Source organism: Fodinibius sp. GM21, from assembly GCF_058386955.1.
Genome location: NZ_JBYEIQ010000003.1, coordinates 173,015 through 230,685 on the forward strand (window position 1 = coordinate 173,015; position 57,671 = coordinate 230,685).

Annotated in this window: 58 protein-coding genes and 1 tRNA gene (2 of these 59 running past the window's edge); 46 read left to right on the plus strand and 13 right to left on the minus strand. The window is 43.3% G+C overall.

What is annotated here, in order from left to right; genetic code table 11:
• Positions 1-1,753, plus strand: partial view of an FAD-binding and (Fe-S)-binding domain-containing protein gene (locus ACT3IB_RS07900; RefSeq protein ID WP_491538463.1) — the 3' portion only. Its footprint begins 1,133 nt before the window's first position; 1,753 of the gene's 2,886 nt are visible here — the last part of the coding sequence; its start codon lies off the left edge, out of view; the stop codon is at positions 1,751-1,753.
• A 95-nt stretch (positions 1,754-1,848) separates the two neighbouring features.
• On the plus strand, positions 1,849-2,280 hold the full coding sequence (locus tag ACT3IB_RS07905; RefSeq protein ID WP_491538464.1) for a cupredoxin domain-containing protein: 432 nt from the start codon (positions 1,849-1,851) through the stop codon (positions 2,278-2,280).
• 117 nt (positions 2,281-2,397) lie between these two features.
• Here the strand turns inward: ACT3IB_RS07905 and ACT3IB_RS07910 are convergent, their stop codons facing one another.
• Together ACT3IB_RS07910 and recN are read right to left on the minus strand one after the other, a co-directional pair.
• Positions 2,398-2,781 (minus strand): rhodanese-like domain-containing protein, encoded by a 384-nt coding sequence (locus ACT3IB_RS07910; protein ID WP_491538465.1) that lies wholly within the window; start codon positions 2,779-2,781, stop codon positions 2,398-2,400.
• 107 nt (positions 2,782-2,888) lie between these two features.
• Positions 2,889-4,601 (minus strand): DNA repair protein RecN, encoded by a 1,713-nt coding sequence (gene recN / locus ACT3IB_RS07915; protein WP_491538466.1) that lies wholly within the window; start codon positions 4,599-4,601, stop codon positions 2,889-2,891.
• A 329-nt stretch (positions 4,602-4,930) separates the two neighbouring features.
• Here recN and ACT3IB_RS07920 point away from each other — a divergent pair, with 329 nt between their 5' ends.
• Positions 4,931-5,947 carry an RluA family pseudouridine synthase gene (locus ACT3IB_RS07920; protein WP_491538467.1) on the plus strand — a complete coding sequence of 339 codons (1,017 nt, stop codon included), beginning with the start codon at positions 4,931-4,933 and terminating at the stop codon, positions 5,945-5,947.
• A 130-nt stretch (positions 5,948-6,077) separates the two neighbouring features.
• Here the strand turns inward: ACT3IB_RS07920 and ACT3IB_RS07925 are convergent, their stop codons facing one another.
• Entirely contained in the window at positions 6,078-8,696 is a 2,619-nt protein-coding gene (locus tag ACT3IB_RS07925) for a zinc-dependent metalloprotease (protein ID WP_491538468.1), read from the minus strand.
• A 177-nt stretch (positions 8,697-8,873) separates the two neighbouring features.
• On the opposite strand from ACT3IB_RS07925, the gene ACT3IB_RS07930 reads away from it, so the two are divergent.
• From ACT3IB_RS07930 to ACT3IB_RS07940, 3 genes are all read left to right on the plus strand, one after another.
• Positions 8,874-8,947, plus strand: a tRNA-Arg gene (locus ACT3IB_RS07930).
• A 188-nt stretch (positions 8,948-9,135) separates the two neighbouring features.
• Positions 9,136-10,302 (plus strand): tyrosine-type recombinase/integrase, encoded by a 1,167-nt coding sequence (locus tag ACT3IB_RS07935; protein WP_491538469.1) that lies wholly within the window; start codon positions 9,136-9,138, stop codon positions 10,300-10,302.
• Between the two features lie 96 nt (positions 10,303-10,398).
• Positions 10,399-10,680 carry a hypothetical protein gene (locus tag ACT3IB_RS07940; RefSeq protein ID WP_095606347.1) on the plus strand — a complete coding sequence of 94 codons (282 nt, stop codon included), beginning with the start codon at positions 10,399-10,401 and terminating at the stop codon, positions 10,678-10,680.
• 14 nt (positions 10,681-10,694) lie between these two features.
• Here ACT3IB_RS07940 and ACT3IB_RS07945 read toward each other — a convergent pair whose 3' ends face one another.
• On the minus strand, positions 10,695-11,105 hold the full coding sequence (locus tag ACT3IB_RS07945) for a helix-turn-helix domain-containing protein (RefSeq protein ID WP_095606348.1): 411 nt from the start codon (positions 11,103-11,105) through the stop codon (positions 10,695-10,697).
• Between the two features lie 243 nt (positions 11,106-11,348).
• Here ACT3IB_RS07945 and ACT3IB_RS07950 point away from each other — a divergent pair, with 243 nt between their 5' ends.
• The 13 genes from ACT3IB_RS07950 to ACT3IB_RS08010 all read left to right on the plus strand — a co-directional run bounded on the left by ACT3IB_RS07950 (position 11,349) and on the right by ACT3IB_RS08010 (position 23,881).
• On the plus strand, positions 11,349-11,615 hold the full coding sequence (locus ACT3IB_RS07950) for a hypothetical protein (RefSeq protein WP_491538470.1): 267 nt from the start codon (positions 11,349-11,351) through the stop codon (positions 11,613-11,615).
• 8 nt (positions 11,616-11,623) lie between these two features.
• Positions 11,624-11,884: a hypothetical protein gene (locus ACT3IB_RS07955; RefSeq protein WP_491538471.1), complete on the plus strand. Its 261-nt coding sequence runs from the start codon at positions 11,624-11,626 to the stop codon at positions 11,882-11,884.
• A complete protein-coding gene (locus tag ACT3IB_RS07960) occupies positions 11,832-13,946 on the plus strand; it encodes a hypothetical protein (protein ID WP_491538472.1) in 2,115 nt (704 codons plus the stop codon). Before ACT3IB_RS07955 ends, ACT3IB_RS07960 begins: the two co-directional genes overlap by 53 nt.
• 270 nt (positions 13,947-14,216) lie before the next feature.
• On the plus strand, positions 14,217-14,507 hold the full coding sequence (locus ACT3IB_RS07965) for a hypothetical protein (RefSeq protein WP_491538473.1): 291 nt from the start codon (positions 14,217-14,219) through the stop codon (positions 14,505-14,507).
• 184 nt (positions 14,508-14,691) lie between these two features.
• Complete coding sequence (locus tag ACT3IB_RS07970; protein ID WP_491538474.1) at positions 14,692-15,588, plus strand: DNA adenine methylase; 897 nt, start codon at positions 14,692-14,694, stop codon at positions 15,586-15,588.
• 94 nt (positions 15,589-15,682) lie between these two features.
• Positions 15,683-16,714, plus strand: a complete 1,032-nt coding sequence (locus tag ACT3IB_RS07975) for a DNA double-strand break repair nuclease NurA (RefSeq protein WP_491538475.1) — start codon at positions 15,683-15,685, stop codon at positions 16,712-16,714.
• A gap of 6 nt (positions 16,715-16,720) precedes the next feature.
• Positions 16,721-18,280 carry an ATP-binding protein gene (locus ACT3IB_RS07980; protein ID WP_491538476.1) on the plus strand — a complete coding sequence of 520 codons (1,560 nt, stop codon included), beginning with the start codon at positions 16,721-16,723 and terminating at the stop codon, positions 18,278-18,280.
• Between the two features lie 4 nt (positions 18,281-18,284).
• Positions 18,285-18,428 (plus strand): hypothetical protein, encoded by a 144-nt coding sequence (locus tag ACT3IB_RS07985; RefSeq protein WP_491538477.1) that lies wholly within the window; start codon positions 18,285-18,287, stop codon positions 18,426-18,428.
• A gap of 4 nt (positions 18,429-18,432) precedes the next feature.
• Positions 18,433-20,595, plus strand: coding sequence for a hypothetical protein (locus ACT3IB_RS07990; RefSeq protein WP_491538478.1), 2,163 nt, complete (start codon positions 18,433-18,435; stop codon positions 20,593-20,595).
• Positions 20,579-21,466, plus strand: a complete 888-nt coding sequence (locus ACT3IB_RS07995) for a hypothetical protein (RefSeq protein ID WP_491538479.1) — start codon at positions 20,579-20,581, stop codon at positions 21,464-21,466. Before ACT3IB_RS07990 ends, ACT3IB_RS07995 begins: the two co-directional genes overlap by 17 nt.
• Before the next feature lie 156 nt (positions 21,467-21,622).
• The gene (locus ACT3IB_RS08000) at positions 21,623-21,865 is read left to right on the plus strand and encodes a hypothetical protein (protein WP_491538480.1); all 243 of its coding nucleotides are present in this window, start codon (positions 21,623-21,625) and stop codon (positions 21,863-21,865) included.
• A gap of 309 nt (positions 21,866-22,174) precedes the next feature.
• Positions 22,175-22,900, plus strand: coding sequence for a DUF6088 family protein (locus ACT3IB_RS08005; RefSeq protein WP_491538481.1), 726 nt, complete (start codon positions 22,175-22,177; stop codon positions 22,898-22,900).
• Complete coding sequence (locus tag ACT3IB_RS08010) at positions 22,901-23,881, plus strand: nucleotidyl transferase AbiEii/AbiGii toxin family protein (RefSeq protein WP_491538482.1); 981 nt, start codon at positions 22,901-22,903, stop codon at positions 23,879-23,881.
• A gap of 46 nt (positions 23,882-23,927) precedes the next feature.
• Here ACT3IB_RS08010 and ACT3IB_RS08015 read toward each other — a convergent pair whose 3' ends face one another.
• Both ACT3IB_RS08015 and ACT3IB_RS08020 read right to left on the minus strand, forming a co-directional pair.
• On the minus strand, positions 23,928-24,821 hold the full coding sequence (locus tag ACT3IB_RS08015; RefSeq protein WP_491538483.1) for a hypothetical protein: 894 nt from the start codon (positions 24,819-24,821) through the stop codon (positions 23,928-23,930).
• 158 nt (positions 24,822-24,979) lie between these two features.
• The gene (locus ACT3IB_RS08020; protein WP_491538484.1) at positions 24,980-25,990 is read right to left on the minus strand and encodes an FRG domain-containing protein; all 1,011 of its coding nucleotides are present in this window, start codon (positions 25,988-25,990) and stop codon (positions 24,980-24,982) included.
• A gap of 225 nt (positions 25,991-26,215) precedes the next feature.
• Between ACT3IB_RS08020 and ACT3IB_RS08025 the strand changes: the two genes are divergently transcribed.
• Entirely contained in the window at positions 26,216-26,749 is a 534-nt protein-coding gene (locus tag ACT3IB_RS08025; protein ID WP_491538485.1) for a hypothetical protein, read from the plus strand.
• A gap of 147 nt (positions 26,750-26,896) precedes the next feature.
• On the opposite strand, the gene ACT3IB_RS08030 is transcribed toward ACT3IB_RS08025, so the two are convergent.
• The gene (locus ACT3IB_RS08030; protein ID WP_491538486.1) at positions 26,897-28,324 is read right to left on the minus strand and encodes a hypothetical protein; all 1,428 of its coding nucleotides are present in this window, start codon (positions 28,322-28,324) and stop codon (positions 26,897-26,899) included.
• A 335-nt stretch (positions 28,325-28,659) separates the two neighbouring features.
• On the opposite strand from ACT3IB_RS08030, the gene ACT3IB_RS08035 reads away from it, so the two are divergent.
• From ACT3IB_RS08035 to ACT3IB_RS08060, 6 genes are all read left to right on the plus strand, one after another.
• Positions 28,660-29,670 (plus strand): hypothetical protein, encoded by a 1,011-nt coding sequence (locus tag ACT3IB_RS08035; protein ID WP_491538487.1) that lies wholly within the window; start codon positions 28,660-28,662, stop codon positions 29,668-29,670.
• Positions 29,671-29,831: 161 nt separating this feature from the next.
• Positions 29,832-30,074, plus strand: coding sequence for a hypothetical protein (locus ACT3IB_RS08040; RefSeq protein ID WP_491538488.1), 243 nt, complete (start codon positions 29,832-29,834; stop codon positions 30,072-30,074).
• 89 nt (positions 30,075-30,163) lie between these two features.
• Positions 30,164-31,129 carry a transglutaminase-like domain-containing protein gene (locus ACT3IB_RS08045; RefSeq protein WP_491538489.1) on the plus strand — a complete coding sequence of 322 codons (966 nt, stop codon included), beginning with the start codon at positions 30,164-30,166 and terminating at the stop codon, positions 31,127-31,129.
• 9 nt (positions 31,130-31,138) lie between these two features.
• Complete coding sequence (locus ACT3IB_RS08050; RefSeq protein WP_491538490.1) at positions 31,139-31,552, plus strand: hypothetical protein; 414 nt, start codon at positions 31,139-31,141, stop codon at positions 31,550-31,552.
• Positions 31,553-31,567: 15 nt separating this feature from the next.
• The gene (locus ACT3IB_RS08055) at positions 31,568-31,927 is read left to right on the plus strand and encodes a hypothetical protein (RefSeq protein WP_491538491.1); all 360 of its coding nucleotides are present in this window, start codon (positions 31,568-31,570) and stop codon (positions 31,925-31,927) included.
• A 1-nt stretch (position 31,928) separates the two neighbouring features.
• A complete protein-coding gene (locus ACT3IB_RS08060; protein WP_491538492.1) occupies positions 31,929-32,240 on the plus strand; it encodes a hypothetical protein in 312 nt (103 codons plus the stop codon).
• A gap of 33 nt (positions 32,241-32,273) precedes the next feature.
• Here the strand turns inward: ACT3IB_RS08060 and ACT3IB_RS08065 are convergent, their stop codons facing one another.
• Positions 32,274-32,540 (minus strand): hypothetical protein, encoded by a 267-nt coding sequence (locus ACT3IB_RS08065; RefSeq protein WP_491538493.1) that lies wholly within the window; start codon positions 32,538-32,540, stop codon positions 32,274-32,276.
• 219 nt (positions 32,541-32,759) lie between these two features.
• Here ACT3IB_RS08065 and ACT3IB_RS08070 point away from each other — a divergent pair, with 219 nt between their 5' ends.
• The 7 genes from ACT3IB_RS08070 (at position 32,760) to ACT3IB_RS08100 (ending at position 43,426) form a co-directional block, all read left to right on the plus strand.
• Positions 32,760-32,924: a hypothetical protein gene (locus tag ACT3IB_RS08070; protein WP_491538494.1), complete on the plus strand. Its 165-nt coding sequence runs from the start codon at positions 32,760-32,762 to the stop codon at positions 32,922-32,924.
• Positions 32,917-33,327, plus strand: a complete 411-nt coding sequence (locus tag ACT3IB_RS08075; protein WP_491538495.1) for a hypothetical protein — start codon at positions 32,917-32,919, stop codon at positions 33,325-33,327. The genes ACT3IB_RS08070 and ACT3IB_RS08075 overlap by 8 nt, the downstream gene beginning before the upstream one ends.
• A complete protein-coding gene (locus tag ACT3IB_RS08080; protein ID WP_491538496.1) occupies positions 33,324-33,647 on the plus strand; it encodes a peptidoglycan-binding domain-containing protein in 324 nt (107 codons plus the stop codon). The genes ACT3IB_RS08075 and ACT3IB_RS08080 overlap by 4 nt, the downstream gene beginning before the upstream one ends.
• Entirely contained in the window at positions 33,589-34,902 is a 1,314-nt protein-coding gene (locus tag ACT3IB_RS08085) for a P-loop NTPase family protein (protein ID WP_491538497.1), read from the plus strand. The genes ACT3IB_RS08080 and ACT3IB_RS08085 overlap by 59 nt, the downstream gene beginning before the upstream one ends.
• 4 nt (positions 34,903-34,906) lie before the next feature.
• The gene (locus ACT3IB_RS08090) at positions 34,907-42,157 is read left to right on the plus strand and encodes a helicase-like domain-containing protein (RefSeq protein WP_491538498.1); all 7,251 of its coding nucleotides are present in this window, start codon (positions 34,907-34,909) and stop codon (positions 42,155-42,157) included.
• 96 nt (positions 42,158-42,253) lie between these two features.
• Complete coding sequence (locus ACT3IB_RS08095; RefSeq protein ID WP_491538499.1) at positions 42,254-42,697, plus strand: hypothetical protein; 444 nt, start codon at positions 42,254-42,256, stop codon at positions 42,695-42,697.
• Between the two features lie 108 nt (positions 42,698-42,805).
• Entirely contained in the window at positions 42,806-43,426 is a 621-nt protein-coding gene (locus ACT3IB_RS08100) for a hypothetical protein (protein WP_491538500.1), read from the plus strand.
• Positions 43,427-43,692: 266 nt separating this feature from the next.
• Here the strand turns inward: ACT3IB_RS08100 and ACT3IB_RS08105 are convergent, their stop codons facing one another.
• On the minus strand, positions 43,693-44,319 hold the full coding sequence (locus ACT3IB_RS08105; RefSeq protein WP_491538501.1) for a hypothetical protein: 627 nt from the start codon (positions 44,317-44,319) through the stop codon (positions 43,693-43,695).
• Positions 44,320-44,322: 3 nt separating this feature from the next.
• Between ACT3IB_RS08105 and ACT3IB_RS08110 the strand changes: the two genes are divergently transcribed.
• From ACT3IB_RS08110 to ACT3IB_RS08160, 11 genes are all read left to right on the plus strand, one after another.
• The gene (locus tag ACT3IB_RS08110) at positions 44,323-44,697 is read left to right on the plus strand and encodes a hypothetical protein (protein WP_491538502.1); all 375 of its coding nucleotides are present in this window, start codon (positions 44,323-44,325) and stop codon (positions 44,695-44,697) included.
• A gap of 1 nt (position 44,698) precedes the next feature.
• Positions 44,699-45,250, plus strand: coding sequence for a hypothetical protein (locus ACT3IB_RS08115; RefSeq protein WP_491538503.1), 552 nt, complete (start codon positions 44,699-44,701; stop codon positions 45,248-45,250).
• A gap of 4 nt (positions 45,251-45,254) precedes the next feature.
• Complete coding sequence (locus tag ACT3IB_RS08120; RefSeq protein WP_491538504.1) at positions 45,255-46,706, plus strand: glycosyltransferase family protein; 1,452 nt, start codon at positions 45,255-45,257, stop codon at positions 46,704-46,706.
• 56 nt (positions 46,707-46,762) lie between these two features.
• On the plus strand, positions 46,763-47,266 hold the full coding sequence (locus ACT3IB_RS08125) for a transglycosylase SLT domain-containing protein (protein ID WP_491538928.1): 504 nt from the start codon (positions 46,763-46,765) through the stop codon (positions 47,264-47,266).
• Positions 47,263-47,712 (plus strand): hypothetical protein, encoded by a 450-nt coding sequence (locus ACT3IB_RS08130; protein WP_491538505.1) that lies wholly within the window; start codon positions 47,263-47,265, stop codon positions 47,710-47,712. The genes ACT3IB_RS08125 and ACT3IB_RS08130 overlap by 4 nt, the downstream gene beginning before the upstream one ends.
• A 27-nt stretch (positions 47,713-47,739) precedes the next feature.
• Complete coding sequence (locus tag ACT3IB_RS08135; protein ID WP_491538506.1) at positions 47,740-47,988, plus strand: hypothetical protein; 249 nt, start codon at positions 47,740-47,742, stop codon at positions 47,986-47,988.
• Position 47,989: 1 nt separating this feature from the next.
• Positions 47,990-48,523: a hypothetical protein gene (locus ACT3IB_RS08140; protein WP_491538507.1), complete on the plus strand. Its 534-nt coding sequence runs from the start codon at positions 47,990-47,992 to the stop codon at positions 48,521-48,523.
• On the plus strand, positions 48,520-48,879 hold the full coding sequence (locus tag ACT3IB_RS08145) for a hypothetical protein (RefSeq protein ID WP_491538508.1): 360 nt from the start codon (positions 48,520-48,522) through the stop codon (positions 48,877-48,879). Before ACT3IB_RS08140 ends, ACT3IB_RS08145 begins: the two co-directional genes overlap by 4 nt.
• Positions 48,851-49,318 (plus strand): hypothetical protein, encoded by a 468-nt coding sequence (locus tag ACT3IB_RS08150; protein ID WP_491538509.1) that lies wholly within the window; start codon positions 48,851-48,853, stop codon positions 49,316-49,318. Before ACT3IB_RS08145 ends, ACT3IB_RS08150 begins: the two co-directional genes overlap by 29 nt.
• Positions 49,315-49,677, plus strand: coding sequence for a hypothetical protein (locus ACT3IB_RS08155; RefSeq protein WP_491538510.1), 363 nt, complete (start codon positions 49,315-49,317; stop codon positions 49,675-49,677). The genes ACT3IB_RS08150 and ACT3IB_RS08155 overlap by 4 nt, the downstream gene beginning before the upstream one ends.
• Before the next feature lie 729 nt (positions 49,678-50,406).
• Positions 50,407-50,934: a ferritin gene (locus tag ACT3IB_RS08160; protein WP_491538511.1), complete on the plus strand. Its 528-nt coding sequence runs from the start codon at positions 50,407-50,409 to the stop codon at positions 50,932-50,934.
• 511 nt (positions 50,935-51,445) lie between these two features.
• Here the strand turns inward: ACT3IB_RS08160 and ACT3IB_RS08165 are convergent.
• From ACT3IB_RS08165 to ACT3IB_RS08175, 3 genes are all read right to left on the minus strand, one after another.
• Entirely contained in the window at positions 51,446-51,826 is a 381-nt protein-coding gene (locus tag ACT3IB_RS08165) for a hypothetical protein (RefSeq protein ID WP_491538512.1), read from the minus strand.
• A 103-nt stretch (positions 51,827-51,929) separates the two neighbouring features.
• Positions 51,930-53,228: an exo-alpha-sialidase gene (locus ACT3IB_RS08170; protein ID WP_491538513.1), complete on the minus strand. Its 1,299-nt coding sequence runs from the start codon at positions 53,226-53,228 to the stop codon at positions 51,930-51,932.
• 2 nt (positions 53,229-53,230) lie between these two features.
• Positions 53,231-55,552, minus strand: coding sequence for a TonB-dependent receptor domain-containing protein (locus tag ACT3IB_RS08175; protein ID WP_491538514.1), 2,322 nt, complete (start codon positions 55,550-55,552; stop codon positions 53,231-53,233).
• 684 nt (positions 55,553-56,236) lie between these two features.
• Here ACT3IB_RS08175 and ACT3IB_RS08180 point away from each other — a divergent pair.
• Positions 56,237-56,671 carry a hypothetical protein gene (locus ACT3IB_RS08180; protein ID WP_491538515.1) on the plus strand — a complete coding sequence of 145 codons (435 nt, stop codon included), beginning with the start codon at positions 56,237-56,239 and terminating at the stop codon, positions 56,669-56,671.
• On the plus strand, positions 56,672-57,238 hold the full coding sequence (locus tag ACT3IB_RS08185; RefSeq protein ID WP_142715788.1) for a TetR/AcrR family transcriptional regulator: 567 nt from the start codon (positions 56,672-56,674) through the stop codon (positions 57,236-57,238).
• A 328-nt stretch (positions 57,239-57,566) separates the two neighbouring features.
• Here ACT3IB_RS08185 and ACT3IB_RS08190 read toward each other — a convergent pair whose 3' ends face one another.
• Positions 57,567-57,671, minus strand: partial view of a hypothetical protein gene (locus tag ACT3IB_RS08190; protein WP_491538516.1) — the 3' portion only. The gene runs 753 nt beyond the window's last position; 105 of the gene's 858 nt are visible here — the last part of the coding sequence; its start codon lies off the right edge, out of view; its stop codon occupies positions 57,567-57,569.

The window sequence follows — 57,671 nt, forward strand, 5'->3', positions numbered from 1 at the left end:
CAAAGCGGGATTGGGATTACTCATGGGGCTGGGGTCGGAAGGACGAACCCCTACTTTCGCTGAAGATACGGCTGTTCGCGTTCCTGATTTGCCTGACTATATTGATGATTTCCAAAAGATTTTGGATAAGCATGACACCAACTGTGTGTTTTATGCCCACGCTTCGGTGGGAGAACTACACTTGCGGCCGGTTATCAATCTGCAAAAATCGGAAGGGATTGAGAAAATGAAAACGATGGCCGGTGAAATTGCTGATCTGGTACGTAATTACCGCGGATCGCTTTCCGGCGAACATGGTGATGGCCGAGCACGAGCTCCATATATTGAAAAAGTACTCGGATCAGAGATGATACCGCTGCTTAAAAAGGTAAAGCAGATCTGGGATCCCAAAAATATATTCAATCCCGGTAAAATTACGGAACCAAAGCCGATGGAACAGGATCTTCGGTATTCTCCGTCGTATCAAAAACCCAAAGTAGTTACCCAGTTCAACTGGCGAAAAGAGGAGAGTTTTGCAGATGCAGTAGAACTTTGTAACGGGGCAGGTGTTTGCCGAAAGCTATCCGAAAGTGGCGGCACGATGTGCCCCAGCTATATGGCTACCAAAGAGGAAAAGCATTCCACTCGTGGACGAGCAAACCTGTTTCGACAACTATTTTCCGGAAAACAAAAAGAAGCGTTTCGATCCGAGGAACTTAAGGATGCACTTGACTTGTGCCTGAGCTGCAAGGCCTGTAAAAGCGAATGTCCCGCCAATGTGGATATGGCAAAAATGAAAGCCGAATTCATGCAGAGATGGCATAAAGCACACGGAATTTCGCTGAGCGAACGCTTTTTTGGTCAGGCTGCTAAATTATATCCCCTGGCAAGTATGTTTCCTAACATATCTAACTGGATGATAAAGCAACCTGTTACTAAGGAACTACTGTACCAGTTTTTAGATATTGACAAGCGCCGCACTTTGCCGACTTTCGCCAATGTAACATTTATGGACTGGTGGAATAGCCGCGAGAACCGTTCGGTGACAGATTCAACAAGTGGACAAGAGGCGGTACTTTTAATTGATATTTTCACCAATTACCATGAGCCGGAAATCGGCAAAGCAGCCGTTCAGTTTTTAGAATCTCAAGGCATCGGGGTTATTGTCCCTGACTTTCACGAAGTGGGACGCCCACAGATCTCGAAGGGGATGCTTACGCATGCTAAACAAATTCTTGATACTCATTTACCCAAATTGGCTACATTCGCTGATCAGGGGATGCCTATCATCGGGCTCGAACCTTCAGAAATTTTAACCCTCCGCGATGAATACCTCGACTTATGTAACGAAGATCAGGTTCACTCAGCGGAAAAAGTAGCCGATGCCACCTATACTTTTGAGGAGTTCGCCGCTTCCTTGCTCGCAGATTCTCCTTTATCCTCAAAAAAGGAGAAGGTATTTGTACACGGACACTGCCACGCCAAATCACTCATTGGAAATTCAGCTATTCACAAAACGCTGGAAAGTGCTGGCTATGAGGTTGAAGTTGGCGACACCGGCTGCTGCGGAATGGCCGGCAGCTTTGGGTATGAAGCTAATCACTACGAGGTATCAATGAATATTGGGAACCAACGGTTATTCCCCGCCCTGCAAAATATCGCGGAAGATACTATCATTTGTGCACCGGGCTTTTCGTGCCGTCATCAAATAAAAGATGGGTGTAATTTAAAAGCTCTGCATCCAGCCCAACTACTCGCTGACAATTTTAGCTGAGAAAAAACCTTTCCGGAGGCAACCCTCATACTAATATTGCTGTACAGATAAGAAACGGACTCCAGCAATCTAATCACAATTATGAGGGATTTATTATGCTAATAAGCAACCATCACAATAACCTTTTGACTATTGTTCTGTCTTTGTTTCTGATTGTAGCAGGATGCAGCGAATCGAGTACAGACTCCGGCAACGAGAATAATAACAACAACCAAAATCAATCGGCAACCTTTTCAAGCGGCCCTATTGCACCCGGGGACACCTTTAGCTATACCTTTGAGGAAGAGGAAACCGTTGATTATTACTGTACTATCCATTCACCGGATATGACCGGTCAAATTACCGTTACCAGTAATACGGAAGCGGTAGATCGAGATACTGTTAGCATGGAAAGCGACCAATTTGTCCCCGAAAACCTTGAGGTAGCACCCGGCACCCAAGTAGTATGGGTTAACAACCAAGCTCACGATCATGATATTAGAACCGGCTCTCCATCTTCTGATGGAAATAGCGATCCAAATTATTAAGCTGATCTGATCTCAAAAATATGAGTCCACCCTGAGCTCATCTGATCTGCATCTGCAGACATCTCTTATCCCGCTTCCCTTGCTATGAGGTTGGGTGCGCAAGCATCCAACCTCTTTTTATATCTCTTTCTTCTCGATAGGAAGGCCGCCCTCAATCCACGAGCGAATACCTCCCGCAAGTGATTTTACATTATGATAACCCATCTTTTGCAGATTGTCTGCCGCTAGGGCTGAACGATAACCTCCGCCGCAATACAATACTAATTCCTCATTTATATCAGGATACTCCTCTTCAATATCACGCCCCAAAATGCCGCGTCCGAGGTATTCGGCACCCGCAATTCGTGTATCTTCCCATTCATCCTGCTCACGGATATCCAACAAGACAAAATCTTCGTCATCCTTTTGTTTCTGCCATACTTCTTCCGGAGTAATTTCCTCAATACGAGTTTTTGCATCATCGACAAGTGTTACAAAACGATCGGAGTGATGTTTCCCCATAAGTAATATCTTTTTTAGCTATCAATTTGCACAGATATAAGCAGATGAATTTAATATGATATACATATATTGACAGGCGTGGGCCTGTATCTGTGGTCTATCAAAAACTAATTCTTAAAAGTATTTCTGTTGATTAGTTCCTGGGCACTTTCAAGCGCAGCTTCAGTAATATCCTCGCCACTCATCAGCGTGGCCACTTCGGTTACATGCTCATTTTCATCCAGAGGAATAATACGCGACACCGTTCGTCCGTCCTGTTCTACTTTCTGTACCTTATAATGCTTGTGCGCCTGACTGGCTATCTGTGGCTGATGGGTAATCGCTATTATCTGGCATCGCTCGGAGAGCCGTCGCATCGTGCGCCCCACCTTTTCAGAAATCTCCCCGCTTATTCCGGTATCAATTTCGTCAAAAATCATCACCGGCAGACTCTGTTCACGAGCTATTATAGATTTAAGTGCCAGCATCACTCGGCTGATCTCTCCACCCGAGGCAATCTTGGCTAATGGTTTCGGTTCTTCGCCCTTATTGGTAGAAATATACAGTCGAACCTCATCACAACCGTGCTCCGCACACTCCACCGGCTGACCTTCAACCGTGATCCATCCCTGGGATTCAGATGTCACCATCCAGTCCACGCGCACCTCAAAGTTAGCGTGCGGAATGCCCAGCTTGCTCAGCTCATCCTCAATCTGTTTTGATAGTTGCTCTCCCACTTTTTCACGAATCTTATGTAGTTTTTTGGCTTTCTCAGCCAGCACATTAGCCTGGCCGTTTATCTTTTTCTCCAGCTTCTCAAGCTCAAGATCAAAATTCTCGGCCAAACTCAATTCTTTTTTGATCTCATGCAGATATTCAATCAGCTCGGGAATACTGCGGTGGTACTTTTTCTGCAAACTATTTAACTGATTTTTCCGCTTGCGAAGCTTATCCAACCGATTAGGGTTGAATTCTATCTTATTACGGTAGCGTTCGGCAAATTGCACTGTTTCACGGATACTGATACGTGCCGAGGAAATCTCTTCCAGATAACTCTCGAACTCCGGCTCAATACGGACAATATCTTCGAGATGCAGTTTAATCTGATTCAGCAATTCCATCACATTTATTTCATTGTGATCACCCATCTCCACAATCGCTCCTGCTTTTTGATCCAACTCTTCCGCATTATCAAGCAGATGTATTTCTTCCTCAAGTTTATCTTCTTCCTCCGGATCAAGTTCGGCATCTTCAAGCTCTTCAACCTGAAACTGGTACAGCTCTACCTTTTCCTGCAACTCGCGCTCTCGTTTTTGCAGTTCACGCAATTCCTTACGCAGCTCCACCATCTCTTGATACGATTCCCTATACGCTTTCAAGGCCGGCTGCACTTCCGCAAAACCATCGATAACACCACGATGATTTTCTTCCTTAAGCAACATCTGGTGATCGTGTTGACCGTGCAAATCAACCAAGTAATTACCCACCTGTCGCAATACTGAAATATTGACCGGTGTATCATTGATAAAACCACGGCTTCCCGAAGAACGAATCTCCCGTCTTAGGATCAGCTCCGAACGTTTCTCAACAGCATTTTCTTCGAGCAGTTGATTTACCTCTTTATATTCTCCTATTTCTATGATTGCTTCGGCAATGGCTTTTCCTGCACCTTGACGGATGACTTCTGTATCGGCACGTTCACCCAAAATCATATTAAGGGCTCCAACAATAATTGATTTACCCGCCCCTGTTTGACCGGTTAGAATATTGAGCCCCTCCTCGAAAGAGACTTCCAGCTCATCAATCAGTGCAAAATCTTTGATGTATAAGGATTTTATCATAACCGCCAGTTTTTAGTTAGGCCCTAAAAGTACAAAAAATTGAACACGGATTTACGCTAATTATCCCTGTATAGCTTTCCCCTGATAAATAATCTGATTAAAAATTCTTTTGCAATCCCTGTTATCCCAATTCATCCTCATTCTACTCCATCCTCAAAATAAAAAAAGGCCCCCGATTTTTCGGGAGCCTAATTTGTTTGTAGCCTCAAGGTATCTATCTTAATGAACAGTCACTAGTAAGACCCTTAAGGAAGGCAATCCTTACAAAATAATTTCAATAAATTTGTACTTTCTTGGGTAATCTATAGAAAACTTATTTAAACGATTCAATGTCCAATAATAACAGCAACCAATTTCAAGAATATCATCTGCAAGTTCCGGAAGAAGAAACTTCAGGCACTCGTTTAGATAAATACCTGGCATCGATAATAGAAGATACCTCCCGGACCAAAATCCAAGAAGCCATAAAGGAAGGTCATATAACCGTTAATGAGAAAGAGGAAAAGGCTTCCTATCCTGTGGAACCTGGGGATCTATTGGATGTACACATTCCCATTCCAAAACCGCCCGAGATAGAGGCCGAAGAATTACCGCTGGATATTATCTATGAGGATGATGATTTGTTGCTCGTTAATAAAAGTGCCAATATGGTTGTTCATCCCGCTAAAGGAAACTGGTCGGGGACCCTGGTTAATGCACTTATGTGGCATACCGATGAACTATCTGAACCGGAGGAGGATTCTATTCGTCCCGGCATTGTACACCGGCTCGACAAAGACACGAGTGGGCTTCTTGTTGTTGCTAAAAACGATAAGACCCACCGGATTCTCAGCGAATATTTTCGAACTAAAGATATTGAACGCACCTATTGGGCAATCGTCTGGGGAACACTCGATAATAAAGAAGGCACTATTACCGGGGCAATCGGTCGCGATCCTCATAACAGAAAACGAATGGCAGTAGTCCCGGAAGACAAAGGAAAAAGTGCCACGACCCATTACAAAGTTCTTGAGTATTTTGATCACCTCACCCTGCTGGAACTCAAACTGGAGACCGGCCGCACGCATCAAATTCGTGTGCACTTGGCCGATAATAACCTGTGGGTTTTCGGAGATCAAAAATACGGGGGCGACTCGGTACGATACGGACCCAACACCGGGTCACGCAAACAAATGTTTCAAAACCTTTTTTCTTCGCTTCAACGGCAATGCCTGCACGCTAAAACGTTGGGCTTTGAACATCCCACTACCGGTGAAATGGTGGAGTTTGATTCAGAACTTCCTGGTGATTTCCAACAAGTGTTGGGCATGCTACGACAGAATTGTAAGCCTGAACACATTTACTAATGTAGCCTCAAATAACTTCCACTATAATTCTTTTATTTTCGCCTCTTGACTCGACTCCCAATTGAATCCCAATAAAAAAAGGAGCCCACTGCAAAGTGAACTCCTTTTGTAATAATTCGATCGAGATAAATTAATTCTCGATATCAAAGCTCGCTTGTAATGCCGCTTCAATTCTTGAAACAGACTCCTCTAGATGAGCCTGCGTATAATCATTAAAGTCATACGTCGGTGGAGCAAGACGAGCCTCTAACTGATTTTGCAGCATTTTAAGCTGCTGTCGTGCTATTGATCGAGCATCCGCAGGCATCTCCTCCGGAGCATCGGTTACCAGTTTCACCATTCGGTTCAAATGATTACGCTGTAAGTCCCGTCGATTGGTTTCAATATTTTTACCGGGCGATGTAAGCACTTCTGACCAAATCGATTCTGTCAATGCACTCATCAATTCGGGTATTGTTACTGTATTTTCGGCACCGAATTTAACTTCGGTATCCCGAATACGTGACAAGCGAACCGGATCCAGCAGCTGCTCCAGCAGTGAACTCTGAATACCGAGCACTACTCCGTGCAGCGGATAGTCGACACGTCCACCGTACGTCGTACTATTGCCCCAGTGGCTCCAGCGGTTGGCACCCATTTTCTGGAAGATATCTTTCGGCAAACTCATTGCATTCGCCGCAAAAGCATAATTCACGATCATATCGAGTGCTTCCTTTTGTTCTTTATATTCGACCGGCTCAAATGGCATACGTCCATCGGGATCACCCACATGATCGCGATATTGATGCTGTCCGCCGATATATTTTACGGCCGGCGTCAATACGCGAGCATACTGATAAAGATAACTTTGGAATAAGTCCGTAGCCTCATAATATGGCTCATTATCCTCCAGTTTGATCTCACTAATTTTGGGAATCAGTCCCTGTAACAACTGAGCCCGCTCCTTACCCCAGGCCAGCGGATCAGCCCCTAAGTCAAACACGTTTACATGGGGATCTACTGCTCCAACTCCAAAGGCATCTCCATCGGTTCCATAGGCGTGACCGGGCTGTGCGGCCTGACGAGCAATTTCATTAGCCTTCTCATCATCGGGCGTATATCCGTAAGAAATCACCCACCGGTCATACGAACCTACTCCCGGATTATAGTAATAGGCATCTTCGGATTTCTCCTCAGGATGAAGGTTGATTGAGGGATATTCCATGGCTGAACTGAAAACTCCCTTTTCTTCTCCCCACTCTTTGTCGTAAAGTTTATCGAGCGGCGTATCTATAGATGATCGGAAGTTGTGACGCAGTCCCAGCGTATGACCTACCTCGTGCATGGTTACCCATTTCAGGGCCTGATCCACAAACTCTTTGGGAACCGGATCGCCCGCTTTAATTTCGCCGTTAGCCAACAAGAAGCTGTGAATCAAATCAAACTGGGCATTTATTTCGCTATAAAACGACTTTGTTTTCACTCCCTGACTCATCAGAGACAACTCCTTATCACTTACATTAAATACCTCATCGATGGCGGCCCGTGGCTCAACCAAGTTACGATAAGCATTCTTATCCCCCAACAACATACTTGCTTCAAAAAGGATATCAGCGTCTAGAATTTCACCCGTCCGGGGATCTACTACTGAGGGACCTATGGCTCCATAATAAGGCTGATCGGAAGTACTCCAACGAAGTGTCGGATAGCGAATATCTTCAGCCATAACACTGTCAGGCAACATTTTAGCCTCAACTGCATTCTTAAATCCGGCATCTTCAAAGGCATCAGACCATGCTTCGATACCATTCATCATTGCCTCACGATATTTTTCGGGAACGGTGTGATCGATATAATATGTGATGGGTTTTTTGGGCGTACAAAGCTCTCCTTCACCTGCTCCCTCTTCGCATTCTAATCGCCAGCGGTTAACGTAGCGTTTAAAAAAATCATTGGATTCGTCCGAAAAATCCTTGTGTACCGTCATAAAATAACCCGCGCGATCATCAGCCATGCGCGGCTCCATTGGATCTTCGGGCAGCTTCACCATCGTATAAAACAATGATAGTGGAACGTAACGACCATCGGCTACCGTTCGGGGAGCATTATCTTCAGCATTATTGAACGTAAGTTTAGCCTGAATATTTACGTTCTCCGGAAAAGCTTGCACCTTTTCAAGGTGGGATCGGTTTTTATCAAACGATACCCGGCCGGGACGTCCATTTTCCCCTACGGCATACTTCAAGCGTTGAGATATGCCCGACAAATCTCCTACAAACCAATCGTATACATTGATGAGCATTTCGGAACTGTCTGCATTAAATGCTTCTACTTTGGCCGTTTCAAGCACCGATGTGCCATAGGCCAGATTAAGCGCCTTTTCAAGCGCTTCATTTCCTCCGGCCGTATACCTATGGGGATGCTGGACCAACATCACTTTGCCTTCGTATTTTTCCAGGGATACTACTAATCCCTCAAAAACGGAAAGCATGCTTCCACCGTAAAGTCCGGCTGCTCCAATACCGCGAGCAAGTTCAAAATTCATAAGGAAAAGTTCATCCAACTGATCCTCGGATACCGATAGATAAAGATTATTGTCTTTTTGATACAAATCGAAATAGCCTTCATATTTATCGGCGTCTTTGGTAAGCTCCTCATATTTATTTTCCTGCTGTGCATCCTTTTTCTGTTTATTTACTGCTTGTTCGGTTGTTGAACAGGCCGTAAATACCAAGCCGGTGCACAATAGTATCAGAAATGAGTGTTTCATATCATTTTACTTTTGTTGATTGGTTTCGGTATAGTTTTAGAAATTATTATAACCAGAAATGCCTTACGGATGGAAATCAAAAATGTTTTAAAATGTTAATACTTTAAGTAAAAATTAACGAGACAAAAGAGTTGAAATGAAATAAATATAGGCGTATCTTTGGCCTCTTATTGAACTGCGCCTGTAGCTCAACTGGATAGAGCACCTGATTACGGATCAGGAGGTTAGGGGTTCGAATCCTCTCAGGCGTACTCTTCTTTTTCAGCTCAAAAACCCCGCTTATTTAACGATAAGCGGGGTTTTTTGTTGGTATATACACTAATTACCATCCCACCTTTTCGGGAAAGCTTTTCCCTATTCGCCCCTATTTTCCTTGTTCGGTACTACATATGGTACTACATTACTGGTGTATACTTAAACCAACACGATCCAATTTGTCATGGCCAGTTTAACCAAACGAAACGGGTACTACTCGATAGTTTTTAAAACCACCGTAAATGGAAAGTCTTACAAAAAGACCTATGCCCTCGGGACCAAATACAAAAAGATAGCCGATCAAAAAAAGCTAGAATACCAAAAGCTGTATGATGCAGGCAAAATAAATCCGTTTGACGATAATTGGAATCTCCAGGAATATGAAAAAGAGCAAGAGCTGGAAGGAACCTCTCTTACCAGTCCAATTATTAGTACTCTTCAGAAACAGTTTTTACAGGATAAGACAAATGTAACAGCAAAGACAAAAAAAACTTATCGTCAAATTATTAGCCAATTTATGGAAGAGGTCGGATACAGTATGCCGGTGACAATGATCAACAGTAGTGATATCAAAAAGTTTTGCTTGAAGCCTCACCTGGCCAACGCTTCCAAAAAGAACTATCTCATACATCTTAAAGCTTTTTTCAATTGGATCGTAGATAATGAAATTCTGGATTCCAATCCTTGCGATAATATTGGCATCCCTAAAACGCGTGATAACCTCGTGGATAAAATTATTGATGAGGAACAGCTCAACGAAATATTCGAGAAGTTCAAAGCCTATCAGAAAAAGCATCAAGAGTCCGGTGCTATTAAAACCGATCAGCAAAAACAGCATTGGTTTATTCCACTTATCACCCTCGCCTTTTATACCGGACTACGAAGAAAAGAAATCATTCAGCTTCGATGGGAGCATGTAAATCTTGGTAGTCGGTTTCTTCGCGTTACCGACACCAAGAATGGTTACGAACGTACGGTGCCGATTTTTGATACTCTTTACACCGAACTTAAACGATGGAAAAAATTTAACGGCAATCCTAAAAGGGGACTCGTGTTTCCAAGTCCAATGTCTGTACCCGGTGGCGAGAAAGTTCTCAGAGGGGGCAATGTATCAAAACGCTTCAAATACTTTGCGACTGAAGAAGCCAACCTGAAAGATTCCATCCATTTCCACGGTCTCCGGCACTCTTGTGCTACATTTCTGCTGCGCAACGGATTCAACGTGATAGAAGTGAAGAACATGCTGGGACACAAAAGCCTGGAAGTGACCAATAAATATGTCCATTTAGTCGCTAATGACTTGCTGAATACTGCAAATCGAAATGGCCTTATAACGAACCAGACCGGATAGGGATTTTTCTTAAAAAATGTTGATTTAAAAAGTGCATTTTGTTCTGAAAAGTCATTTCTTTTTGCGGCAAAAAAACATCGCATCAAAGGAAGATTCATGACAGAACAGAACCCCAAAGATTCTCTGCTCCAAACAATAGCTACCCTCGAAGCCAAACTAGATTTCGTATTAGACTCCATCATGGTCAAACCTGACAAATCGAAATATATGACCGCTAAAGACATTCAGATGGAATTTGGAATCTCTCATCGAACTGTCTTAAACCGAAGCAATTTTCTTCCGGGCCACAAAAAACATATTCCCAGTTTCCAGGCAGGCGATCGTCGTAAATACTTTGAACGACGTGTAATTGAACGGCTATTCAAGCAGAATGAATAGCATGTCCGCTACTACTAAATGGCCTTCTTCAGCAAATCTAACAAAGCTGACATGACATCCGGATCCAGTTTGAGCTCCGGATGTTCTTCCAACTGCTGGTCGATATCTGACACCAATCCCTTGATCTCCTCCATCCTATTCTCAAGCAACTGCTTTTGTTTCAGCTCAGTTTTTAGCTCCTCTTCATTACCAATCACAAAATGTGGTCCCTCTCCTGTCAAGAGCCAGTTTATGTTGATACCCGCCTCTGCAAAATGACGTAAAGTCGAGCTGTTTACTTCGCTCTTAGTCCCATTCTTCAGTTCAGAAATTACAGAGCGATTCGCTCCTGTTTGGCGCTGCATTTCTGAGACGTTCCCATCATAATATTCATCCAGCAAATACTGGACATTTTCCCGGAGGATGTCTTCTTCAATTTCTTTCACTTTTTTTGTCCTTACTTAAGTGGTTGTTTTAGCCGTACTTCCGCTCTCTCTTCATAGCAAATGACGTAAACACGACATTTTTATATTGTTTCGTTGTTATCGCATCACTAAATTAGCACCTGCGGTAACGGTAGTGCTTACCTACAACGCGCTTATAATACTACTAACCTACAATATTAAAAAGACAATTTTTCAGTGCATCCAGCTATAACAAAATATGATATAAACCGACTGCGGCTACACATGATCAAAGGTGAGATAATCGATCAATATGACACTTATAATGAGTTTAGGGAGACCCTCTTCCCTAATATCAAACTGAATACTTTTCGGCAGTGGTTCAAAAAACCCTACTACATTTCGGACGCTCGACTTTGCAAAATGGAGCAGGCTCTCGGCATTTCAACACAGACATTATGTGATCGTATTACCGATGAGTTTGAGGTTGCCACCGATGTGCTTTGTCAGGTAAAAGGGATCCGCCTTCCCAACTTCGAAAACCAATTATAACCACAGATATGGCAAAGATTATAACCCGATATACCCTTGGGGATACCATTGAGTTTATCGATCCGGATGGAAACTATAAAACAGAAACCGTACGGATGATTGAAACACAGCTGGTCGAAGGATTTGGCCTGTGGATCATTTATGGCTTTGGGGATGATATTTATAACCCCAGCCATGTTAGCGAACATCAAATTTTAATCTCTCAACAAAAGGTACATGAGCGCCGAAAAGCAGGCAATACTCCCCGATTATCCCGACACGGAAAATAACTCACAAACATCGTATAAAAAGGGAACAGATCCCTTCGAATATATTGATAGCTCAAATCATGCTGACTTCGGTTGGTTCCGCAATGAGTCTGACGGTACAAGCAGGAAGATTGGTAGCTTCGACATTGAAATTCACTCTAAAATCATCCGATATAATCCTGAGACGCTAAAATGGGATGAAACCCTATATGAGTGCCAAGTAAGTTGGCTGCTGCCCGATAGTCGTACCCTTACGCAAAGCGAGCTGTTCATATTGGAGCCCGTGGACCTTCTCTCAAAGAAAGCATTCCAGGTGCAGATCTTTAAACATTCCTATCAGTCGGCACGATTTAAGTCTGATGATGAGATCCTCTTCTTTATGAGCTTTCTGTGTAACCGGTGGCAGCCCCAGACGGTTTATGAATTCAATTATTACGGCTTCATAGAACATCATGGGTATAAATTCTATCTGACGCGCAATGCGTTAATCAATATTCCTAACGATCATCTTCGGGAACCACAATACATTATCGCACCTAATGCAGATTCTGGCCTGTTCCCCATGGTAGCTGCGGACACTACCTTCTATGTTAAACCTGGTCGAATTGAGCCTGCACCCCATCTGGACCTTAAACCTCCCATCGATGGATTCCACACCGATGACGAACATCACCTTTATACCGATCAAAACCTGCGATACTTCATTGATACTGTTCGGGATAAGTTTGGCGAACTCATAGCCGGACAGCAACCTGAAAAACGAGCAGAGGGTCACCTCATTTTCTCTTACATGCTCTCGTTTCTATTCTTCGATGAAATCTATGATGTATTCAAACATGTCGTTTTTCTCTATTTGTATGGTGATCCCTCAACCGGAAAGGGACAGCTATCACAGATTATGCTGAACTTCTTTGGACAATCATTTACGGATGTTGATTCCAACCCTACCCTAAAGTCAGCAGAAAACAAGTTGGCGAACCACAGCAAGATACCGGTGATCATGGACGAATTTGTCCCCGGAAAAGGTAAAATCACGCCACAGGTATTTAACATGTGGTACGAGTTGCGGCAACGTGGCGTTAGTGCAGCCCATGACCGCTCGAAGAATGCCTGGAGCCCTGTACGATCGCAACTAATGTTTATCTCTAACTATAAACCCAGTGAAGACCACTTTCGCTCGCGGTGCATTATGATTGAATATGCCAAAGAGAAACGAGGAGACGTACAAAACCTATGGTGGTTTGAGAATCACAAACGGGAGATGCAACGGCTTTTTATTTCGCTACTGTACAAGTTCAACGACTTTAACCGAACGCTGTTTAAAAGTGAACTACACTGGATCAAACGCTTGCTTACCGAAGCCGTAGAGGAAGAACTTGCCAAACGTAGCGACAAAGAAGGAACCCAGTTCCAAATTAAAGACCGGCAGATCGAAAATATGGCGGCCCTTATTACGGTTGACCTATTTGTTTGCCGCCCAGGTGATGTTGAGTTCGCTGAGTTTTTTACTCCTTCTCTTGATACTAAAAGTAACCGGCACGTGTCCAGTGAGGAAGATTTAAATGAACTGAAGGACTTAATAAAAGAGAATCGCGTCAACTCTGAGATCTTTCGATATAGCGTGGAGTTTTTAGCCAATTCGGCCGAACGCGAGATTCAGCAAACCCCGCTACAGCAATTTCTGTCCAGCCTCGAAATCATGAACGAAAATGGTGAGCTCCCCAATCGCTATTACGGCTGGAATACCAAAGATGAGCTGGTAATATACTGGAGTGGCATTTGGGATGCCTACACCAACTATAACAAAGGACGTGACTATATCAGCCAAGATGTTATCCGCGAAGAGATAGAAGCGTTGGACCTGAACGGAAAAGCGAAAACCAATTATTACAGTTACGAGGATCCGATTAAGGGAACAGTCAAAGAAAACAGGCATGGTTACCGCATACCCAGAAAGAACCTAACACCTTCGTGGCTGCGGGCTTTTGGTAAACGGGAAGAGGCCAACTTGATGATGGAACGAAATTCCCAAGAAGCCACAGAATACGTTGTAACGGAAACCGAAAGTACAGCACCTTTTTAACCAAAATAGCCTGAAATATGTGAAATACTAAGAAACTGAAATAACCATCTTATTTTCTTAGTAACCCAATTTTTGGGCCCAATAACATACCGTAAGTATATAATATATAGTTAGTTAGTAAATAATAATATAACTAAGAAATCCACTAAGGAATGACTAAGAAGTCTAAGATCGGTCTAAGATATCTAAGATGAATCTTAGCGGATTTCTTAGACACTTAACCATCAGTTTTTATTGTACTTAACACCACCCACTAAGAAAATAAGAAAGATGATGTCTAATTTTGAAAATCCTGAAAACACCCACAATTCATCGACGGAAAACGGCTCCAACCATGAAGACTTTATGACCATCGGAGAAGCAATAAGCTACATGTGTGAAAAGCTGGGGCGTATCTCCCGGACCACCTTTTACCGGTGCGGTTATCGCAAAATGATAACCGTGCGCAGTTACGGGAGGAACATTCAAAACGGGCGAAAGGCCATTAAGCTGTGTCGAAAATCAGAAGTGGATGACCTAATTACCCTAATTAGGGATAATCCGCAGGCGGAAAACCTATAGGTGGCAACAATCCTAAATGTATCCAACCATCTGAATCAATACCTATTGACAGTATTTTGTTAAAATGGCATGCTTTTTTTTAATTAAATTTAAAGTTGAAAAATTAAAGTTTATCTATATTACAGTGTATTTACCATAAATAAATACTGTAAGTATAATCATATCAATAACTTATTCTAATAGAATGGGGAAATTTTATTCTCCTCTTAGATATCCAGGAGGAAAAACAAAACTAGCGGATTTCGCTAAAATTCTTATTGCAAGGAACGGCATTGAGAATGGTCTGTATGCCGAAGTATTTGCAGGCGGATCGGGTGTAGCCCTTTCGTTACTTATAGAAGGATTCGTGTCTAGAATCATCATAAATGATCTTGACAAGAATATTTATAGCTTTTGGGAAGCATGTATCAACCATAATTCAGAATTACGTAACCTAATTACTTCTACAGAGGTTACTATGGATGAATGGCATAAACAAAGGGATATTTTAAATGATGAAAGTTCAGACCTTATAGAAAGAGCGTTCGCTACATTTTTTCTGAATAGGACAAATAGGTCAGGCATTATTACTGGCGGGGTGATAGGCGGACTTGAACAAGACGGGAATTATGACATCAAAGCCAGATATACTAAGTCTACTCTTTTAAAAAGAATCAAAAAGATAGGTAGATTTTCTGACAGAATTGAGGTTACGAAATATGATGCTTTAGAATTTATTGATGAATATGTAACTGAATTTACCCCTAATTCCCTTACATACTTTGATCCCCCATATTATGTAAAAGGAAGCTCTAACCTATACAGCAATTATTTTGTAGAAGATGATCATGTAGAGCTAAAAAATAAAATCGCACAACTTGATCAGAACTGGTTCCTCTCTTACGACAATGTCTCTGAAATTCGTGAGATGTATTCAAATTATAGATCCATTAGTTATGGCTTGAACTACAGTGCACAAAAAAAGTATGAGGGTAAGGAAATAATTTTCTTTTCTGATGCTCTTAACTACCCCGAAGTTGATGATCCAGCTAAAGTTAAATTTGAAAATGAACAGGATTTATCATTTGCCGATAATGGATAATACTTAAAGAGGAAGTTGGCTTCATCAGAGATGACTACATTTCTTTTTTGGCCACTACAAATAAGATTTTTTTCGACTTTATGTATCCAAACTCATGAAAAAGATAAACAGGCTTAAAACTAAATCTCACCTTAACAAAATAGTACTGCACCCCAACTTTGCTAAAAGCATTAGTGAAATACAAAAAACAAATCTTAAGATTACCAGTAAGCCTGAAATAACTAATATTTCTTTTTCTGATAGCTATCCTGATGGTGGAGTATTAAAGGTTGAGGATAAAATAGATCGGATTGACCTAAATGCCGAGAACGGATACAAAAATGTTAAAACAAATACCGTAGCTGGATACGATGAATCAAAACTAAAATACAAAACCCTAGAAGGCGTAGCTTCATTTGTAAGTCATTCTCAAGTAATAACTATTGAGAATGAACACATTCCTGTCACTTACCTCTCTTTTTATTTCTATACGAAATCTGAAAAACTTTCTGAAGAGTATGAAACCTTACGTTTCACTGATGAGCCAGAATCTCAATCCAACTTTGACTACGTTGAGGATAGAAACTTTTTTCTAAATGAATATACAGCAGAAAACTCTATTCTTCTTATTGATGGACCACTTATTGGGGGTAATATTTCAGCTTATACTGTAGATCTTGTTGAACAACTACATGAAAATAATATTATTCCAGTCTTCATAGTAAAAAATAGTGATAGCAACCTGGTTGTAGATAATATAGATCAGCTCAAAGGAAGTTATAATTCAGACCTACATTGGTCGTATAATTACTTGAGTGATGGACAAAGAACCAATTACTTCCGTTATACAGATCAGTATAACCCTAAAAATGCTAAGGTTTTTTATTATTTACGCTTTTTTGATTTAAGCCCCCAACGGATTGAATTTCACAAAGATACATTTGAAAAATACCGAGGCGTGATAGATTCAATAGCTGACATGATCTATTATCTGTTGATTTTAAATGGGGATAAATCTAATCCTCAAGTAAGACAAGTAGCATTAGCAGAAAGATACGCACGAGAATTACTGAATTATTCTAATACTTATAAACTGATAAAGAAATCGGGATTAATTCCTACAATGAATCAAGAAAGATTTGGGTGAATAAATATGTCGTGGATAGTTGTTGGCCAAGAAAAGGGGCTTATTAAATTAGTTAGCAAGTCATCAGACAAAAATGGTATTCTTCCTAAGGGGTCTTTCCTTACAGTAGACCCAGAGAGTACAGATTCAAAATTTATATTAAGAGTTGAGGATAGTACACAACATGATCCATTCTCACCGAGTCCACTGGTTGTTGATATGGACTTGTCAACTTTGAGTGCGGAACGTAAGAGTCAGAATATTGTACTTGGATACCGTATCAAAGATATTACTGACAGAAATGATGGATTGATTGACTTTATACCTACTCAATCCATTGCACGAAGGTCAAATCAAGAAGAAATTGATATAGCTTTTGGAGATCGAGATTTCGAAGGCCCAAAAGTGTTTCCTGCAACTATACATGCTGGAAAGAATCAACTACTTGTAGATGATGAACAGAATCTACTCAAAGTAAACCTTCCTAAAGAATTTTTCTATTATCAAACACAAGTTTGTGGAAAAACAGGAAGTGGTAAAACTGTAGCTACAAAATATCTATCCCAATATTTTGTAGAAGAATTGGGTGGAGCAGTATTAGCTATTAACGTTAAGGACGTTGATTTTCTCCGTATGGACCAAGAATCAAATGTAATGAATGAAAGTATAAGAAGAGAGTGGGATGCTTTAGGTGAAGAGGCAAGAGGAATTAATAATTACAAGATTTATTATCCTGCCACCTCTAATATTGAAGAGATTCAAGGTATTGATTACGACAACTGTATCCCCGTTACATTGGATGTAAAGAGTATTAAGCCAGAATCATTAACTGGTTTGCTTCAAAATATATCTGATATTGGAGCTCAAAGCTTTCCAGATATTTTCAGGTATTGGCAAAGTGAAATTATGGAGGAGTTTGATACTTTCAACTCATTTGTGCAATACTTTAACAATCAACAGGATAACCCAATTTTTCCAACTCTAAATGTAAATGGAGATGAGGGAGAAGTTCCATTACATACTGGTACATTTAGAAATATTAGTAGAAATATTGCTGATGCAGTTCAATTCTTTGATAACGAGAGTGCGAAATCTCTTACTTATGAAGATATTCTAAATCCTGGAAAGCTATCTGTAATAAACGTCACAGCTGAGCAGGGGACTATATTTGGATCGATACTTTTACGTCACTTACTTAAGCAAATTGTTAGAGCAAAAAGTGAACAAAAACGAGATGTCCCCATTCTTGTCATTATAGATGAGGTTCATCAATTCTATAATACTGATGCCTCAAAACAGGCATTAGGAGAATTAGATACTATATGTCGAACTGGTAGAAGTCAAGAAATTGGGGTAATCTTCTCTTCTCAAAATGAGAATGATATACCTAAAGGACTTTCGAGCGTAATAAATACAAAAATATTTTTTAAATCAGATGATATAAAAAAATCAACATTTGGAGTTTCATCGCGAGAGATTAGTACTCTGAAAAAAGGATTTGCCGTTGCTAATATTCATGAACTACCACAATTAAAAATTCTAAAATTTCCTCTTGCTTATGCAGGAGTGATTGAAGACAAAAATTAAAGAAATGAATAACAGGGAAGAAATAAATAATTACTTGCACGATCTTTTAGAGGAAGATGAAAAGAGAGTATTAGAGGTAATTTTGGAAAAGGAAAGTTTGGAAGAGACTCTTAAAGAGTTAATAGGATTTAATAAAGAATCTGAGTAACCGTATGCTAGAAGTCCAATACAAAATTTTGAGGGATGAAAAAGATGAAACCGTACCTTATACCCCTGATAAGATTGGCAATCAATTACCTAACGTTAGCTATATAAAGGGTCCAAACTCAACTGGTAAAAGTACTTTACTACATGTATTAGCTATTGGATTTTTTGCTCACCGCATGACTCGAGATGAAATTCAACCCTCTCTTCTTAGAAAGATTAAGGGATTGCTGAATAAGAGTCATCAAGAATTAAAGTTCAAAATAATTCTTGACAATCCTAATTCGGGAATAACTATTATTTCTGAGAAGCCAGATTTTGATTCTGATCAGATTATAATGAAAGAGGTTTCTGATGGTAATGAAAGGTTCATAGATTTTGATGAGTTTAGAAAGAACTATCGTTTGATTTATGATATTCCTGAAAACCCAACTCAAAGAATTGAAAAAATCCTTGATAACATTAAGAATGAACTAACAGATAAAACAAAGCAGATAAAGAGATTAAATAGGTTCGTGAGGGATGAAAAAGAAAAAGTTGAGAAGGCTAAAGATCCTGAGCGAGAAGACGAGCTTTTAAAAGAGCTCCAAAATCTTAAAAATGATCTAAAGGAAGATGAAGAGCTGTTACAGGAAAGAGATTCTTTGTATCAAAAAGTAAAAAAATACTACTATTCGAAATCGTATCTAGAGTACTCTAAAAAGGAACAGAATAAGAAGAAACAAAAAAAGAAGCTTGAAAGGGAAATAAAGAAACAGAATAAGAGAAAAGCAAATATATCAGATGAGGTACAGGAGATAGTTGATAGAATTAAATCATATTCTGAGAGTATTAACAATGAGGTGAATAAGGCATGTAGGTTTTTGACTCAACTTTTTGAGAATGAAATATCAGATGGCCGAATTAAATTGTTCTCAAAAAGGGATATACTCGATGAGATTAAAGATTACGAAAATGTGAATATTCTCCGAAATGATCTTAAATGGTTTGAGGAAAAAGTAGAAGCAAGAATTGAAGAACTAGATGAAGACCAACAATTAGAGGAAGCAGAATTTCTTCAAAGATTTATTGGTTTTTTGCAGAGGTTTGAAAATTCAGAGTTTATTGTTCCAGAAATTGAGAAAAGCATAGATGAATATATTAAAACTTTGGATGCTAGATTAAACAATTTTAGATCAATAATTGATGAGAAAGATACCCTTCTTACATTACAAGATGTGTTGGTAGGGATTAAGTCTGATTTAAGCGAAGCTATTAAAGAGCAAAAATTACTTAATAAAAAAATTGAAGAAGATGAATCCTTAAGGGAAAGCTTAGATCAAAATCATGACTTTGATGATTTAGAGATAAAGAAAAAAATGCTAAAGGCAGTTTCGGATAAAGCTGAAGAGTTTAGACAAAAGATTCTTGATGAAGGGATAGATCCAGAAAAAGTTGAAAAGATATACGAAAGACTGTCAAAAGACGAAGAACTAAAAGAGTTTCATGGCTCACCTGCACAAAAATTAGAAGTAACTATAAATAAGCTCGAAGGAGAAATAGACAAAATTAAATCAAGGATTGAAAAAACTGAGGAAATAATTGAATTAGACAAAACTGAATTAGAAGAAATTCGCGAGCAAGAAACACATGAACTTATTGACTATAGTGAGGAGCTTAGTGAGTTACAAGGAACACTCAATAGCCTACTTAGAAAGTTAGATGTAGACTATCTCGACTACATTGAAAAAATTCGAGATGGAAATGAGCCAGAAGTTGGAAGTGAATATGAGGAGTTTGCTGATAGAATATCATCATACATAGCAGAAAGAATAGGGCAAATTAAGCATGGGACTCAAGATGATAACGGTAGTAAGAATTACAAGCTAGAAAAAGTCGATCTAATTAAAAATTTGGTTATTACGACGGGAGGTAAACAAATATATTTGCCTGATATGGGGACGGGGCAAAGTCAGTCTGCTTATATAGATGGTATTCTTAGTATGAACGATAATAGAAAAATAATAGCCTTATTTGATGAAGTCGGTATGATGGATGAGGATAGCTTAAGGCCAGTCAAGGAGAGAATGGTGAACTTGTACAATAACAAGCAACTTTCTCTTGGTATAATTGTTCAAAAAGACAAAAAAATAAATATAGAAGACTTAAATAGTGATGGACAGTTTAACTGAACAGACTCTTGAAAGATTTTATGATAATTTACGAGAAAACTTAATTAAAAGTGATTCATTGAAAGGAGATTCTGTATTGATATCTTTAATAGGAGCTAAAAAAAATCCTAGAAAAGATATCATTCTCAAATCAGGATATTCTTCAGTTAAATTCAGCTTTGGTCATATAAGTTATCTTGATAACCAGGACTATTTGCAAAAGATTGAGGGTGGCTTAACAGAAGATAAATATGTACTAACAGCAAAAGGAATTTGGTATTTAGACAAAGCGAATTATGATTGTTCGGAAGAGGATCTAATAGCTTTTATCCAGGAAAGGGATTTTAAGTTTGATTCTAATGTAGATTCCTTAAAAGAAGATGAAAAACTTGCAGTTCTATCCCTTATTGGGATAAGGTGTTTTTCCGAGAACTCTGTTATGAATATTAAGAATGACAAGTATGAGAAAAATTGGATAAATGTATTTGAAGAATCATATCACTTTTTGGTTGAAAATGACATAATGAAAGAAAAGGAATCCCTATTGCAAAGTAGTGGGCGTATTAGCAATGTTGAAGGAATAATGAGAAGAGTTACCAATCTACCTGAAAAGACTTCATATATTTATAATTATACAGGCAATAAGACGTATTATTTAGATTTGGCAGATAGTGGTGACGATACAACTTTAGATAAAAATAAATTGGAGTTCCTTTTCGATTTGCTATTTCGGGATACAAAAATAAACACTACACTTATACGATCAACGACCGATTTTTGTAAAAACCTTGCCTATGATAAGTCAAGATACGTTAAGGAAGATGACGATTTCATCAATTCTTCTGTTGATAATATTCTTTATGATTCACTAAAAAGTATTCTCTATAAATAATTTTTTAGTGAAGTAATACTTTTGTTGAAGAAACTACTGGATATCTACTTCTAGAGTTTAATCAAAAATCGAGAATTAATTTTAGGCGATGAGTTATCTGAATCTCATGCAAAACAGGAATATCCATCAAGCTTACAACATCAATTAATTTTATTTATGGAAAGGCATAAAGAGTTATTAAAAAGCAAATTTCCTCATGCAGAAGAAGACCTCTTTCACAATAAATCAGAAGATGAAGCCTGGAGTCTATTTCGTACCCAAAGTGGTGGAGTTACCATATGCTATCACAATTCGGATGATTTTTATATCGTAAACCCTAAAAAGGCTCAACACTATTCTTTGAAGGAAATTGCTGAAAGTTGGGAGCCGGTGACAAATACTATGGTTGGCACAAATTAATTATTTAGAGAAGAAGCAGATACTATCTCTGAGATAAGTTGAATAGGTGAATTCGGTGTAGAATAGTTTTCTAATTTCATCAATAGAGGAAAGGCTACCATTCCATTTGTGATAATCGGTGTGTTCTATGCTACCTTGATCCCCCAAGAAAACCAGGTGAACCTATTTCAATAAGCATTTCAAAAGTTACTGTATCAAATAATTGCTTTTATATGTCAAGCAAATAACGTAAAAAACTTGACATACTTAGCAATTAAATGCTATATTAATACGAGCTGTTGAAAGATCATCAGCATAACACCTAGCATTATGAGTACTGCAAAAAGAATAAAAGACAAAGTCTCTTCCTTTGACGAAGGTACGACATTTAAATATGACCAGCTCGGCATAGATAACAGCGAATACGGAGCTGCTACCAAGGCCATCGAGCGGTTGATATCTACGGGTGCCGTAAAAAGAATTTCCAAAGGCCTGTTTTACAAGCCCAAGAAGTCGTTGTTTGGCAATTTAAAACCTAATGAAGAGCAGCTGCTCAAACCTTATATGTACGAAGGCGATAATCGTATCGCTTATATCACCGGCTTGTCTTTGTACAATCGGATGGGGCTTACGACACAGGTGCCCAAAACCATTACCCTGGCTTGTAATAAGAAAAGGATCAATACCCAGATCGATAACCTGAAAGTAAAATCGGTCAAAAGTTACGTAGATCCTACTGACGAGAACATCCGTTTCCTGAAGATCCTGGATGCCATAAAAGATTTCAAGAAAATTCCGGACCTGGATATCGATAATGCTATCGGGCAACTGCAAGGCCGTATACAAGATTTGAGTACTTCTGATAGAAATAAACTGATTACCTTTGCCCTGCAATACCCTCCCCGCGTACGTGCACTGCTGGGAGCCTTGCTTACCGATCAGAAATTCAATAGCGCCTTCCCTAAACTGAAGAATAGCTTGAACCCCCTATCAAGCTATGAATTCGGTAGTCTAAGCAGTAGCTTGCAGACAGCTCAAAACTGGAATATTGTTTAGATGAACCTACACGAAGAGGCCGAAATCTTTCGGGATGCCATAAGGGCTACCGCTGATCATAAGAATATTCGGGAAATCTATATCGAGAAAGACTACTGGGTTACCTATGCCCTTGATGCGATCTTTCATTCCGATATGAAAGACGTTGCCGTATTTAAGGGTGGCACGTCCCTTTCCAAATGTTACCAGGCGATCAACCGGTTTTCTGAGGATATAGATCTTGTAGTATTAGAAGATCCCGACCTATCCAGTACCCAAATGGACAAAAGAGTCAGGGACGTTAGCAAGGTGGTTGACGATACTGATTTGGAGGAAGTCCCATTGCCGGGGATTACCATGAAACGTGGTAAAAACAGAAAAGTAGCCTACGAGTATGCGAAACATGGATACGGCCAACCCTATGGCCAGGCACGCGATAAAATTATTGTAGAAGTATCGAGACTAGGCCATTTCGAACCTCATGAAGAAGTAGAGGTTCATTCTTTTATTGCCGACATGATGAAAGCGAGAGGCCAAGAAGAGCTCATTGAAGAATATGGATTAGCTCCCTTCCCCCTAAAAGTACTAACCATAGAACGGACCTTTTGCGAGAAAATAATGTCCCTGGTTCGCTTCTCTTATTCCGAAAACCCCTATGAGGATCTTGGAAATAAGGTCCGCCATACCTATGACATTCACATGCTGCTAAAGCAACCGTCAATTCAAGACTTCTTTGAAAGTGATCAGCTGGATGAAATGCTGCTTCAAGTCGGAGCCGATGATATAGAAAGTTATGGTGACAAATACGATTGGCTATACGAGCATCCTGCCACTGCCCTGCTTTTTGACAAACCAGAAGAAACCTGGGAAAAGGTCAAGCCTGTTTATAACAGCACTTTTAAAGAGTTAGTGATTAGTGATCTCCCGAAAGGTGATGCGGTGCTTCAGGATATTAAGAAGGTTTCCGAGCGGCTCAAAGCTATAGATTGGAAGCTTGGATAGGTACCATAGCTTGTCTTTGAAGTAATCTAAGGGCGGGTCATATGCTTCACTTTTTAGGATAAATATCAATGTAGTTTATCATATTTGATTCTGGATCAAATTCAATCTCAGTATTTATCTTTTTAAGATTTTTATCATTGGCGAAAAACCATTCGGAGTAGCTTATTGACTTAACTTTAGAGCTTGATGGGAAAGATACCCCTCTTTTTGTTATTTCAATTTCTTCCCTCAGATAAGAATTTTTAATATCAACCATTGGTCCTACAATTAGGTCGGGAATATTTGTTAGGTCTGCTAAAATCCTATCTTCACTATCTCTGTCTGGATCGATAAACTCATATCTAATTTTATTAGGACTAAGATATTTTGAGACTACCTCAAAGAAATATTTAATCGCGATCTCTTTTCTAGACTGATTATTGATTACATTGTCGTGATCGGTAATCCATTTTAAAGTTTCTATTTCACTTTTTATTGAGGAAATAACTAAGCCGGCTAAATGACTGAAAAGCTCTAACTTTTGGAATTGATTAAATTTGTAAGTTGAGAGTCCTTCATCATTTTGCCAGACTGATTTTGAATCGTTACATACTGTATCAAAACTAGAATCTATCATAAAGTTAAAGAGAATCCCATCAATAGTGTCAATTGCGCTTAGGAATTCATTGACTATGGAAGGGTGATTTTGGGAAGAGTTTAATTTCTTATAACTAATTTCTTGCCCCTCGACATTGTGTTCTTTTTTTATCTCTAGCCTATGTTGATTAAAAGGTTGGATTGATTCTAAATCAGAGAGCAGAAATGAAATTCCCCAGTACTCATTATTTCTATCCTTCTCTCGAAAATCACTAGCAATAAATACGTCTTTTGAAAGGTTTAGCTTTTCTTTAATTCCAGAATAGTTTCGTTGGATATGTTTTATTAAATCTTTTGATAGCATACTTGATGGATTTTAAGTAATCATGGCATATAACGACATGGCGCATAAGCTATACTCAAGTGAATATTACGTCGTTAAATAATTAACGACGAGGTAAAAAACCAAAAGCTGAAAAGTGGGGACGAGGCGGGTTAACAGTACGGTTGTTTGGGGATTATTTATACGAGCTGATTTAAAGTTTTTTCCTTTATTTTTTTGGCTTCATCATTCAGATTTGGGTAAATAAAGCTCCTATTTATGTTATAATTTACATCAATTTTTCTTCTCAAATATTCTGACAGGTCTTTGTGAATATTAAAGCAGTCAAATGGTGTTAAAGCTAGATTCCATCCTTCCTTACTTAGGTTTGTATTAAAAATATCCTCAAGTGTTTTAGAACTATAAGGATTGAAAATGAATAACCCTTCTTGTGGAATAATGTTTTGATTATAAATTGAAGTTAGTGGCTTTTTTCTCCTAATCATCAACTTTGGTTGCGGCTTAGTTTTTCCAGTTGATTCACCCGCTCTTTCAAAATCCGATATATAAAAAACTCCATTGGCATTATTTATCTCATCTCCAAAGTTCTCAAAGGATTTTATTTGCGGATATTTTTCTTCAGGAATAAAGTCTATAATATTAAGAAACTCAGAAATGTATTCTCTCTTGTTGATTCTATAAACAGAAAAATAATTATCTATATCTTTCTTTGGCTCCTCCTTTTTCTGAAGTCCATCAATAGCAAAGAAAAATGCAACATTGTTGTTATAGGTCCAATCCATTAGAGGGGTGGGAGCACCATAGTGTTGTAGTAAACTTAGAATTGGAAACTCTCGATTCTTTTTTGAATAGTTATATAAATCAAAAACATTTTCAATGAGGGTATTATCATTAGCATTTTTAACCAAACGAGATATAAACTCAATATAACTTTGTTTAGCCCACTGACGCATCTCATTTCTAATCCAAAGTCTCTGTGAAGAGGTTAGTAATTTATATTTAGCTTCTGGCATTCCTCTATAAATCCATGCCGTTGCATCTGTCTGAGTTTCATATCTTTCCACATCTTGTACTTCACTAAACCATTTATCAAGTTGTGCTTTGCTATCGATCCTGAAGCTATCTTTTTCTCCATTACTAAAAAACTCTCTTTTAGAATCTAGATCTTCATAAATGGGTAAGTCTGCCATTTCTAAGATTTTTTATTAACACTACTAACGTTCTGACGCACAAAGCTGCACGCGACTGAATGTTGGTTTAGCAACTAACGAAAGATGAATTTCAAAACCAAGAGAGGCAAAGAATTGGCGAGGGGTGTCCGTTTAAAGGCGGGGTATGCCCACGAATCTTGCTTATAATTCTTAAGCTGCTTATAGTGCTTGTAAGAACTAATAAGAGCTATAAAGTCTATGGTTATGAATACTATAAAGATTGATGATGATGTTTTGGATTATCTTAAAAGTAAGGCAGATCCTTTCAATGATTCTCCAAATTCAGTTTTAAGACGAGAACTTGGACTAGACAAATCTAAAAGAGCTAGAAATCGAAATGACAATTCAAGGGAAAAAACTATGCAATCTGACGAATTTGTGAGAAAAATTATTAGTGAACACTATGGTTTTGAAGGCCGACCACAAAAGGTGGGCAGATATCGATACCTGTTTAATTTAGATGGGAAACTCGTCTATTTTCAAAATTTTAATGAACCCACAAATAATCTTTGGTATCGTTTAAGGTCAAATGCTCTGGAAAAATTGAAAAAAAAGAATGGTGCTGAAATTGTTTTAACCTATCCTGTTGATCGAGTATTTTATCCAATAAAAGTTTCTGATCTAATTGAAAAGCTAAATCAAAATCATTGGACAAGAGAAGACATAGAGGTAAATATTGATCCTGATCAAGACTATTGGAGAGAATTAAATTGGAGACTGGATAAAGTTGAAGTTTGAGGAATGTTTGTGGGAATAACGACATTGCGCATAAGCTGCAGGCGCCAACCTATTGAATTAATTATAAAATGAAAGGTTAACTAATAAATGAGAAGGCGGCAAGAATGGGTGAGGACTGTCTGCTTGACATTTTCCTTTTAAAAGGAGTTATGTGTCAGTTTTATATTCAGTAATACCTAGAAGGCTACTAACTCCTTGGGTGAACCAACATAATTCGTCTTGTTTTTCATATAACTCCCAAGGTTTATTTTTGCATAACTCAGAGTGATTTTTTCTGTCGCTTAACTCACAAATATTGTAAAAGGGACATTTGCATTTAGCATTGTCAGAACTCTTAAAACCATCTTCTGTTAAATGGCTAAATACATATGCTTGAAGAGCATAAAAGGGTTTTAAATAATACGGCGCTGTCTTATTAGTTTTATTCCAATCATAAGATTGATGATCAAAAGTGTAGAGTTGATCTCTTCCAATAATATCTTCTCCATGGCCGCCCTTTTGTATTAAATCGCAAGGATAATACTCTTCAATATTATCTTCCAACGAATCGATATCTACTTTTCCTGATAGAAAAGGTGCAAGATCAAATAGGTAATGACTTTTTCTTATACCAAAGTACTTTTGATACAATTGTCTAATATATTTCACAGCTAATTCTATTGCCCCTCGGTTTTTAGAGAGAGTTACTATTTCATCTAATTCTTTTATGACTAGCTTAGCCCCCTCCTCAAAGTGGTTTCTAACCTGTTGTATTAACAAAATCCTTCTATCATTTGAGTTTTCAAGTTCTCTACAATCAGACTGATAAAATTGTACCAAATGGATAAAAGCTCGAGCTGGATTGAGTGTTAGTAAAGAAAGGGTGGCTATGATACAAAGATCAATTTTTGGAATATTTTCACCAGTTAAGTGGATTGGTATTCGATTTATAACTTTATAAGGAAAAGTTGGAATTTGATCGTTTTCATAAATGAAACTTTCAATACTATGAGCTAATCCTTCTTCTATCGAGATATTTCCAAATCTAAACGTAGCTTCTTTATGCCCAAACTGGGTTTCAACATTTAAAATTAATTGATAAAAATAGTATTCCTTTTCTTTCCCTTTGAGGTTAAAGCTTTCTTTATTCGATTTTATATCCGTCACAGAAAATGATTGAATATGTCTTCCTTTTATACTCTCATCTTTAAAAACAGGTACTTTTGAACCCAGATACACCTTCTTGGCTTTTAAGAATGTCTTAACCATCCTTTTTTCAGAATCTGACAATAGTTTGTTTCCAGAAGAGATCCCATTTTCTTTTTTTGTTAAAGTTTTGGAGAACAGAGCAAAAAGGTGAAAATTCAAACTGAAATCTCTATATCTTGCAAGGGAACTAACATTAATCAGATAATGCCAATATTCGTGGAGGAATATTGAAAATTTTGCTTTGTTATCTACAAAGACTTCAAATGGTATTTCATCATTTTCATTTTCTTCAAAATCAGGTATAACATTTACATCTCTTGATAATGTTATACAAAATGCATCAGATGCGTATTTACCTAAATTTGATTGAAGCTTATTGTCTTCCAAAGAGGCTAGAAATTTATATTTAAAACTGACACCTAAGTTACAATGAATAAGTGTCTATAATAACAATACAAAGTGCAAAATATGTATTATGTCACAGCTAATTGATATAATATTGCGATACAATATTATTTTTAACAGCCCTTCTTCCGTAAAAAAGAATACGTTTTAAGCATTCAATATTTCATATTTTCCCAATCTGTCCCATCCAATAACAGTTCATTGCACCCTGTTCCAGCCTATCCCGGGGTATTTTTCCTGATTTGAATTAGTGTTACGTTAGCATCAGTTACTGATCACAGTGATGCTTTTGCATTACGCTAACCAACGCTAAGTCGATGCCTGAAACGCTGGAAAAGTTGCCGACCGAGACCCAAGAGCGGGATTACGCCACCTGCCTACAAGAGCTGGAGCAGGGGCTGCCGATCTTTGGACGTATCACTGGCACCACCGATGGGCTCCAGCAAGTAGAAAAGGAACTCCCATTCAACTTCCGGCAGCCCTTCAATGTAGTGAAAGCCATATTCAAATTGGAACCAGGGCTGTACTCCCTTCACACCGGCACCCAAGAAGATATTGTCATTGGGTTTCGCATTGACGGACCCGAGGAGCAGCCGGATACTCAGGCCAACGGACCGAACACCAACAGTACCGCTCCCGAAAACTACTACCAGCAACGGGCCCTCCGCCTGGAAGGCGAGCTACATGACGCCGACCGCAAGATTCGCCAGCTCGTTGATGAAATCATGGGGCTCAAGCGACAGCTCTCTGAAGACAAAACGGCTACGCTGCTGACCCACCAAAAAGAGCTGGGCGACCTCAAGGAATCCCACCGCAACGAAATAGACCGGCTCAAAGAAATTCAACGAAGTAACCTGAAGGCTCTTGAAAAAGAGCTTGGCGAACTGGAAAAGGTCAAATTCCGCATGGAGATGGAGCAGCGGGCCGGCGGCCGCGATGCCGGAAGCCGCATGCTGGATATGCTGGAAGAAAATGCTCCTATGTTTTTTACCGTGATCTCTCAACTGTTTGCCGGTCAGGGCGGGCAAAATAAACAATTCAGTCCATCGCCTGCCGCCCCTGATATCAGCGAAGAGCAGGCCAAGGCAATGGCCGAATCGCTCAAACACCAACTACGACCCACTTCTGGCTCGCTACCCCAACAACCCCATAGCCCCTCTACCGACGAGGCGAGCCAACCCAAAGGTGCCGGGGAGGAGACTCCTCGGCACCTTCCCTCCGAGGAGAACTCAGAGGAATCCGACGATTTTGAACCCCCAGCCACTCTAAACGGCATGTTTAACCCGCCCCATACCAACGGCCACGCCGAACCAACCATTAGCCTGTAGCGACCACGATGAATCCCGGACAACTAACCCTTTTGAAAATGGCCTTGGAATACCTGGCGGGTCAACCTTGTGGTTACGCCTGCTATGCCAAGCGCATTAAATCGCAGCTGGCCTTGTTGCAAGCTGGCGGGCAACCGATCACCGCGGCCGACTGGGTCCAGATGGCAAAGATACTTTCTGTGGAAGCGATAAGCAGGGATATAGGAGCCGAACGCATTGCAAAAACAATATATCCCCTTGTGGATGGATTAGGGCAACACGCTAATACGCTTTGCTATATCCCTGCCCCTTTCGCTTGCAACCAGTTGTTAAGCTTTACGAGCACGACCGTCAGCCCGCAGGTCCGGCGACTGCTCACCGATGTCATCGCTGAGCTGCAAAAGCTCGTCAAAACCAACCGGTAACATATTCATATCAACGATATCAACAACTATTGAGTAGCAGCTATCCCATACCAACTTCCCGCAACGCAGTCACGACCCATGGTTCAGTGATGAGCAACAAGGTGGCAGCAGGCTCCCCACAAGGAGATGCTGCCGCCTCTATTATTGCCCACCGCAAGCAATACCCGGGAATCGAAGGCGTCCTGGAACTGGCTTCGGAGCTGGTTACCAAATATACCGGACGTGAGGATATCCGCGGGTTAGCGCTAAAAATTACCCGCAAGGTTCCCAGGAATATTAATACCGGCCTCCCTGACCTGCGGAACGTAGACCAAATTGCGGGTGCCATTTACAAGTGGATAACGAAAAATATCAACTACGTGCGCGATCCATGGAATATCGAGCGGATCCAATCCCCCGATGTCACCATTCGGCAACAAGCCGGGGATTGCGACGACCACGCGATCTTGTCGGCGGCCCTGCTGCAAAGCTTGGGCATCCAAACCGGCTTTCGGATTGTCAGCCGAACGGGGCGAACCTATGACCATATTTATACCGTCTTCCGATCCCCAGAGGGGTGGAAATCCTTTGATACGACCGTCGCCAAATATCCCGGGTTCAGGTTTGACGAGCGGCTGATCAAAAAGTCCAAGCATCTGCCCAACCGGATGCCGGAAGGATTAGGCATTGACCCCATTACCCTGACGGCTGCTGCCACGACAGCTCTGAAAACGGGAGCCGCTATGAAACCGCTGTTTTCCAAATGGTTTGGCGCCAAAGATAAGGACGAACGCATCGCACGCGGACAATGGCGGGACTACCTGATGGCCCGAGGGGTCCGCTCGGACGTCATTTCCTTTTCCCAAAAGGATAACGCCATCCTCCAGCAGTATGCTATAGTAATTCAAGAGCACGGGCAACCGGCCGTTGATTACCTAAACAAATTTGGAAGCTTGGACAACAGCTTTCTGGCCAGCCAACAACAATCCCGAAACAAAAAATGGCTCCTGTACGGCGGACTCTCGGCCGGGCTTCTTACGCTTGGCGGGATCAGCTACTGGGCCTTCAACCATTAACCACTGTTTATGAGTAGTTCTTATCTGCAACCCGTTGCTATACAACCCGAAAATGATCAGCTGATCATATCCAACCAGCTGTCTGGCGGTGGATTAGAAGGCTGGGAAGAAGATGATCCCTGCCGGTATGCCAACCAAAGCTGCAAGGGCAAAATGTTCGGGGCCCTAAAAAGATGCCGACGCAAGCGCGAAAAATCGCAAGCCCTCTGCAAAGCCCACGAACGCAAGCTAGCCGAAAAGAAGAAAATAGAACAGGAAAAACAGCAGCTCATGACGGCCTTACAGCACAACGTCACCGATACAGCTGCCAAACAGGAAACAGCATCCACAGCCATGATCGCGGGCGCAGCAGTGGGCGGGGTTGCCATTCTGGGAGCCGCCATTTTGCTGGTCGCCAAAAAGAAAAAAGCCAAATCCCAATAAGCATATCCAATCCCTATGAACAGCAGCTCCTACGATCAATTAGATTTTTTGCAAACGACCCAACCGTTTAACTACACAAACAGCTTCCTCCCTCCTGTTGGATCCACAACTAACTCAAAGAAAACCAAGTTTGGCAGTATCCTCAATGACCTGTCCAGCTTTTTAACCACAGCGGCCGATACCGCCGTAACTGTGGATGGAGTTATCAATGGTGGGAAATCCCAATCTGGGGGCACTAGCTTGACGCCCGAACAACAGATGGCGCTAATGCAAGCCCAAAAGTCGGGCGGAAATATGACCTCCCTCCTGCTGATTGGCGGCGTTGTCGTCGTAGGCGGAGGCCTCATGTACACCCTGTTAAAAAAGAAGTCCTGATATGACCGAAGCTATTCAAACAACAGCCCATCCGGTTGGGATCTCTCACTTTATTGACGGACATATTCCCAACGGGCGGTATCCCAATCCCACGACCTCACAAGAAACCGTGTACCTGCAACCCACCGTGCAGTTGCAAGAAGTAGCGAAGGGTGCGGAAGTAACGGATCAGCCCAAGCAATCCCTCTGCGAGCGCCTGGCCGAAGAGGATCCCACCAAAGGAATTCGCGCGTGGTTTAACCAAAACAAAGCTACGCTGGGATGGATCGCCGGTGGATACATGGTCTTGCGAGTTATAACCAGAAAGAGGTAACCGATGAGCTATTCTAACTATAGTGACAACGGATTAGGGTCGGCGGCCATATCCGGCAATATCATTAGCTCGGAGGCCGGCGAACTTCGTATCATCGGACGTCACCCTGAGCGCGGGCTCCCGAAATCCGGGGTCCCCTTTTCGGTAGATGTAGAGGTCGATATCTACCGCACCTTTTGGAACTCGTTTCTTTTTGTCGTTTGCCCGGATGTGGTAGTCGCGGCTTTGGATCCCCAGTCCAGACAAGTATTGGCGATCTCCCGTATTGTCACCAGCATGTGGGACGGCTGTCGCGGCCAAGCCCGGCTTGTTTTCGGTCGCTCGTTCCGGCCCGACAGAAATCATCCCGTCATATTTGAGCTCCACTACAGCAATGTTACCGAGGCGAATATTTCCCAGGCCAAACCCCTGGCCTCCTCGAATGTCATGACCCTTGATTTAGATATCGAGGAAGGCCAACAAAGCGGAGTGTATGCCCAGCCCACCGAGTCCTGGTATGAAATCAATCTTCCGGACCCTGTGGGTGCATTCAGTGGCGTCAATAGTACGCTCAACAAAGCCCTGTGGCTGATTAGTATTGGCGCAGGTGCGTACTTCCTGGCTCCCCTCATGCCCGGACTTCGAGACAGCGTAAAGCAGTTGGCCGGGCGCAACAAGAAACAAGAGGAACAGCCCAATGGATGAGCTTATTGAAGGCCGAGACTACCAAATCGTTGATGACGGAATGGGTGATCTAAGCAATTACCTGCGCCAAACCAGTCGAAATGCTTTTAAAAAAGCAATCGGGTTAGCCGACCGCGCCCTGAGCGGGCGAAAAGGACAAGCCGCTACTACGGCCCTTGTCCTGGCGGATCTGACCAAAGACAGCCGCTCCTTCCAGCAGGTATTCAACAGAAACGCCGACGTCATCAATCAGTACTTCGAGCATGTCGATCTGCAGGCGGTAAGCGATATGATTGGCCTCCAGGATTCGGTCGCCAAAAGCAAGCCTGTGTCTATGATCAAACATGCGGGCATTCTCTCGGCCGGTATTGCCATCGGTGTGGCCGGCCTCTCCTTATATAACAGAAAACAATCTTCACCATGACTCTTAGCATAGGCGATAAAGGTCCGCAGGTCATGCACCTGCAATCGGCACTGAAAGCCCTCGGTATCGGGCTCCCCAAATACGGCATCGATGGGATATTTGGCCCCGAAACTCAGGCAGCCGTCAAAGGGGCCCAACAAAAATTGGGACTCCCAATCAGCGGAATAGCTGACGGAGTACTACTAAGCAGGCTTGGCATTACCCAGCAATCCCTACAAGTGCCAACAAAAAATGCATTACCCAAACCAGCTCTCCTTGCACTTGGGACCATCGCCATCATTGGAATTGGAATCGCAATTAAACGAACCAGACAGAAGTAATATGGAATCCATGACTGCCCAGCAGCTTGCAAAACTGAATATCAAAGGAATAACAATAGCCCAACCCTACGGGCGACTGCTCGGCGAACCCGAGAAGAATGCCGTCATTTTTATCTGGGGCGAAAAAGGCGCGGGTAAATCCACGATGAGCCTGGGACTGGCCGACGCCTTAGCCGAACATGGGCGTATCGAATATATCCCCGCCGAAGAGCATTTTGGCAAAACCCTGGTCGACCGCGTCAAGCGGCTGGGAGCCACCCACCAGAACCTGAATTTTACCAAATGGAAATCCATTCAGGGCCTCAAAGAAATTCTGCTTAAAAACCGGTCCTTTGCCTGCATCTTGGATTCCATTTCGGTGATTGATGCCAACGCGAAGGAAACGGTCGAGCTGGCCCAGTGGTGTCGCGAAAACGGAATCATGTTTGTTATGGTCTCCCATGCCACCAAGGACGGGCAGTACAAAGGCAACACCAGCATCGCCCATGAGTGTGATATTGAGATCAAGGTCACCAAGGAAGGCGGGGCCGAAACCGAAAAGAACCGCTACCGCGAACTTACCGCTATCGCCGTACCCTTTACGGCCCAAGATCGCGAGGTGGCACCGGTTAACCCTACCACCAAAGAAGAAAGCAACCCAGACAGCCGCGAAAACCCCGTGGATACCCCTTTCAAAATCACCTTAAAAGAGCTGGATAAGCTCCACAAAATTCGCTCTTGGAAACGCATCAACTCCATGTTTGGAAGTAAAATGCCGTGCTATGCCCCCAAACATTCTGGGGAATCTGAAAACGCCCACCTGTCTATCCGGTACACCGCCGACTATCCCAAGAAGCGGTACATCATGGACTTGCTTCTGGACGGGCACTTGGAATACCAAGCCTGCACGGAAGGCAAAGGAGGCGGACTCAAAGCGTGCTGGAAAAAACTGGTCAGCAAATATGGCGATCTGGAGATCCGAATTTACAAGCAGGACCACGCCAAAGTCGTGCTGGGCGCCAAAGAGTACAAGCGACAGGAACGAGCGCGTGGCAAACAGGAGTCCAAATCTACTGCGACCAACTCACCTGCGCCAAAGGCCAAGAAGAAACCAGCGGCTGAAAAGATACCAACTCCTGTTAAGCGATCGAAGAAAACTACTACAAAAAAGAAGGACAGTACATCTGACCAAAAACCCCAGCAGCAGGTAGACATTGAAGCGGCCAAAGAAAGTCAGGCCAAATTGGACGCCTTCCTAACCAAAGTATTAGGCTAACCCCATGCGAGAAAATCCTACTGTTACTCCTTTTGAAGACATTACAACCGAGGACTATCCCGGCATTTTTGGCGACTTTGATGGGGACGGGATTCCCAATGCCGACGACCCCAACCCACAACAGTTCGGCGACACCGATACGGTCGAGGAAACCAAGCTTACCGACGAAATCAAACAGTTAATCGAATTGCGAGGGGACTACCAGCAGGCCTTGGACGAGGTGACCAGCAAGCTCAAAGACTTGCAACCGGAAGCCACCGTGAAGGGCCGCGTAAAATCTCCGTACTCGGTCATCAATAAACTGCGTCGCAAGCGTATCAAGACTGATATCAAACAGGCTAATTCTGGTGAGCTCTATACCCAGGGCCTAACCGATATGGCCGGATGCATGATCGTGCTGGCGGGTCAAGCTGAGCTGGACCATGTAGTCAACCAAATTACATCAGGAACAATCGGAGAAGTATTTGAACATGAAGACAAATACGCCGAACCCGTCGGTGGCTACCGAGCGCATCACTTCATCGTGATGGCTGGGGAGGCCGGTGACATTCCCGTCGAAATACAGGTAAAGACCCAGCGGATGGCTAAAATCGCGAGTGCCGCCCACAGCCCCTACAAAAACGGACAGCTTAATACCGGGCGTATGCACGAGCTTACAGACCTGGCCTGGCAAGCGGACCAAGGGGATGAAGTTTCTGCCAATCAAATAGATGCTCTTCTGGACAATCCCACAAAATTGACGCAACAGCTGACGACCCGTAACAATCCTACCAGTGAGCTGCAGGTGCTCCAAGACTCCTTTACTGAAACCGTAACGAAACTGGCCCTGGCCTTTTCCCTCGATAAGTTTCCCACAGAGTACCGGGAGCAAGCCTTGGAACTGTTTCGGGGGCACGGGCAAGTCATCGGCGTCAATTTCGACCAGGTATTTTCAGCGGCCCAACAGGAAGCGAAAACCCCTGAAAATAATGGCGACCCATCATACCAACCCTCCGGAGATCGGCCGGGAGAAGCGGGATTTGGAAGCCGTTTTTCCGGTATTGATCTGAAGAATTTTCAGCCTATCAAACTTTCGAAGTCTGAGCGCCGGAAAGCCAACGAGGCGGCCCTAGCCGTCCTGGAAAAAGAAGATCGCGCGATTACCGAATCAGATCTGGATCTGCTCCGCAAATACACCGGCGCCGGTGGCCTTGGGTATGGTGAGGACGCAACCGGTACCGAGCGTGGCCTGCTTAACGAGCATTACACCTCCTACCCGTTGGTCAGACTCATCTGGGATAAACTCGGAGCCATGGGCGTGGACGGTGGCAACATTTTAGAACCCGGGGCGGGCGTGGGTAATTTTGCAGGTTTCCTTCCCAACCGCGATGCTTATCGCATGCTGATGGTCGAGCGGTCGGCAGTAAGTTCCCGCATTGCGGGGCTGCTATACCCAAGCCAGCTGGTCCGCCACGAAAACTTTGCCCAGACCGACCTGTCGCCATACAACCTAACCGGAGTCGTCGGCAATGTCCCCTTTGGCGATATCAAAATTCATACCCAGCGAGACCCGCTGGCGTCCCTGAATCCACGCATCCACGACTACTTTATCCTGAAGTCCCTGGACGCCCTACAACCCGGTGGTTTTCTGGCCGTGATTACGTCGGTCGGTACCATGGACAAGAAGGATCCAGCCATCCGCCAGGCGATGGTCCAGCGCGCCCGGTTTGTGGGTGCTTACCGGTTGCCCTCGACCGCATTCAAGGACAATGCCGATACGCTGGTTACAACGGACCTGATCTTATTTCAAAAATATCCGGATGTTGACCGCGAAACCCACCCTGATGTCAACAGCGAATTAAATCAGCTCTTTGCCTATGAGGATCTCGCGGCAAGTATCACCGAACATAACGGCCAGTCTTACGAGGCCTACTATAATCCCTACTACCAAAGATATCCCGAGCAGGTGTTGGGCGAGCATATTCAGGGACACGACATGCAGTTTCTCACGCGCATGGGCGTCAAAGGCCAAGTTGATGAGGCTTTGACCGGCAAGGTACTTGGAGATGATCTTCGCTTCCCGTACCCACTTCCCGGGGCATTGCCGTTTTACCGAATCCCTGACGAAGGCGTGCGCCTGGAGACGACCCGCGATTATCACGCCGGGAATATTGTCTGGCACGGGGAGAAATTCTACGAAAAACAGCGCCACTACTTCAAACCTATTACCTTACGTGGATCGAGTAAAGCGGGCGATGGACTTCGCACCAAGATAAGCTCGGCCTGCCGAATGCTTGACTCCTATGATGATTTCGTTACGGCGCTGGCCCGCGGCACCGAGCAAAAAGAGCCGGTTCGCGGAGAGTTTAGGGAACTGCTTCAATCTCATATCGACACCTACGGGATTCCGGACGAAGACGAGGATATCCGCGAGATATTCCGCTACGACAACCGGCTGTATAAGCTTACGACCTTTGTGAAGCGCGACCCCATCAGCGGAGACCTGGTATATGCCGATATCATCGATGCGGATTCCCTATTTAACCGCAATTATGTGCCTGCGGTCTCCGACTCCGATGACCTGGCCGAAATTGCCATGTATGGCCGCTCCATCGGCGAAGAGCTCTCGCTTGATTTCTACCAGTCTACCTACAGGGGCGGGACCGCCAGCCGAGATGAACTCACTAAAGCGATCAAAAATCACCCTGATTTCTTCTATAACCCCGAGACCAATAATTACGAGTTTCGTTATCAATACTTGGCTGGTAACGTCCGCCGCAAGCTGGAAATAGCTGAAGACAATCAGCTGGAGAAAAATATCCAGGCTCTAAAAGCGGTTCTCCCTGAGTGGATTGATGCCTATAGCATTACCGTCGATCCGCGCCACATTTTCACTTACTTGCCAACGAAAGTCCTTACCCAGTGGATAAAAGATGAGCTGGGCTATCGGGATGTACATATCGGACTTGTCAAGGATAAAGCCGAACTCGGCAACCGGTTCTATATGAAACTCCGCAAAGGCGGGCGATACATTAAAGGTGGTGAGGAGACGGCCGACGACTGGAACCAAGGTTGGGGCGAGACGCCGTTCAGCAAGATCATTAATAACTATATCCAGGATTCCAGCTTCCCGCTGGTCTTCTACGACGAGGACGACAACGTGCTCCCGAATATGACGCTAAAACGAGCCGAACAAACCGGACAGCAAGCGCTCATCGAACGAGCCCGCGCCAAACAGCGCACCCACAACGACCAGATGCTCACGCGCGTGCCCCAAAAGTTCAACCAGTGGGTACGAACCAAAGCCTCCACGGAGATTCGCGAGCTGATCGAGCAGGCCTATAACCACGAGTACAACGCCCATATTAATCCGCAATTCGATGGGGCCACCCTCCGCGTTCGGGGCATGTCGGACACCTTCTATGGCGTCAAAGATTTTGCGGTGTACAAACACAACCGCGCGGTCGCCGAGAAGCTCGTATGGAACGGGCGCGGCGCCAACTGCCACGACGTCGGCGCCGGAAAAACACTCTCCTCCATTATTACCTCCCAAGTGCTGCTGCAACAAGGAGCCTGCCAAAAACCCATGTTTGTCGTACCCGGGAAAGTCCAGGAAAAGTGGGTCGAGGAATACGCGATGCTGTTCCCGGAAGCCAAAATCCTCAATATGAAAATGACGGGCTCCGAGCGCCACAAGGAGCTCACCATGGCTCAGCTCTATAATTGGGATGCGATCTTCATCGCCGACCACGCCTTTAAGAGCCTGCCGTTGTCCCCAGCGGTCCAGCAGCAGATGTATTCTGAGCGCGTGGAATACTTCGATCAAATGATTGATAGCTTTGACGAGCTGATCGAAGAAGATGATGCCCTCAGCTCCACGGCCAAAAAGTCGATGGTCACGCGCCTAGAGAAGATGAAAGAAGAGTGGGAGGCCAAGCTGCGCAACGTAGCCAGTGCCCAGCGCCTGGATACCGATATCTTTTTTGATGAGCTCGGTGTGGACGCCCTATTCTTTGACGAAGCCCACTTCTACAAAAATGCCCTGGGCAGCGCCAAAGCCGCCAAGTTGGGCATTGCAGCTAATAAACCGTCCCAACGAGCCGAAGACGCCCTCCAAAAAACGAAGTGGCTGTTTTCCAAAATAGGCTTTAAAAACGTCTTTGTACTGACCGCTACTCCGGTCGTAAACTCTCCGGTGGAAGTATGGCACATGCTCAACCTCTGTGCTCCGGACCTGCTCGAAAAATACCAGATTGCCAACCTGGACAACTTTATCAATCAGTTTGTCCGCGAGGAAGAAAAGATCGTCAAAAAGACCAACGGCGAATACCGGACCGAACGCGTAGTGGCCGGCTACTATAACCTCCCAGAAATGCGAGCGATTATCGACGAGGTTATGGACATCAAAAGCTATGATCAGCTGGTGGGATTTTACGAGAAGTTTCCAGACCTACTCAAAGATGACTCTGGAAACCTCGTAACCGACAACCAAGGCAATCCCCAAGCGCTTAAACCCAAATTCCGGCGCCCCGAAGCCGAAACCAAGCAGCAGGTGATTGAACCCAGCGAAATTCACAAATTGTTATTTGATGACATCATTCTGCGGGCTGATAACATCTTGGATTGCATGCGCCAGCGCGGGTGTCAGACGAAAGACAACTTCCTGGTCATTACCGGCGATGGCAGCAAGATTGCAACCGATCTGCGCGTCTATGACCACAGTTTCGCAGGCGTAGATGGGAAATTCCTGAAGCTCGGGGCCCTGACCCAAAACGTAGCCGAAAGTTACGCTACCCGCGAGAACCCCGCCCCAAGCAGAATTCCGGAAAGCATTTATGGGGATTTCTTTTCCAAAGTACCGCCCGCCAGAGAAAACCCGAACCCCTACGCGGGTCAGTCGCGGCACAAACTAATTAAGGAGCTCAAATCCCTGGAATACTTTGGGGAAGTAGCCAGTGAAATCGAAGCCACCGAAGGCGACATGCACGCGGTGCCGGTCGGCAAACAGTACTTGCTCAATAAAATTGAAAAACAGCGCGAAAAGCACTCCGATGGTTCGGACGCCATGGAAGAAACCTTCGACCGGGCGGTGATGATTATCGAAGCCCTGTACAGTGGGCGCGAAAATCCAGCTGCTCCTACCTTCCGCAACCAAATTATCTTCTGCGACTGGATCTCTGTGGAAGGCCAAAAAGGCGGCAGTTATCACCAGCTGATAAAGGAGGAACTGACGAAAGCAGGTGTTCCGGCTAACGAAATTGCCATCATTAACGGCTCGATTATTGGCACCGACAGCAAAGGTAGCGATTACTTCGTCTCTTCCTCCGATGACAAGGAAGCCCTCAAAAAAGAGGTGCAGGACGATTTCAATATCGGCAAGTACCGGGTGCTGATCGGTAACCAATCCATCGCCGAAGGCATGAACCTGCAAAAATGGACCACCGACCTGCATCACATGGACGTGCCCTACACGCCCTCGCAGATCCAGCAGCGCAACGGGCGCGGGCTCCGCCAAGGGAACCAACACCAGAAAGTTAACATCCATTTTTACCTGATGAAGGACTCCTTCGATCAGTACCGCCTGGAGCTGGTTAGCAAGAAGCAAAGCTGGATTGATGAGCTCTTCTTTGGCGACGGTCGGGAAACCTCAGCCGATTCCGAAGGAGAATCCCTGGAATACGAGCAGATGGTGGCCGCCACCAACTCGGACCCACGAGTCAAAGAATTTTTCCAATCCAAAGCCCAGACCAAGGTGCTGAAGGCCCGCATCGACTCCCTGCTTAGCGAGACCCAGCGGCTGGAGTCTTCCCTCGCGCAAGCAAGTCAGGATGTGGCCAAGAAAAGTGAACGAATGGAATCAGCGATCCAGCGGGAGCAAGCCCTTATGGATTCGGAACTGCCGGAATCGGGCCAACAGGCCCTTGAAAACGGGCTTATTCGCATCGGCTGGCTGGACTACAGCGGTGAGATCGGCACCATTGAAAACAACCTCTCTTCCGATGGCAAGCGCATCCCCCGATTCCGTCACGAGCTTACTTTGGAAGTCCCGAAAAATAACGCCAACGGGCGGGTGCTGTTTAACCTCCTTCCTGATCCGAACGCTCCGAGCCGAAGCTTCTACAATAAGATCAAATGGAGCTCCATCAAACAGATGGCCGGTGACCAGCTGAAGGCAGCCTTCGGCTGGAGTATGGGCGAACCCGTCCAATCGGGGCGAAGCCTGGCAGGCAACAAAGGTAATATTATTGCGGACGAATTGGATTTTTATGCCCATTACGAGGTAGATATCGAGGCCGAAAAGCAAAAAACAGGCCCGGACGGCAGCGAAGTCACCTACGATCAGATCAAGCAACAGCTCGGCATGTACAAGACCGAGCGATGGCTACCGATCATCAGAATCAAACTGGCCGAACTCTTCCTGACCTTGGAACAGGGCTGGCAACAGTCGGCCGAAGGACGCATCCAGCAGATCAGCTCCGAGCTGGACCGATCCAAAAAGACATTGCGAGAACTGGAGACTACCCACCAGCAAACCCTGAAAGAGCTGGAGCAGGCCCAGTCCGACCTCACCACTAACCAGGACACCGTAACCCGACTGCAAGATGTCGTCAACGAACTGGTCAAAACCAAATTTACCGACCGATCGGAATTGTACGAAGAGCTCAACCGCATTGCACCTACCTACGGAGTGAAGGGTACCGTCCGCGTCCGCGAAGTTGGTATTTATCGCGACCGCCCAACGGGCGAAAACATTCGCCCTAACCGGTCCGAGAAAGAATCATCCTTAAAAGCTCTCCCTATGCCCTTGAAGACACTCTTTGGTGAACCGCTGGTCTATGCTGGTACCGTTGGTGAACTGGAATTCATCGACTCCAAGGGGTTCATGCAGCGCATCGCCAGAGAAGACCAAGACCTGGCGATGATCATTGACGCTGAAGGCACCACGCTGTTCGCCTTCCCAACGGCCCGCATGAAACTAATCAAAGGGGCTTATGCCAGCGACCAAGCCACCCGGATGTACGAGGAGTTCCACCATTTCCCGGCCGACAGCTACGACTACGAACTGTTTCCACCGGCCGGCGCCGAGCTGGTTTCCATCGGTCACGCCGAACGCATCATGTACAGCAGCGACAAGGTGATCTACTCCGGCGACCAGAAAGGAGACGACCACCACTACTACCACTATTTCGACGATGGTAAACGACCCGTCTTCCAATATGGGGACGTGTATATCATCACCAACCTGAACATTGACGGCCGAGGCATCCTTAATTAATCCTTACCAAACCAACCTATGACCCAACGAATATTTGCAAAAAATCCAACTCACTTGGATGTAATCGAAAACCCAACAACCCCAAAACCTGCAACTATGGCAAAACAAACAACAACCGAAAAGGCTGTCGGCGAATTCAAGCAGCAGCTTATCACTGCCGGATATATTGTGGGCGGCCAGGCAATTGGTGCGCAGCTTAACGGGCTGGCCGTACCCGCTATCCTTGGCGGAAGCTCGGCTACCGTCCAGCAAGCGGCCCGCGTTGGCCTCCCGCTCACCCTTGGCATGGCCTTTACCATGTTTACCAAAAACAAACACCTTCGCGGTCTGGCCATGGGGCTCGGCGTGCAAGGCGTAATGGAACTGATCAAGTTCGTCATGCCCGACTGGACGCCCTCCCAGGGCCTGATGGAAGGCAGCGAATACCTGTGGGATGAGGAAAACTTAGCGCCACAACCAGCACCACCAGCACAACTCCCCGTAGAAACCGGCCACGTCTCTCAAATCGAAACCGTATTTGAAGATACCGTGGAGGTTTAATCGGCAACCCATTTTTCTCATAGCTCTGACTGAATAAGGGACTGCCTGCGGGAACAAGCAGTAGGCCACAACGGCCCCACTTATAACCCTTTTAACTAACAACGAACTATGAGTAACCAAATTTCTAAAAAAGCTATTGTCCCCGCCAGCGCGCGTATCAAAACTTATTTTGATACCCAGCAAGTCACCCAAAACGGCGCTGTCGTTAACTTCTTTCCGCCAAACTCCACGCGGAAAATCACCCGCAACAATTACGTGGGCAATCCCTTCCCGGGTGAACTCAAGCGACGCATCCTCGCGCTTTCCTTCGAGGTGACCAAACAATTCATCGAGGACGATGAGGCCAACGGCATCGATGCCCGCGGGATCGTCAACTCGCTGAAGGACGCCGGCGTCATTTTGCAGGCTGATAATGACAACAAGGAGTTCCTGCGCGTGCCCATCTCCAAGCATTCAAACTTCTCTGGCACTGACGTGCAGTTGGTAGCCGGCACGGCGAATACCGTAGATGCCCCGGTGGTCTTCAAACGCATCGCTGCCCTTCGTTCAGCGGACGAGTATCGCCTGGCCGATCCCTTCGATCTGGCAGTCAATCAAACCTTGTCGCTGTCAGTTCACTTCGAGGACTCCTCTGTGTTCCCGAGTGATGAGAACTGGACAACGTCCGGCCAAGGCCTGCTGTACCTGCGCGCCAGCATTGTCGTGGCTGAGATGAAGCCCAAAAAATAACCCTCTAACCGGCAGCGGCACCGAGCCGTTGCCGGCTTTTTTATTGCCCTAACTCCTAGCTGACCATCATGAAAATTGTCAAGAATTTTATTCCACCAACCGAATCTACGCCCTTTAACCCGGCCAAAGCCATTGAAATTCCAGCCGGTGGCACCGGTCATATTATGATGAATGGCATGGGCGGGGAAAGTTTTGGCGTCCGAAAGATCTTGCCTTATGCCCCTGACATGAACAAGATATTCGTATCGGCACGACTTAACGAAGACCTATACCTGTTTCGAGACCTCCAATTGTCGGTTGTTCATCAGCTGTTCCAACACATTGACGGGCTGCTGGCCCCGTTTATTATTCAAAAAAGTAACAGCCTGGTCTTCGAGCTGACCAATGCCCACAACGCAGCTCAGACCGTAAATATCCAGCTCATCGGCTATGACCATTATAGCCTGACCAAGCTGATAAACATCTACTCCGACATTGGCAGCCCAATGCCCCAACCGCGCTTTCTCTACGGGCAAGCCACGCTGGCGGCGGGTGCGGTCAATATCGATATGGGCGTCAAAGCCAAAAGCATCGACGTAGAAGCCCGACGCCTGGCGATGAGCAGCGACCGGCCCGGCGATATCACCGCCAGCCTGAAGGTCTATAATACGACCATCCGCAACGAAGTGTATCTGGAACAGATTAACGATGAGTTCGGCCCCTTCTATGCCAATGTCCCCTTTATCATCGGCTCTAATATACCTTTCCAAGTGTATGCTTCCAATAAAGGGGCGCAGCAGGCAGGCGTAAGTTTTCTGTGTGAGTCCTACGTAGTTGAGAAGTCGGACGTAAACCCACTGGAGGTATAACCGATGTGGAATAGCCTCATTCAGTCGCTTTGCGAGCTCACCCAAAAAATGGACAGCCTGTTGGACCAGCTACGGGCTGGCTCGCCTTCCATTGGAATCGGCCCCGCCGGACGTATTGGGACCTCTATTTCGCCGGTCCTCAAACAGGGAATCCAACCGGTAAAACTGGTCAATGGCAACCCCATGCGCCTGGGCGTTATCATCCAGAATAGCAGCGACGGCGAATTCATGATCGCCCTGGACGAGAATCGTATTGACGAGCGCTATTACACCTTTCGACTGAAACCCGGCGAAACCCTGCACATGGACGAGCGCCAGTTCAAAGAGCTTTACAAAGGTGGTATGATGGGCCTGTGGGATGAGGAGTCCGGAGCTTTAGAGAACTCAAAAGCACTCGTAACCGAACTCTTCTGGACCACCTAGCATGAGCGAAATCACCGGTAAAGAATTTTCCGAAGGATTTAAAATGCGGGTTGTCAGCGGTATGCTGGTCGACGGCTCCATTCAAGTATCCTGGGCCACCGGCAAAAAAGCTTCGTCTCAGATGGATTGGGGCTTGGATCCCGAAAATCTGGCCAGGACTCCCGAGTATCACCGGGAGCCTGCGGAGATGGTCCGTTACCACACACTTTATTTCCCCATCACCTACCTGGATGCCCGGCACTACTTTAGGGTTCGATCCAAGACCGCAGGGGGACAGGTCGGCCAATCACGCATTTACTCGGTCATTACCCCCGATGATGTTCAGCGCACGACCCAGTCGCCGACCGGAGAGGTGATCTTAGAGCTGCAGCCTATCGAGGATGAAGAAGGAAATCTGCTTTGCACACCAGCAACGGACATCCGGGCCGATCACCAACCGGAAGCGAGCTCACAACCCATAACCAGCGGTCTATCAACGGATGCGAATCTGTCAGAACTGACGGGCGCCACCAGCAGCAATGCCACCACCAACCCCATTACCATTATTAGCTAAACTTATGAATAGCATCAATCAAACCCTTTCCATTGGCACCCCGAAATCAGGGATGGACCTGTTTTGTAACGTTAGCATCGACGGTGAGCACCTGTTTCGAATGCACTGCGAGTCGTTCGTGGGCAACCTGCTGCGCGACGTCCACGGAATGATGCACGGCGGCAAAACGGATCGGCTGATTAGCCCCGGCGACGATTACGTGCAGGACGGGAAAATCACGTCCCTGCACATTACCAATGGGGCTTTGGAAATCTATAGTCAATACTATCTTCAGTATATATTTAGTGGTATGCACGGGGTGAATCCCAACGGTGAGGAGCCCGTCTGGGTACATATCTGGGGATGCAGCTCGGTCCCACAGATCAACGGCACCTGGGAAGTTGAAAGTACCCACGGCGACTATTATATCCGCCTGAAAGATGCCCCCACGAATTTTGACCCAGCAACCTACGTGGCCGACCAGGCGCAGGTTATTGCAAAGCACTACCATCCCATTACGACCACCGAAAGCTACTGCCCACCTTTTCGCGTTATTTTACCCACCATCGGGCAAGGCAACCGTCCGGTAAGCATATCTGATGTAGGACTGCACAATCCCATTGACGCGCTACTGGCTCGGGGCGCCCGGTCAGTTTCAGGCGTGGTTACCGACCAGCAAAAAAGCGTCTTTACCGTATCAGCTCCGTTTACCAACGGCTCCGGAGGCGACCTGGCCATTATCGAAATGGGGCTGATGACGCATATCAACGTCAATCGCCATGAAATCAACACCATTGCCACCCTCTATGCACGCGACGTACTGCCTGCAGCTCTGAACCTGCCCAATGGCAAGACGCTAACCTTGGACTACGAGTGCCGGTTTGAGCTCGAAAACTTCAACCAGGACACTGACCTTAACGGTTCCAACGGGGGCTTCACCGCCGAATTTGTGGGCGCCCTCCGGCGACAAGCGGTGGAAAACACCAATACCAACTGGCGGGACCTGATGTGCATCGCCGGTGGGGGCACCTCGATGACCTCCCTGGAACGCCGGGCGTCCGAAGTGAATAAAGGATGGCATCTGGGACTCCGACTCGGCCAAAGCAACAAGTTCGTTTCTATGACCGACACCGACCTGTCTCCGGATGCAACCCAAGAGACGCCCTACAGCCTTGGAGGCATTACCCATGGTAGCGGAGACGGACAGTTAATCCATCACGGGATGATTATCGATGATCAGGTGACCATTGATGAGGCCAACAATGAGGCGCACTTCAACCTGGCGCGCGTGTTTGAAAACCAGGGCGCTACCGACATTACCATCAAAGAAGTCGGGATCTATGCCAACCGGGGAGATGATTATGACGAGTGGGTGCCCAAGCTAATAGCCCGCCGGGCCTTGGCCCCTGCTGACCAGTTTACCATCATGGCTGGGCAAATGCGGAAGGTCAGCTACAAGATCAAGATGGTAGTGTAATGACCAGCTCATTTTCGATATCGGCCGAGCTTACCTACGCTCGAATTCGCGGCCTGATGGGATATTTCTCCGAAGCCTCCAGGCAATATGGCCTACCTCTGACATTGCTACTGGCAGTGGCTTCCCGCGAGAGCCGGATGGGGCTAGCCCTGTCAGCTGACGGCACCGGTGATCACGGATACGGGGTAGGAATCATGCAGATCGACCGGCGATATCATCCCGGGTTTACCGGGAGCCACAGCCCCTTTGACCACCAGGCCAACATCGATTATGGCGCCGAGTATCTGGCGAAACTGAACAGGCAGTTCAATGGAAATACCACCCAAGCCGTAGCTGCCTATAACGCCGGCCCCAATAAAGTGCGAACTGCCATCTACGCGGGCCTGCCCCCGGACTCGGTCACCACCGGAGGAGATTATAGCCATGATGTGCAGGAGCGAAAACAGCTCATCCGCGGGCTACTCGGCCTCTCCCAAGCAACCAGCTTATCCATATATGTCCTTCCGATGGCTGCTATCGCCTTTGCAACTTATAACTATATGACTACTAAACGCCCATGAACTCTGAATCACGTTATATCTACGACCAGCCCCAGGAAACCCAAGGATTGGGACGGATGCCCACGCGTCCGTCAATGCTTCGACCAGTTCTGGAGGAACCAGCCACTCGCAAACGACCCCAGCAATTAAGGCCACGAGTACAGCCGCGACCTATTCCAAAGCCAAAGCCCGTGCCTTTACCTCGGCCTGTTATTGACAAAAATCCGGTACCTGCTCCTCCGAAGCTAAATATCAACACAATTAAGAAACCCATTACTAAGCAGTCGAAGCCGACCTCTAAACCGAAAACCACAAACAAATCTGCCAGCAAGCAACAGCTTAATTCCCACAAGGATATCCTAGCGGGCACTTTTAGCATTGTCGGGGTGAAGGTCAAGAAAACCCATGCGGCTATGGCAGGTGGAGGAATTGCAGGCGGCCTGCTGCTTTGGAAAATCCTCTTTTAATAACTCAAAACATTCAGGTGAAATACTATGGAAACCACTTTTGTAAATGAATCCTCTTGTGGATGTACTGGCAATGGACTTTCGGGCAGTACAAATGTTACCCAGCCCGATTGCGGCTGCAGCGGAGGATTGGGAGAAGCCACAGCCCCCGAAACCCAGAAAGATCTGATCAGCGAAGCCAAAAAATACATTAACGGCGAAATACCGTCCAGCTATAAGATCGCTGGCGGAGTAGCTCTGATCCTCCTTCTCACCTTAGCCACGAGAGGTAACTAATATGAACAGAAATGATTATTTGGCCCTCCTTGACAGCTACGGCAATCACTTTTCAATCTCCGAGCTTGAAATCCAAGGTCCTGGCACCTTAAGTCGCATGGATACCGGGTTTTTGCGGTCGTTCTTGGCTTGGCGTAGCTGGCACGGGGTGCCGGCCATGATATCCTCGGCTTGGCGCAAAGGAGATCCAAGATCCCATGGCCGAGGCCTGGCTCTTGACGTACTACTATTTGACCAGTGGCTATCCAGTCAACCTTCGGCCCTCCAACATTGGCTATTAGCCACAACCTGGGGATTCCGAGGTGTGGGCTTGTACTTTGATTGGAGCTATACCAACAAAGAAGGTAACAAAGTACCAGCTATCGGTTTGCACGTGGACGGTTGGACAGGGAACGGCCGGTCCCAGCGCCCGCTGCGGTGGCTCCGTATTGACGGCAATTATTATTACCAATCACTTGCCAGCGGTCATTTCTATTGCAAATCAAACAAGCAATCCATCACGCTGGATGAGGCGATCAAGAGGTACGCCCCATGAGCAACTCACAACCCAATGGGTTTTTCCAAAAGTACAAAGAGCTGATCGTTACCACGATCATCTGCCTTTTTTTGACGGGCATCTATGATTCCATCAATAACCAGACCGCTGAGATTAAAAAGTGGTATGAGCTGATGATTGGCATAAATGAAAAAGTGAAAGTACAGGCTGACAACCTTCACCGGTTGGAAAAGAGCCTGGAAACACATGTTCAGCATGCAGATGAACGCTTCAATGATCAAAACAGGCGAATTCGATCTATTGAATTCGAAACTATTCCCCGCGGGATCCACCGGTATAAAACTCAAATTAAAGAGGACACCTCCAATGCTGAAGATACTAAAACCAATTATTAAGGCGGTCCCCACCTTAATTGGGCTTTTCAAAAGCAAAACCCCTGAAAAGGGAAAGGGAATCGTAAAAAGTGGCGTAGCTAGCCTCACGATTTCCGGACTCCTGTCAACCGGCAGGTTATCTGCATCTGGTATTGATACAACCCTTTTGCTCATTCTCTCCATCCTAGAGATCATTGGATATCTCTATGGCATGGTAGCCATTTCTTCAGGTGTGGCCCAAACCAACGGCATAGACCAACTACTCCAAGGCAAGGGAGAAGGCCTCCAAAAAAAGCAGGCAAAAGCCCTGGGACACCAGTGGCTCAAACAGATCCAGAAGAACCAATATCAAAAGCTACCAGGTAACTCTTTATTTGATGACGACCACTCCGACCTCCGAGTCAAAGCCATGGATATTTCCCATTACAAAACCCATAAACCTAATAAGAACAACCAATGACTATCTTCTTAACATTTTTATTTACCACCATCCTGCTGCTTACCACCAGCGATTGGATAACCAGCCTGCTAACCACGAATAACCTGGCCGAGATAGGTGTGGTTATACTCGGAATGGTTGCCCTTTCGGCTTCCCTGCAAGTTCGAACACTCTTTGAAAAAGTCCAAGATATTCTTCGATTGTATGCTCAATACACCAATCCAAATAGTGATGAAGGAAGAAAGCTTTCACCACAAGAAAAAGAGCGGCTGTTAGATCTTTTTTTGCATGAGTTACGAATTGTAATTAATCATTTTGGTGGCACCATATTAATACGTGTGAGTATATTGACTAAAAAAATATTACATAAATTCTTTTAGTCAATAAGTAAATCCATACTACAGAATTATGATCATACCTCTACCACCTTTGGAAAATCGTTCTGCAGAAACTAGTAACTGCAAAAAGGGTTATTAAAGTAATAATTTAAATAGGAAATAATCCTTGTTTCCATATTCACAATAAAACACTCCAAAGCAACACTCAAATTGATCATAAATACCATTTTAGCTGCGGTGATACCAAAGTGTAGGACATGCCAGATCATAAGTCCTGATCCAGTATAGGTTAATCCCATCACGATTGTTGAAAATAAGCCTATTGACATAAGTCAATGAAGTACATATTTTGTGAGTGAACGATCACTAATTAAAAGTTAGTGCTTAACCTTTTAGTTAGCCTGGTTCTCTACTATCTATAAATAGTTTGAACCAAATCAATTAATAAATTAAAGGGATAGCACCATTATTTTAAATCAGTTACACTTTGTTACTTTCTTCAATAATTACTCGTAGGGGGTTGTGAAGAATCAAATAATATAGAATAAGGGCTTGTTGACGATCCTACTAAAGTTCGTGTTAATGCCCAGTTAGATAGTTGGATTTTAAGTAGTATATGTAGAAATATTTAAAACCTATTATTACACAAGACTCTTTCAATAGAATCCCACAATGTGTTTGATAATAAGTATATATAGGACAATTTAGCATCATAATGGTAAGTTTGTAGTAGAAAAAAATCAGTCAATAGTAAAATAAATAGTTGATATTATGATCAAGCAGAATATAGAAGAAGAAATAAACAATCAGATTCAGGAAGAATTTCAGTCAGCATATGCTTATTTGGCAATGTCGGCATGGTTTGAAGAAAAAAACCTTAGTGGCTTTGCAAACTGGCTTAAAGCCCAGTGGCAAGAGGAAATTGAACATGCCATGAAATTTTACAATCACCTGATTCAAAGAGACGGGCGACCAATATTACAAGATATTGAAAAGCCAAAAATTGAATTTGACTCACCGAAGAAAGCGTTCGAATTAGCTCTTGAACAAGAGCAGCATATTACGAAACGTATCCACAAGCTGTATAAGCTGGCCAGGGAGGAAGACGATTATCCGCTCGAAAGTTTATTACTTTGGTTTATTGATGAGCAAGTAGAGGAAGAAGAGATGGTGCAAGATGTTATTGATAAACTAAAATTAGTCGGAGAAGACGGTTCTGGACTATACTTACTGGATCGCGAGATGGGCGAAAGACAAGGCCAGAATGGAAAAGAAGCAGAACAAAATGAGGACCAATAATAGCATAATTATTATTAGTTGGTTGTAAATGAAGTCTCCCCTGATTTAAGGGGGGATAAATTGAATTTAATATTTTTATTGGTGCTAATATATCTAATCGTTAGAGTTGAACCGCTGAATCAGATAAAATCGCGACTCTTTCTGCATCAGTGCTACTCTGGACTTTGATTGAAAAACCTAAAATCTTCTTCGTCACTACACCCAGTACACGAATCCCAAAACCGGAGAAGGCAAAAAGCTCTCCTCACAGAAAAAGCATCGAATACTAGATCTATTTCTACACGAACTACAGATTATAATTGATTAATTTGATGGAGAAATTTTAATTCTCGCTGAAGGTATTATTAAGAGTCTTGTAAATAACTTTCTTAGTCAGTCAGAAACTCAATAACCCAGAATTATTTTTATAGATTCCGCTCCATCATTATAAAACTCCTTACAGGAACCAATTACTGATAGCAGGTTTAAATAGTTACCAAATAATTTGAATAATTACCCACTGGGATAAACTTTATTGCTGTATCCACAATAAGCCGTACCAAAGCACCAACCAAACTATCGTCCTAAATGACATCGCTTTTAAACTCTCAGTGGCCACAGCTCCTCCCATTAGGTAAAGAATAAAAATAAGGACTAACACAGCGAAATTAATCAGGAATACCATTTTAGAAGCTGTAATGCCATAGTTAAGATCCCGCCATATCATAAATCCCGATCCGGTATAGATAAATCCCATCACGGTGTTAAAAACAAGCAATGGAAGGAATATAACATATCCTGTATCAGAATACCCCAACAACGTCTGTGCTCCGATTACAATGGTGAGCAAACCAAAACCGATAGCAAGTACTGCAATAACCCGCTGAGTAACTACTGATATTTTTTTATTCATTTCTGAAATAATTTCCGATTGGGATGTAGTAAATATCCATTTATTAAGTATTTATTTCTTTTATTCCATTATATAAGACTATGAAGTTACACTTCTAAAATCGTCAATTTTTATCAGCAGCTTTTTTAAATGTGGTAGTATCTATGAAGGAATAATACACTTGCCTTTTATTTTTCTCTTGTGTCCAAGCTACTATTAAAGTGCCATGTGTTAATCCAACAACTACCGGATAAGTTGCATCTACAATTAAAGGTGTCAAATAAGTTTTTTTAGATCTATGCTTGCCATCCCTTTTAAGCTGAAGTCCAATTTTATTATTAAACCTGCCACTTTTTCTATCCACTTCATCCCAAACAACTGCTATAGTACCATCGCTTAACACAGCTGATTGAGGATGGCGTGCATTTTTGCTAAAGAGTTTCCTTTCTCTAAAATCTTTCCCGTAATTATCTGTAGAAGTATAGTATACACCTTTACCACCTCCCATCGTATACCAATAGAAGTGTAAACCATTGCTATTTGAAGTCATAGTAGGCCCAGTATGGGGACATCCCGCTATCTCCCAATTATCGAAACTTATTCGCTGAGGAGCAGAGAAATGACTCCCTCCATCACGGGATACGGTATATGCCATGTCGCGAATATTTTTATTAAAAATATTCCGGTAAACAACATTTATGTATCCACGGCTATCGACATGAATGTCCGTTCGACAGCATTGACAAGTAGAACGTCCTATTATTTTTTCATTTTGGAAACCATTCTTACCCTCTGTTGAAGCATAAAATAATGTCGACCCCTCCGTTTGATTTTCAGAACGGTTGTCTAGCCAAACGATAGCTGCGTTTCCATCTTTCAATACAGCCAAATCAAAATAACGCTGATCGTTACTGGCCTTATCGGTCGAAATCGGGATAGGATTAGACCATGTTTCTCCCCCATCATATGATTGAGCATAATATATCAGTCCCCCATATTTATTTTCTGGACTTTGATTATCTACAGGCCAGACGGCAATAATTTCCCCATACGGCCTAAACACAACCTTGGGCATCATTTCATTATGAATATCTAGTCCTTCACTTGGAGGAATTGGGGTCGGACTCTTAAAAAAACTTCCATCCTCATTTAAAATTGCATAATACATTATGTTTTGCTTCTGTTCTTCTATCCACGAAATCACTGGCCGCCCCATATTATCCTTAGTCAAATAAGGGGCAGTGGCTGTTACATTTTTGGTTGAAATCAGCTTTGCTTCCGATTCTTTTTGTTGAACAAGCACGTTATTAGCTTTTCCGTCTTGGGCATATAAACTATTCATATAAAAAAGAGTTAAGCCAGCAACCAAACATGCTATTTTAAAATACTCGGTATGTGAATTTTTTTTCAATAGATATCTCATAACTAATCAGTACCTCCTCCAAAATTATAATTTATGCCTATGGTAAAGGTGCGAGGTTGACCAACGCGATAACTTTTACCCCATGCTGACTTATTAACTATTGTGGCATAATTTTTATCAGTTATATTGAGAGTGTGAACCCAAAATTCGATGCCGCTAACCTCATATCCCAAGCGTAAATTAAATACATCAAATCCAGGATATTTTTCAGTATTTGCTGGGTCCATATAATACTCACTCATGTGTTGCCATTCTAAACCAACATGTGCCCCATCTAAAAACTCTGGGCGATAAATGACTTCCGAGTTTGCTATGAATGATGGTGCTGTACTCATAAGGTTACCACTATAATCATTCCCCTCTTCAACAAAATCTATGAATTCATGCTCAGCATTAGCTCCGCTAACCCTAAATGAAACTTCATCAATCGGGGCATATCGTATAGTATATTCTACACCTCGATGTCGTGTCTCACCTGCATTTTCCTTTTCTGTTGAACCATCCGGTTGCTTAACACTGATAATCTCATTCATACCATTTAATTGGTAAATTGAGAGATCCATGTACCCTTTATTTTTAGCAAAGGAGAGCCAACCACCAAGCTCATAGTTTGAGTATGTTGACGGCTCCAATGTGGGCACCTTTACCCCCCTGTACAATTCTGAAACCTCCGGCGGTGAAAAGCCAACTGAGTAATTACCATATACTCCAATTTTATTACCGAGATCATAAGTTAGGCCCACTTTGGGAGTCACCTGATCAAAATTATTCTTTTCATCAGGTGCACCGGAAAAAGCTGTAGGATTTAAATGGTTATCATAATCATAATCAATACGATCGTAACGTAATGATGCTATAATTTTAAGTTTTTCAATGGGTGTAATCTTAAGGTGGGTATATGCAGCAGTATTCATTAGATCAATAGAATACTTACTCAACAAAGAATCTGTCTTCACATAATTCGTATATATCCCCTCGGAATTTTTATCTATCTTGATATAGTTAGCTTTATAATCATTCGGGCTATAGTCAATATTCACACCTGTAATCCATTCAGTATTTAGAAATTCTAATTGTTCACGATGCTGAGCTATAACACCAAGACTTTGAAAACTATTGAGATTTTCCTCTCCATGTGCCAGAGTAGGGTCTCCTGTATCTGACCACGGTTTATAATCGTCTTTAATCCGGTAATGTGGATTTTGCCCCATTGCATTATCTCTATAAATGCCGGTAATACTTGTTTTAGAAGAAGGATTCCAAAATTGATCTACCGTTGATCGTAAACGAAGGGCATCAACCTTTCGATAAGTAAAAGTTTGCAAACTTGTAAAATCCTGGCTAAAGAAATTAGTGCTATCTACTCCTCCAGTCATATCAGTTTTATAGTCGATATAACTTAGTGAATTTGTCCATACGGTTTTATCCGTAACATGCCAATCTGCCCTAAGCGTTAATGCGAGCTTGTCAAAGTCACTATGATCTCGTGGTCCTTCTGTACGATTGGCATAATAGCCACTTGCAACAACTCCCACTTTCCCCCAGCTATCAGACACTTTCAAATCAGCCCTTTTATAGTTTAAGTTATTACCCTGCAACTGTGCTTGAAATTCCGGATCACGGGTCGGCCGGTGCGTAATAAAGTTAATTGCTCCACCAATAGCTTCACTCCCATAAAGTGAAGAAGCGGGACCTTTAATAACCTCCATTCTACTAGTACTTGCCATATTCATCTCAATAAGAGCATTGTGATTAAATATTCCCGTGGGTCGAATAGGGATCCCATCTTCCAGATATAAAAACATGCTACCATATGACAAAGGTTGTCTCATACCCATGCTATGCTGTTCGTTCCCTAGGTCTACCATATATACCCCACTTACCTTGTTTAAAACCTCTCTGGGTGTTGTGGGTTTAGTTTCATTGATAGTTTTTTCTGAAATAGTTGAAATCGCAATTGGTGCATCAGATCGTTTCTGTCGATCACGACTTGCGGTTACCACTATTTTATCTAACTCAGTCTCCGAAGGTTGTAATGAGATTACCATATCCTTCTGTAGTTTTTTTGTTTTTGAGAGAAACCCTACAAAGGATACTGTTATACTGTCTCTTTTTGTCGAAGGTTGGAGTTTATATTCACCATTATAATTTGTGATGGTTCCCTCTGTTGTTCCTGTTACTACTACATGCGCACCTGGTAAAGGAGCAAGGGTTTTTTCATTGATAACTTGTCCTTTAAAGATCGTTTGGGCCCATACAGAATTGGTTAAAAAAAGAATGAGAATTATTCCAATAGTAATGCTAAAAGATTTATATGAATGCATGATTCTAGACTGTTTTAAATATCTGCACCAAAGCCAGTTAGCGATATGCTATAGCAAGGCCTTTATTCTGAATAGAGTGCAGAATATAGATTGTTAAGTAATTACGAGATATGGAGAATCATGCCATAAGACGGGGTGGCCGAAAAATATCCTTTGCAAAAAGAAGGGTTATCTTCTGATCCAATAATAGAAAGATATATTGATCAGTATGATTTGTAATACTTATTTCAGAAAATGGTATCGCTTTTATCTTGAATGGAGAAGAAATAACTACGGATTGATTGCTATTATGGTCACAACCACACAATATGACTGAAATTCCATCGGTTTTATCAGATCTTGTATGGTTACAGCTGCATTTTTTACCTTCTTTAGAACACATTGACCCACAGTCTCCATCCATGTTGCAAACCATTACCTCCTCATGATGTTGATTTATTTGCTGTAATAATACTGGGGAAATAGTCTGCAACATCCATGCTCCAAGGAAAAGAAAAAAGACAACCGATTGTATGGATTTAAACTTTTGAAGCACAGTTAAAGGATAAAGGAGTAATTTGTCCTAAAATATTATTTCAGTATCTATTTTCAAAACAATAACTCTTCTCTTTTTGCGTGGGCACATTTATTTTAATAAATTGTGAATAATCGCTCACATACTGACATGTATTAACCTCATAATTTATGAAGAACCGAATTTGGCTATTATTAATGCTAATTGTATTCTTTGCAGCTGGTTCTATTCAGAAGAAACTCTTACAGCAGTCAAAGGATACACAACCTATTAAAACAATAATGCAACGCCTCATGATGGATATGCAAACTATCGAGGTTGGCATCTGGAACGAAAACTATGATACAATCTGGTCAGGAGCGAACAATATTGTAAACCATCCTAAAATTCCTCTCGGCCAGAGAAAGGAAATTGCAGGTATTCTTGGTAAGAAGATGAAAGCTTTTGTAGCTTTAGACAAGCAAGTACATAACCATGCAGATTCTTTAGCTCAAGATGCTAAAGCAAAAAATATGAATGAAATCCTAAAGCATTATAGTATCATTCAGCAGGGCTGTGTAAGTTGTCATGCTAATTTTAGAACTAAAATTATTGAAAACAGATAAGTGGCTAAAAGCAAAAAACAATCAATATTAGATACGGCATTAGAATTATTTGTTAGAGACGGTGTAGACGGCACTTCAATTAGGGCTATAGCAGAAGGTGCTGAAACAGCAGAAGGGAATATTTACCGTCATTTTAAAAGTAAGAATGATCTGGCACGAAAATTATTTCTTGAATGTGCTAATCATTTCAGAACTGCTTTTAAAGAAGCCGCTGGTCAAGAGAAAAACCCTGAAGAACAAATAAAAGCCATAATTCGTGAGATATTCGAGTTTGCCTTTGACCAAAAAAAGGAATTCGCATATGTCCTTATTGTTCATCACCGAGAAGAAATCATTACCAAGGAAATTCTTTCTAAACCTCTCCCAAAGGATATCTTTATAAAAATACTTGAAACTGGTATTGATGAAGGTAAATTTCGCTCCGTAGATCCAAATATAGCTATAGCGTGGATTATAGGTATGGTTCAACGAAGTTTCATATTCATGCAAAGTGGTATGATCTCATTATCTAAGGAAGATCTAGTAGATCAAACTATTGATGCTGCATTACGGACCATTAAAGCTTAATGGGAGAGTCAAATTCCTTTCTCAGCAACTATTGAATTGCAGCAAAAACAGTAGGTACGTTAAATCATTTATTCTGCTATATTTGAATGTAGCATTTGAGGTCTTCGTGGCCGAAAATATCCACCCAAAATGCCTTCCTCAACTTGTTATATCATTACCCGCTTTGAATTACCGAATTATTTAAGTGTACACCAATTTAGTCGGGTTGTTCCTTTTTTGAATAAAGTCTTACAAAAGTATATGAATGTGCTTTTCTGATGGGATTTAAATTTTTGTGTTGTATAACACTGCTAAATAAAATGTTGATACTAGGGGTTAAGGATTGGGGCTAAAAACTTAATTTTTCGGTCATAATTCCAAATCGAAGTATATCTAATCGGTGATCGAAATAAATATTGTAATAATCAGATCCGTGGTAATAGCGAGCGAAAAA

What these genes read in the sequence shown, in the direction of transcription:
- ACT3IB_RS08015 (WP_491538483.1), bottom strand. Translation starts at nt 24,821, where the DNA reads ATGCTATCAAAAGATTTAATAAAACATATCCAACGAAACTATTCTGGA.
- ACT3IB_RS08000 (WP_491538480.1), top strand. Translation starts at nt 21,623, where the DNA reads ATGGAAAGGCATAAAGAGTTATTAAAAAGCAAATTTCCTCATGCAGAA.
- ACT3IB_RS08125 (WP_491538928.1), top strand. Translation starts at nt 46,763, where the DNA reads ATGGGATATTTCTCCGAAGCCTCCAGGCAATATGGCCTACCTCTGACA.
- ACT3IB_RS07965 (WP_491538473.1), top strand. Translation starts at nt 14,217, where the DNA reads ATGATGTCTAATTTTGAAAATCCTGAAAACACCCACAATTCATCGACG.
- ACT3IB_RS07995 (WP_491538479.1), top strand. Translation starts at nt 20,579, where the DNA reads ATGGACAGTTTAACTGAACAGACTCTTGAAAGATTTTATGATAATTTA.
- ACT3IB_RS08165 (WP_491538512.1), bottom strand. Translation starts at nt 51,826, where the DNA reads ATGAATAAAAAAATATCAGTAGTTACTCAGCGGGTTATTGCAGTACTT.
- ACT3IB_RS08025 (WP_491538485.1), top strand. Translation starts at nt 26,216, where the DNA reads ATGAATACTATAAAGATTGATGATGATGTTTTGGATTATCTTAAAAGT.
- ACT3IB_RS07920 (WP_491538467.1), top strand. Translation starts at nt 4,931, where the DNA reads ATGTCCAATAATAACAGCAACCAATTTCAAGAATATCATCTGCAAGTT.
- ACT3IB_RS07980 (WP_491538476.1), top strand. Translation starts at nt 16,721, where the DNA reads ATGTCGTGGATAGTTGTTGGCCAAGAAAAGGGGCTTATTAAATTAGTT.
- ACT3IB_RS07950 (WP_491538470.1), top strand. Translation starts at nt 11,349, where the DNA reads ATGATCAAAGGTGAGATAATCGATCAATATGACACTTATAATGAGTTT.
- ACT3IB_RS08120 (WP_491538504.1), top strand. Translation starts at nt 45,255, where the DNA reads ATGAATAGCATCAATCAAACCCTTTCCATTGGCACCCCGAAATCAGGG.
- ACT3IB_RS08155 (WP_491538510.1), top strand. Translation starts at nt 49,315, where the DNA reads ATGACTATCTTCTTAACATTTTTATTTACCACCATCCTGCTGCTTACC.
- ACT3IB_RS08145 (WP_491538508.1), top strand. Translation starts at nt 48,520, where the DNA reads ATGAGCAACTCACAACCCAATGGGTTTTTCCAAAAGTACAAAGAGCTG.
- ACT3IB_RS08175 (WP_491538514.1), bottom strand. Translation starts at nt 55,552, where the DNA reads ATGCATTCATATAAATCTTTTAGCATTACTATTGGAATAATTCTCATT.
- ACT3IB_RS07970 (WP_491538474.1), top strand. Translation starts at nt 14,692, where the DNA reads ATGGGGAAATTTTATTCTCCTCTTAGATATCCAGGAGGAAAAACAAAA.
- ACT3IB_RS08055 (WP_491538491.1), top strand. Translation starts at nt 31,568, where the DNA reads ATGAACAGCAGCTCCTACGATCAATTAGATTTTTTGCAAACGACCCAA.
- ACT3IB_RS07910 (WP_491538465.1), bottom strand. Translation starts at nt 2,781, where the DNA reads ATGGGGAAACATCACTCCGATCGTTTTGTAACACTTGTCGATGATGCA.
- ACT3IB_RS08170 (WP_491538513.1), bottom strand. Translation starts at nt 53,228, where the DNA reads ATGAGATATCTATTGAAAAAAAATTCACATACCGAGTATTTTAAAATA.
- ACT3IB_RS08180 (WP_491538515.1), top strand. Translation starts at nt 56,237, where the DNA reads ATGAAGAACCGAATTTGGCTATTATTAATGCTAATTGTATTCTTTGCA.
- ACT3IB_RS07975 (WP_491538475.1), top strand. Translation starts at nt 15,683, where the DNA reads ATGAAAAAGATAAACAGGCTTAAAACTAAATCTCACCTTAACAAAATA.
- ACT3IB_RS08095 (WP_491538499.1), top strand. Translation starts at nt 42,254, where the DNA reads ATGGCAAAACAAACAACAACCGAAAAGGCTGTCGGCGAATTCAAGCAG.
- ACT3IB_RS08045 (WP_491538489.1), top strand. Translation starts at nt 30,164, where the DNA reads ATGAGCAACAAGGTGGCAGCAGGCTCCCCACAAGGAGATGCTGCCGCC.
- ACT3IB_RS08010 (WP_491538482.1), top strand. Translation starts at nt 22,901, where the DNA reads ATGAACCTACACGAAGAGGCCGAAATCTTTCGGGATGCCATAAGGGCT.
- ACT3IB_RS08150 (WP_491538509.1), top strand. Translation starts at nt 48,851, where the DNA reads ATGCTGAAGATACTAAAACCAATTATTAAGGCGGTCCCCACCTTAATT.
- ACT3IB_RS08075 (WP_491538495.1), top strand. Translation starts at nt 32,917, where the DNA reads ATGGATGAGCTTATTGAAGGCCGAGACTACCAAATCGTTGATGACGGA.
- ACT3IB_RS08050 (WP_491538490.1), top strand. Translation starts at nt 31,139, where the DNA reads ATGAGTAGTTCTTATCTGCAACCCGTTGCTATACAACCCGAAAATGAT.
- ACT3IB_RS08060 (WP_491538492.1), top strand. Translation starts at nt 31,929, where the DNA reads ATGACCGAAGCTATTCAAACAACAGCCCATCCGGTTGGGATCTCTCAC.
- ACT3IB_RS08135 (WP_491538506.1), top strand. Translation starts at nt 47,740, where the DNA reads ATGGAAACCACTTTTGTAAATGAATCCTCTTGTGGATGTACTGGCAAT.
- ACT3IB_RS08080 (WP_491538496.1), top strand. Translation starts at nt 33,324, where the DNA reads ATGACTCTTAGCATAGGCGATAAAGGTCCGCAGGTCATGCACCTGCAA.
- ACT3IB_RS07935 (WP_491538469.1), top strand. Translation starts at nt 9,136, where the DNA reads ATGGCCAGTTTAACCAAACGAAACGGGTACTACTCGATAGTTTTTAAA.
- ACT3IB_RS08020 (WP_491538484.1), bottom strand. Translation starts at nt 25,990, where the DNA reads ATGGCAGACTTACCCATTTATGAAGATCTAGATTCTAAAAGAGAGTTT.
- ACT3IB_RS08140 (WP_491538507.1), top strand. Translation starts at nt 47,990, where the DNA reads ATGAACAGAAATGATTATTTGGCCCTCCTTGACAGCTACGGCAATCAC.
- ACT3IB_RS07925 (WP_491538468.1), bottom strand. Translation starts at nt 8,696, where the DNA reads ATGAAACACTCATTTCTGATACTATTGTGCACCGGCTTGGTATTTACG.
- ACT3IB_RS07955 (WP_491538471.1), top strand. Translation starts at nt 11,624, where the DNA reads ATGGCAAAGATTATAACCCGATATACCCTTGGGGATACCATTGAGTTT.
- ACT3IB_RS08035 (WP_491538487.1), top strand. Translation starts at nt 28,660, where the DNA reads ATGCCTGAAACGCTGGAAAAGTTGCCGACCGAGACCCAAGAGCGGGAT.
- ACT3IB_RS08110 (WP_491538502.1), top strand. Translation starts at nt 44,323, where the DNA reads ATGGACAGCCTGTTGGACCAGCTACGGGCTGGCTCGCCTTCCATTGGA.
- ACT3IB_RS08005 (WP_491538481.1), top strand. Translation starts at nt 22,175, where the DNA reads ATGAGTACTGCAAAAAGAATAAAAGACAAAGTCTCTTCCTTTGACGAA.
- ACT3IB_RS08040 (WP_491538488.1), top strand. Translation starts at nt 29,832, where the DNA reads ATGGCAAAGATACTTTCTGTGGAAGCGATAAGCAGGGATATAGGAGCC.
- ACT3IB_RS07990 (WP_491538478.1), top strand. Translation starts at nt 18,433, where the DNA reads ATGCTAGAAGTCCAATACAAAATTTTGAGGGATGAAAAAGATGAAACC.
- ACT3IB_RS07940 (WP_095606347.1), top strand. Translation starts at nt 10,399, where the DNA reads ATGACAGAACAGAACCCCAAAGATTCTCTGCTCCAAACAATAGCTACC.
- ACT3IB_RS08100 (WP_491538500.1), top strand. Translation starts at nt 42,806, where the DNA reads ATGAGTAACCAAATTTCTAAAAAAGCTATTGTCCCCGCCAGCGCGCGT.
- ACT3IB_RS07905 (WP_491538464.1), top strand. Translation starts at nt 1,849, where the DNA reads ATGCTAATAAGCAACCATCACAATAACCTTTTGACTATTGTTCTGTCT.
- ACT3IB_RS08115 (WP_491538503.1), top strand. Translation starts at nt 44,699, where the DNA reads ATGAGCGAAATCACCGGTAAAGAATTTTCCGAAGGATTTAAAATGCGG.
- ACT3IB_RS08160 (WP_491538511.1), top strand. Translation starts at nt 50,407, where the DNA reads ATGATCAAGCAGAATATAGAAGAAGAAATAAACAATCAGATTCAGGAA.
- ACT3IB_RS07960 (WP_491538472.1), top strand. Translation starts at nt 11,832, where the DNA reads ATGAGCGCCGAAAAGCAGGCAATACTCCCCGATTATCCCGACACGGAA.
- ACT3IB_RS08090 (WP_491538498.1), top strand. Translation starts at nt 34,907, where the DNA reads ATGCGAGAAAATCCTACTGTTACTCCTTTTGAAGACATTACAACCGAG.
- recN (WP_491538466.1), bottom strand. Translation starts at nt 4,601, where the DNA reads ATGATAAAATCCTTATACATCAAAGATTTTGCACTGATTGATGAGCTG.
- ACT3IB_RS08130 (WP_491538505.1), top strand. Translation starts at nt 47,263, where the DNA reads ATGAACTCTGAATCACGTTATATCTACGACCAGCCCCAGGAAACCCAA.
- ACT3IB_RS07985 (WP_491538477.1), top strand. Translation starts at nt 18,285, where the DNA reads ATGAATAACAGGGAAGAAATAAATAATTACTTGCACGATCTTTTAGAG.